A 56385-nucleotide genomic window follows, 5' to 3' on the forward strand; every position below is an offset into this window, starting at 1 on the left:
CGACCTGAACGCCGCTCTCGGCTACACCTGGCTCGGTCTGATCGGCGGATTGCTCGCCTACGTCCTGTGGTTCCGTGGCATCACGTCGCTGCCGGTCACCTCGGTCGCGGTCCTCGGACTGCTGTCGCCGATGGTCGCCGCGCTGCTCGGGGCGGCGCTGCTCGGGCAGTCGCTCGGCTTGATCCAGCTCGCCGGTTTCGCGCTCGCACTGGCCTCGATCGTCGCGGGCCAGATCACCCCGAAAAGCGCCGTCCGATGAGGATCGCCGTCGTCGGAGCGTCGGGGATGGCGGGATCCCGTGTCGTCGCCGAAGCCGCTTCCCGTGGACACCGGGTCACCGCCGTTTTTCGCGGTACGCCACCGGATTCGCCGCATCCGGAGGTCGAGGTCGTACGCGGTGACGCCACCGACGTCAGCCGGATGAGCGCCGTCTTCGCGGGAGCCGACGCCGTCGTGGGTGCGACGAGACCCGAACCCGGAGCGGAAGACACCGTCGCCGCCACGATCACGGCCCTGCTCGATGCCGCGGCTGGTATCCGTGTCCTGGTCGTCGGTGGTGCGGGGCCACTGCGCTCGCCGTCGGGCGGGCTCGTGATCGACGATCCGGCGTTCGTCCCGACGGCCTGGCGGACCATCGCCTCGGCCAGCGCGGCACAGCTTCAAGCCTGCGAAGCGCACTCGGGCGACTGGGTGTACCTCAGCCCGCCCGCGATCCTCGAACCCGGCGCCCGGACCGGGGCCTATCGGCGAGGGACGACGACGATCCTCACCGCGGACGACGGATCTTCCCGGATCTCGGCGGAGGATCTCGCCGTCGCCATCGTCGACGAACTCGAGAATCCCGGGCAGGACCGGCATTTCACCATCGGATACTGAGTTCGGGCGGATCACCGGGGGAGGGCGTCTCCGGACTCCGTTCGGCCTCGATCTGGATCTCGATGTTCGTCTTGTGCGAGATCGGATCCCAGATCTCCTCGATCGGCGCGAGCAGAGACTGGCTGACACCGCAACGCCGGGCACGGGTGGCGTACCAAGCGAACCCGGCCAGGAAGAGAGGGAGGCTGAGAAACGCCGCCAGTGGTGCCAGGAGGTCCATGCGGCCGACGATACAGTAACGTCGCGTTTCCAGAAACATCCTGTTACTGAATGCGAGACGATGAGCAGGCTGACGCGCGCCGAGCAGCAGCGCCGCACCCATGAACACTTGCTGGCCGCCGGACGCCAGGTTTTCCTGCGACGCGGTTTCCTCGCGGCGACGGTCGAGGAGATCGCGGCCGACGCCGGGTACACCCGCGGCGCCGTCTACAAGCACTTCGGCGGCAAGGAAGGGTTGTGGCTGGCGATCATCGAGGCCGATGCGGACGGTCATCTGCAGGGGCTGCGCGAAGCGCTGGCTCGCGCCACTTCACGCGACGAGGTGATCGCGGCCCTGAACCCCGTCGACGTGGCGGACAAGGACGCGGCGAAGTGGAGCGCGGCGGCCGCGGAGGTACTCGCCGCGACGGCGCAGCAACCGGAAACAGCCGCGCTGGTCGCGGCGATCCAGCGACGCCACGACGACGAGGTGGTCGCCCTGCTCGCCGAACACACCCGGCGCCTGCGTCTCGAACCCGCCATGCCGCTCGATCAGGCCGTCGTCATGCTGGGCGCCTTGGGCATCGGTCTCGCGCTGCGCCAGTCGGTCGCCCCCGCCGCGGATCCCGCCGCCATCCTCACCCACGTGCTGGACACGCTTTTCCCGTCCTAGACTCGGGAGCCGTGATCGATTCCTTCACCACCGCCGACCTCGTCGACGAGCACGGCGACCGGCTGCGCGTCTGTGACACCCAGTTCCGCCAGTTCGGCGGGCACCGGTCCTTCTCGGGCCCGATCCGTACCGTCTCCTGCCACGAGGACAACGGGCTGGTCAAGAAGCTCCTGGCCGCCCCGGGTGACGGCGCCGTCCTGGTGGTCGACGGCGGCGGTTCCCTGCACAGCGCGCTCACCGGCGACATGATCGCGAAGTCCGCCGCCGACAACGGCTGGGCGGGCATCGTCGTCAACGGCGCGGTGCGCGACAGCGCCGAGCTCGCCGGGCTCCCGCTCGGGGTGAAAGCGCTCGGCACCAACCCGCGCAAGAGCTCCAAGGCGGGCGTCGGCGCTGTCGACGTCCCGGTCGGCTTCGGGGGAGTGACCTTCACTCCCGGCGACACGCTCTATTCCGATGACGACGGCGTCGTGATCCTTCCCCTCGCCTGAACCCGCTCAGACGACGATGACCCGGCGGCCACGGGTGTGCCCGGCATGGCTGTCGGCGTGTGCCACCGCGGCGTCGGCGAGTGAATAGGACTTCTCGACCGGGATGTGCAGCTTCCCCCGCGAGATGAGGTCGACGGCCTCGGCCAGCGCGTCCGGCACGCTCCCGGCCACGCCGGAGAAGCGGACGCCGTGCTCGGGCGCACCGAGATCGGCGATGGAGAGGACCTTCTCCGGATCCCCGGTCAGCTCGACCAATTCGGGGATCACGCCCGATCCGGCCAGATCGAGGGCGGCGTCGACCCGGCCGAGCCGCCGCACCCGGTCCACCCAGCCTTCGCCGTAGGTCGTGGCGAGCGCGCCCAGGCCGCGCAGATAGTCCTGGTTCGCGGCGCTCGCCGTGCCGATCACGGTGATACCGCGTTCGCGCGCGATCTGCAGTACCGCCGATCCGACTCCGCCGGACGCGCCGCTGACCAGCAGCGTCTCGCCGGACCGCACGCCGGCTTCGCGGATGAGCCGCAGCGCGGTCTCGACCACGGAGGGATATCCGGCCGCCTCCTCGAAGGTGAGCCCCTCGGGCATTCCCGTCCAGGCCGACAGCACGGCGAACTCGGCGTAGGTGCTCGAACCCTCGCCGAACACGGAATCGCCGACCTCGACCCCGTCGACGCCTTCGCCCACCTCGTCCACCACACCGGCGGCGTCGAGGCCCACCCCGGACGGCAGCACGGTCGGATGCGCGCCGAGGACCTGGCCTTCGCGGATCCTCCAGTCGACGGGGTTCACCCCGGCCGCTCGCACGGCGATACGTACTTCGCCTGCGCCCGCGTGCGGTTCTCCGGCGTCGACGAGCTGCAGGACTTCTGGTCCACCGAACTCGGTGAAGATCACTTGCTTCATGCGGCCGACCGTAGCACTAACGGTTAGTGTTTTGGAACGGTTGTTGTTTCGTATCTGATAGCTTCATCGTATGACAGCGCCGACCGGACGTCGCGAGCGGAAGAAGGCCGCGACCCGTCAGAAGATCGCCGACACCGCTCTGCGGCTTTTCCTGGAACGCGGCTACGACGCGGTGGGCATCCGCGAGGTGGCCGCGGAGGCCGACGTCGCCGTCACGACGCTCTTCTCCCATTTCGCTTCGAAAGAGGCTTTGGTGTTCGAGCAGGACGCGAACTTCGAGCAAGGCCTCACGCGGGCGGTCACCGAAAGGTCGCCGGGGGAGCCGCTCATCCCCGCGCTGTGCCGTGAGGTTCACGCGATGGTGCGTCATTGCACCGCGGACGGCGCCGCCCCGATCTGGCGCATGATCGACGGATCGCCCGCCCTGCGGGAGTACGAAGACTCGATGAGGTTGCGCCATGCGGAATCCCTGGCGGCGGCCATCGCTGCCGATCCGGAGTCAGCACGGTCCGCGACCGCCTGCCGGACGATCGCGAGGTTCGTGATCGACGCTTACTCGATCGGCCGGGAGGCGGCCGATCCGGAGGCCGCGGTGGACGAGATCTTCCGGATGATCGAAGCGGCCTGGGAGGTCACCGGAGCATGCTGACACGGGTCGCGGTGGGTGTGCTGGTTCATCAGAGTGCGTTGCTGCGGAACAACACGGTCGTCGTCGAGGGTGAGGAAGGTGTGCTGCTCGTCGATCCCGGGATCACCGACGGCGAAATGGCCTGCCTCGCGAACGACCTTGCCGAGTCCGGCCGGACGGTGGTGGCGGGTTTCGCGACACATCCCGACTGGGATCACGCGCTCTGGCACCCCGCGTTCGGTGACGTGCCCCGCTACGGCACGGACCGCTGCGCGGCCAGTCTGCGAGATCTGCGGTCGAAAGCGAACTGGCGGACCGACTTCGCCGAGGGGCTGCCACCGGAGATCGCCGGTGAGGTGTCGCCGGATCTGTTCGGCCTCATCACCGCCCTGCCCGCCGGAAGCACGCGGATCCCTTGGGACGGCCCCGAACTGCGGATCATCGAGCATCCGGCCCACGCTCCTGGCCATGCGGCGCTGGTCATCGGGGAACGCGGGGTTCTCATCGCGGGCGACATGCTTTCCGACGTCCTGGTCCCGATGTTCGACGACACCGCCGATCCGCTCGGGGACTACCTGACCGGGCTGCGGCTGCTCGAAGCGGTGGCGGACGACGTCGATGTCGTCGTACCCGGCCATGGCGCCGTCGGCGGCGCCGGCCAGGCTCGCGCACGGATCGACCAGGACCGGGCGTATGTGCACGCCGTGCGCGACGGCCGTACTCCCGACGACCCGCGGATCGGCTCGTCGGCCGAACCCGGCTGGGAGTGGGTGAGCGATCTGCACGCCGGGCAGGTACAGAGACTCGCCAGGCGAAGCTAATGCGACACGAGGCCGATCGCGGCCCGGATCGCGGCGACGAACCGCTCCGGCCGATAGCGTCCGGGATCGGTGAGCACGAGCCGCGCGGCCATCTCGAAGAGCGCGGTCACGGTGTGCGCGACGATCTCCGGGTCGAGTTCGGCCGGGGCGCCGACGGCGTCCAGTAGTCGTCGCGTCAGCGACTCCGCGCGATCGAGGACGATGGTGCGGGCCGCTTCCCGCGCGGCGTGGAACTCGCCGGGCATATCCGCCATCGGCATGACGATGCAGTACCACCGGTCCGGGGTGGCCTGGACCGCGCCGAGGAAGTCGGCGAGCGTCCGGGCGAGGAACTCGGGGGCGTCCTCGATGAGCAGCCGGCCCGGATCACCCGGCAGTACGTCGAGCAACTGCTGGAGCGCGGCCTCCTGCTCCCGGCGCAACAGTGCGGCGAGGAGCTCGTTCCGGCTGCGGAACTGGCCGTAGACCACCGGTTTCGTGACTCCGGCCTGCTCGGCGACCGCCTCCATCGTCGCGGCGTTGTGGCCTCGGGTGACCACCAGGTGCAGTGCCGCGTCCAGCACCTGGGCCCGGCGCTGTTCGGCGGGGACCCGTGCGGCGTAGGCCCGGCGTTTCCGCGGTGTCGTGCTGGTCAACGGGCCTCCTCGATCACACCCTGGACAAAGCTACTCGATCGTAGGATAGTGCTACGGCGTATTACTACGCATCAGTATTAATTGCGGCGAACGGGAGGCCGACGTGGCGACGACACCGGTGGAACCGATGCTGGACCACGGGTTCTTCGGACCGGGTTCGGTCACGTGGAAGGTGTGGGGGCACGTCACGGCCGCCGTCACCGGACTGCAGCGGTCCGTCGTGGTGGAGGAACTCGACCCCGCGTTGATCGCCGCCGTCGACAAGACCGGCGCGAATTACGCCCGGCCACGCACCCGCTACGACCGGACCGTCCGCTACTTCGCCATGGTGGCCTTCGCCGACAGCCGAAAGGTCTCCCAGGCTGCGGACGTGCTGGTGAAGGTGCATGCCAAGGCGATCGGCGTCGAGCCGGTCAGCGGCAAACACTACGATGCCAACGATCCCCACTCTCAGCTGTGGATCCTGCTGACCGGCTGGCATTCGGTGCTCAAGGCCTACGAGCTGTACGGCGGAGGCAGGCTCACTCCCGCCGAGGAGAACCGGTACTGGGAGGAATGCGCCATCGCGGCCGAGTTCCAGACCTGCGATCCCGCCGACGTTCCCCGTACCCGCGAAGGTGTCCGGGAGTACTTCGAGCGAATGCGTCCCCGGCTCGCGGTCAGCGAGGCCGCCCGGAAGATGATGGACCACCTGTTGACGGCCAAGGTTGTCCTGCCGCCGGCGCCGCGACTGCTGACTCCGGTCCTCTGGCTGGTGAACTGGTTCCTGCGGGCCGGGACGATCGCGACCATGCCGCGCTGGATGCGGAAGCTGAGCGGTTTCACCCAGCCGCGGTTCGTCGACCTGCTGGTCCGGCCGGTCCTGCGGCTCGGTTACGGCGTCGTCGACGGCAACCCGAGGCTGAAGCTGGCGGCCGCGCGTCTGCTGGCGCCGTCCGCGGTGCCGGTCATCGCTCCGTACGTTCTCGGTGTTCCGCCGGTGTCGGACGAGGTCTTGACCCCGGCGGAGGCGCGGCGGCGTTACGGCTACGACAGGCCGGCGGACGCGCACCGTGACATCCGCGAGAAGCAACACCAGCGGGTGTTCGGCGCCGGACTTGCACCCAGCGAGGACGGCCTTCTCGAATCTCAGGCGGTCCTCGGGTCGCTGTCCTGAATCATCAGCTCCTCGGCATGACGCAGAGTTCCCTGGACTGCCCCGACGCGAAGTCGTAGACGACGGGGTTGCCGTACTCGTAGCCGGGCACGGCGTTGCAATCGGAGCCGGTCCCACTCGAAAGCTGTGCGATCACCGTGTAGTTGGCGGAGCTGTCCGAACAGTGCACCCGCACCGCGCTGGAACTGAACGCGCCATTGGAGCCGGCGTCTTCGTCAGCCGAAATGCAGTCCCCGGCCTGCGCGGAAAACGGGTCGGGGTCGACCTCGGGAGCGCTGCCGCCGGTGACGAGCGCCACCGTCACCGCGATCGCTCCGCCGGTGACGACGAGCGCCGCGGCGGCGATCCCGGCGATCAGCGCGGTATTCGGCGTCTTCTTCGGCGGGGCGACGGGGTACTGCTGCCAGATGGACTGCTGCTGCTGGGGGAAGGTCACGCCATCAGGATCGGCCGTATCGATGAAATTCCGATGACACGGTTCATTTGCGGGCGACGAGCCGTTCCACCAGCCCGAGTTTGAACCGCTCCCGCTGTTCGACGGCCAGGCCGAGGTCGCCGATCTTGTCGAACGGCCGCCGGAGGAAGTGCTCGCCCGCCATCGGCACGGTGATCTTTTCGGCGATCCATTGCAGACCGCGGACCGCGCGGGACGAACTCACGATGTGGTCGAGCAGGATGAGCTTGCCGCCGGGCCGGAGGACCCTGGCCATCTCCCGCAACGCCTTGCCGTCGTCCGGGATGGCGCAGAGCCCGAGGGTGCAGACCACGGTGTCGAACGAATCGTCGTCGAAGGGCAGGTCGTGTGCGTCGGCGCGCCGTAACGTGACCGGATGGCCGAGGCGTTCGGCGCGGCCGCGGGCGATGGCGAGCATGCCGTCACTGAGGTCGATGCCGGTAAGCGTGACCTCACCGGGATAGAGCGGCAGGTTCAGGCCGGTCCCGACGGCGACTTCGAGAACGTCGCCGGAGGCCTGCCCACAGGCCCACGCCCGCGAATCGCCGAAGAGCTTCCGGTCCATGAACTGCATTTCCCGGTCGTAGTTCCGGGATTTGCCGTCCCAGTACCGGTTCCACCGTGCGGGCCGGGTCATGGCGCTCCTTTCAGCAGCAGTGCTCGCCGCGCCAGGCCTCACGGCCTTCCTTGATCGCGACGGCGGCGATGACGAGTGCGACCAGGGGATCCGCCCAGTACCAGCCGAAGAGGCTGTTGAGCAGCAACCCGACGAGCAGCACACCGGAAAGGTAGGTGCAGAGCAAGGTCTGCTTCGAGTCGGCGACGGCGCTCGCGGAGCCGAGTTCACGCCCGGCTCTGCGCTGGGCGTAGGACAGGAAAGGCATCACGAGCAGTGAGACCGCCGCCAGCACGATGCCGACGAGTGAGTGCTCGGCGGGGTCGGCTCCGAACAGCGTGCGTGCCGACTCGACGGCGACATAGGCGGCCAGCGCGAAGAACGACACCGCGATGACCTTGAGCGCGGTGCGTTCGCGGGCTTCCGGGTCCTTGCCGGAGAACTGCCAGGCGACGGCAGTGGCCGAGGCGACTTCGATGACCGAGTCCAGGCCGAAGCCGATCAGGGCGGTCGACGAGGCGACCGTACCCGCCGAGATGGCGACGACCGCCTCGACGACGTTGTAGGCGATCGTCGTGGCGACGAGGAACCGGACCCGCCGGGACAACCGCGCGCGGCGATCCGGGGCCACAGTGGACTTCGTGGCGCAGCAGTCGTCCGCGCAGGAACCGCTCTCCACGCTCATCGGAGCACCTCGTCCACACAGGGCTCGGCGGTGTCGACGGCCAGCACGACATGGGCGAGCTCCCGCAGCGCGCGGGCCAGATGCGCGTCCGCCAGCGAGTAGCGGACCTGCCTGCCTTCGTAGGTCGCCACGACCAGCCCGCAGCCGCGCAGGCAGGCCAGGTGGTTCGACACGTTCGAGCGGCTCAGGCCGAGTTGATCGGCCAGCCGGCCGGGGTAGCTCACTCCGTCGAGGAGGGCGACCAGGATCCGGCACCGGTTCGGGTCGGCGAGGGCGCGACCGAGCCGGGCGAGCGCGGCACCCTGGGTCTCACATGTCAGCACATGTCGGACAGTACAGCCGACGCTGACATATCAGCAAGTGCCAAGGCGTGACCCGACGGAGTGTCCGGACGCGACCCTCTGTTTCGTCGCTGTCTGTCAAGCCGATGTCGAACGCGGATGTGGAGGCGACCCGAAAGAGTCCGGTGTGGCCACTCAAACGGCCGCTTCGTGAGTACGCCGGGGAGTCCCGGCGCGGCTCCGCATGACACCTCAGAACAATCACTGGACCGATTGCGTGGCGGCCGAAAAGCGTCGAGTAACGTTAACAAAAGCTTTCCTGCGCAATGGGAAAATCGGCATTCGGGTGGCCTTGTCGCATTACCTGAAAGTGCGCTTGTGTGTGAAAAACCCCTTGCTATGTTGATCCAGCGGGGCCGCACTTCGGGGCATGACCGGCACGCCGCGATTTGTGGATCTTGTTTGTTCACACGACTATCGAAGGGTGGACCTTGCTGTGACCGTGACCGAATCGGACACTTCCGCCGAAGGTGTCCAGGGGCCGGAAAATCCGCAGCTGAGTTTGGGCCGGGCCGCCGCGCGCAACCTGGCGACGACGACCAAATCCGTTCCGCAGATGCAGGGGATTTCGTCCAGGTGGCTGCTGAAGTCCCTTGAATGGGTTCAGGTGAACGGTGGTGCCTACCGGGTCAACCGGCGGCTCAATTACGCGGTCGGCGACGGGCGGGTGACCTTCTCGAAGACGGGCACCGAAGTCAGCGTGATCCCGGCGGAACTCGGAGAACTGAAGCCGCTCAAGGGATATGACGACGAAGAGGTCCTCGTCGAACTCGCGCGCCGCTTCGAACAGCAGGAAGTGGCCGCCGGCGATGTGCTCGTCGAATTCGGGCACCGCGCCGATCGGGTCTTCCTCATCGCGCACGGCAAGATCAGCAAAACCGGCCCTGGTCACTACGGTGACGAGACCGCGCTCGGCGTGGTCAAGGACGGCGACTACTTCGGCGCGCAGGCCCTCGTGGACAACGACGGTATCTGGGAGTTCACCGCCAAGGCGACCACCGCCTGCACCGTGCTCACCCTCACTCGTCAGGACTTCGAGCGGGTGCTCGAACAGTCCGAATCGCTGCAGGCGCAGATCGAGCAGGCGTCGCAGGACTCCGGACGCTCCAACGACTTCGGCGAGGCCGAGATCGACATCTCGTCCGGACACGACGGTGAACCGCTGCTGCCGGGCACGTTCGTCGACTACGAGACTTCGCCGCGCGAATACGAACTGAGCGTCGCCCAGACCGTGCTCCGGGTCCACAGCCGGGTGTCCGATCTCTACAACCAGCCGATGGACCAGACCGAGCAGCAGTTGCGTCTGACCATCGAAGCGCTGCGTGAGCGGCAAGAGCACGAAATGATCAACAACACCGACTTCGGCCTGCTCCACAACGCCGACTTCACCCAGCGGATCGCGACGCGTACCGGTCCGCCCACACCGGACGACTTCGACGACCTGCTCGCCCTGGTGTGGAAGGAACCCGGCTTCTTCCTGGCCCATCCCCGCACGATCGCCGCGTTCAGCCGCGAGTGCAGCAAACGCGGCATCTATCCGACCGGCGTCGACCTCGGCGGGCACAAGGTGCCGTCGTGGCGCGGCGTCCCGATCCTGCCGTGCAACAAGATCCCGGTGAGCCAGACCAGCACCAGTTCCGTGCTGCTGATCCGTACCGGGGAGAAGAACCAGGGCGTGGTCGGCCTGCGCCAGATCGGCCTGCCGGACGAATACGAGCCCGGGCTGAACGTCCGGTTCATGGGGATCTCGGAGCAGGCGATCATCTCCTACCTCGTCAGCACGTACTACTCCGCCGCCGTGCTCGTACCGGACGCGCTGGCCGTCCTCGAAGCCGCCGAACTCGGTCGCGAAGGATGACCGCCACGACGCCGGAGGCCGACCGGCGGCTCAGTCTCGGCCCGGCCGCCGCGCGGAACCTGGCGACGACCACCAAGACGCGGCCGCAGATGCAGAGCATCACGCCGCGCTGGCTGCTGAAGATGCTGCCCTGGGTCGAGGCGACCGGCGGCACCTACCGGGTCAACCGGCGGCTGACCTACGCGATCGGCGACGGACGGGTGAGCTTCACCAACGTCGGCACGGATGTCCGCGTCGTCCCGCAGGAACTCGCGGAATTGGCTCTGCTGCGGGGTTTCGACGACGAGGACACGCTCACCGCGCTCGCCGACCGGTTCGTGCAGCACGAGTACCGGCCCGGCGAGACCATCGTCAGCCACGGCGCTCCGCTCGACGAGGTCGTGCTGGTCGCGCACGGCAAGATCGCCAAAGTGGTGCCGGGTGAGTACGGCGCCGAAGCCTCCGTCGGCAGCTTGGCCGATGGCGACCATTTCGGCGACGAGATGCTCGCCGGTATCGACCGGAACTGGCCGTTCACCGCCAAGGCCGTCACCCCGGTGATCGTGCTGACCCTGCGCGCCGAAGACTTCGCCGACCTCAACGGCCGGTCGGAGGCGATGCGCCGCCACGTGCAGGACATGCTGGCAAACAAGGGAAAACCGCAGAACGCCAAGGGCGAGGCCGAGATCGGGATGTCGTCCGGTCACGATGGTGAGCCGCTGCTGCCGGGCACGTTCGTCGACTACGAGATCTCGCCGCGCGAATACGAACTGGCCGTCGCGCAGACGGCGCTTCGGGTGCACACGCGGGTGACCGATCTCTACAACGGGCCGATGGACCAGTTCGAAGAGCAACTCCGGCTGACCATTTCGGCACTGCGTGAGCGGCAGGAGTACGACCTGATCAACAACCACGAGTTCGGGCTGCTGCACAACGCCGATCTGAAGTCGCGGTTCCAAACCCGGTCCGGTCCGCCGACGCCCGACGACATGGACGAACTCGTCAGCCGCCGCCGCAAGACGAAGTTCTTCCTCGCCCACCCTCGCGCGGTCGCCGCGTTCGGCAGGGAATGCACGCGCCGCGGCCTGTATCCGGAGGGCACCACCGTCGACGGCAAGGTGGTCGCCGCGTGGCGTGGGGTGCCGCTCCTGCCCTGCGACAAGATCCCGGTCACCGAGGACGGCACGTCCTCGATCCTCGCCATGCGGACCGGCGTGGAGGACAACGGCGTGATCGCGCTGCACCAGACCGGCCTGCCCGACGAGTACGAGCCGGGCCTGAACGTGCGCTTCGACGGCATCTCCGATCAGGCGGTCGCCAGCTACCTGGTCAGCACCTACTACTCGGCCGCCGTGCTCGTGCCCGACGCGCTCGGCGTCCTGGAGAACGTCGAGGTCGCGCGGTGACCCCTCGCCCCGTGACGACAACGAACAACAACGCTCCAGAAAGGACCACGCACGTGACCATTGCCCGTACTCCCGCTCCCGCAAAGGTTCTGCGCACCGAGTATCAGAAGTCGGTGGCGTCGTACTGGAACAAGGAGAAGGACCCGGTCAACCTGCGTCTGGGCGATGTGGACGGGCTCTATCACCACCACTACGGGGTCGGCGAGGTCGACTGGTCGGTGCTGGAAGGCCCTGAAGACACCCGCGACGAGCGGATCATCGCCGAAATGCACCGCCTGGAGACAGCGCAGGCGGATGTCCTGCTCGATCACCTCGGCGACGTCAAACCGGACGACCGGCTCCTCGACGCCGGCTGCGGGCGCGGCGGGTCCAGCATCATGGCCAACGCGAGGTTCGGCTGCCACGTCGACGGGATCTCGATCTCGGAGAAGCAGGTCGAGTTCGCCAATCACCAGGCGGATATCCGGGGCGTCGCCGACCGGGTGCGCTACCACTTCCGCAACATGCTCGACACCGGCTTCGAAACCGGCTCGCGCAAGGCGATCTGGAACAACGAAAGCACCATGTACGTGGATCTCCACGAGCTGTTCGCCGAGCACGCGCGACAGCTGGAGTTCGGCGGCCGCTACGTCACCATCACCGGGTGCTACAACGACGTGACCGGCGGCCGGTCGAAGGCCGTCGCGCAGATCGACCAGCACTACACCTGCAACATCCATCCGCGCAGCGAGTACTTCAAGGCCATGACGGCCAACGACCTGGTGCCGATCTCGGTGGTGGATCTGACGCCGGACACGATCCCGTACTGGGAACTGCGGGCGAAGTCGTCGGTGGCGACCGGGATCGAAGGACCGTTCCTGGACGCCTATCGCGAAGGCAGCTTCCACTACCTCCTCATCGCCGCGGACCGCGTCTGATCCCGCGAGACCATCGGAGTAAGCGATGACCGAACAGGGTGCGCTCGCCACTCTGCTGGCCGGTCCGAGCGGGCTGGGCACGTCCGCCGCCCGGCTGGCGGCCCGGCTGACCGCGGTCGCTCCGGCGGTGGAGGCGACTCCGCCGCCGGAGGAACCCGCTCTCGACCCGGCCTACGCGTACCGGCCGGGCGGTGACGCGTCGGCACCGCCGTTCTACTGCCCCGTCACCGAACGAATCAACGAGCCGCTCGGTGAGGAGGTCGACCGGCGGCTGGTCATATGGGCGAGGGAGTGCGGATTCGATGAGGAGGAATGCGAACAGTTCGGGAAGGCGGGCTTCGGCAGACTCGTCATGCTCGCCCACCCGGACTGCGAGGATCCGGACCGGCTGCTGATCTCGGCGAAGCTCAACGCCGCGTGGTGGGCGGCCGACGACCTCTATGCCGACGACAGCTCGCTCGGTGCCGTGCCTGCCGAGCTGCCGCCGAAGCTCGCGCTGGCCATGGCGGCCATGGACCCGGTGCCGTCGTTGGGCGAATTCAGCCGGGACCTCGACGAAACACTGCGGAACGACCGGGTTCTGGTGGCACTGGGCTCGGCGACGGACTTCCTGCGACGTTCCGGGACCGCCGCGCAGGTCCAGCGTATCTGCTATTCGACCTTCGCGATGTTCGTGAGCTGGACCGCCTACGCGGCGTGGCGGCACAGTGGGAAATACCCGCCCGCGTGGGAGTATCTCGCCGCCCGGCAGCACGACAGCTTCTACACCTCGATGACGTTGATCGATGTCCTCGGCGGCTACGAACTGACCTCGAACCTCTACTACGACCCACGTGTCCGCGAGGCGGCGATCCAAGCAGGTACCGCGGCTGTTCTCGTCAACGACGTGTATTCGGTCGCCAAGGATCTGGAGGACGAATCGCCGCCCTGCAACGCGGTACTGCTGATCGCCGATGACCGGAAGTGCACGATCGAAGAGGCCACGGCGATCACCATCGAACTGCACAACGACGTCGTCCGGGACTTCCAGGCCGCTCACGAGAAGTTGAGCGCGGTGCCTTCCGTCGAACTGCAACGGTTTCTACGCGGGTTGCGGGGCTGGATGGGCGGGAGTTTCGAATGGCACTCGACCAGCCCGCGATATCGGACGAAGCCCAGCGTTTAGGCCGTGTCTCTTGAAGCGCGCTTTCGGATTTCCGTAGCCGGGCCGCGGCATCAGCTGGTCGCTCACTCAGCCGAGTCGGCGGCCCGCCTCCGCAAATCCGAGGCCTCCGGCCGAAAGGACACGCGCGCGCGTGTCCTCAGCAACCAGCCAAACTCCTCTGAATGCGGTAGTTCGCGACACGAACCTCCGCATCCAGAGGACTAAACGCGGAGGAGAGGTTAAACGACGCCCGCCTCGATCAACTGGCCCCAGATCACGCCCTGGTCGACGACCTCGACTTCGAGTTTCTCGGCCTTGGTGAGCTTGCTCGCTCCGACGTCGGCGCCGGTGATGAGCAGGTCCGTGTTCGCCGAGACCGACGACGCGATGCTCGCGCCCGCCTTTTCGCACAGCCGTTGAAAGGTCGGGCGCGGCACCTTCTCGCCGGAGCGCGGGTCGCTGATCGATCCGGTGACCACGACCGTCTTGCCTTCGAGCGGCGCGCCTGCCGCGACGACCGGCGGGAGGTCTTCTTCACGTACGTCCAGCGAGACTCCGGCCTCGCGGAGCCGTTCGAGCTCGGGACGGAGCCGGGTGAGGTGCTCGATCAGGGACGCGGCGACCTTCGGACCGATGTCCTCCACGGCGACGAGACCCTCTTCGCCCGCGTCGGCGACGGCTTCCAGCGAATCGAAGCCCGCCCGGCACAGCCGCGCGGCGGTGCCTTCGGAGGCCATCGGGATCGCCAGACCGATCAGCGCCCGGCGCAGGCCGACGGCCCGGCTCGCGTCGATCGACTCGATCATGCGAGTGGCGGAGACGTCGCCGATGCGGTCGAACTCCAGCAGCCTTTCCTTGGTGAGCCGGTAGAAGTCCGACGGGTGTTCGAGAATCCCGGCCTCGGCGAGCCGCTCGATCCAGACTCCGCCGATCGCGTCGATGTCCGCGGCCGCGCGCGATGCCCAGTGGATCAGCCGCCGGACGGTCTGGGCGGGGCAGGCGACGTTGGTGCAGAACAGTTCGCGGCTGTTGCCCTGTTCGGTCAACGGTTCCCCGCACGACGGGCATACCGACGGCGGCACGATCTCCCGCTCCTCGCCGGTGCGCTTGGCGGCGTCGAGGACACCCGCCACGAACGGGATCACATCGCCGGCGCGGCGCACGAGGACGGTGTCGCCGATCTTTATGCCGCGGGCCTTGATGACCTCCTGGTTGGCCAACGTCGCCCGCGTGACCGTGGTCCCGCCGACGAACACCGGCTCCAGCCACGCGACGGGAGCGATCTTCCCGGTCTTGCCGACGTCCCAGACGACATCGGCGAGCACGGTGGTCTTCTCCTCGGCGGCGAATTTGAAGGCCAGCGCCCCGCGCGGTGAACTGGACCGGGTTCCGGCGGCGGCGTAGGCGTCGCGATCCGCCAGGCGCAGCACCGCACCGTCGAGGTCGTAGTCGAGTTCGTTGCGCTGCTGCTCGATGGTGGTGATGACGGCCTGCGCCGACTCGGCGTCCTGGCAGTGCCGCATGTCGGCGGCGGCGAACCCGAGCGTCCGCAGCGCACCGTCGAGATCGGTTTCCGCGCTGTCGGGCTCCGTGGAGAGGTCGAACGCGAAGAACTGGAGACGCCGCTCGGCGACGGTGGCCGGATCCTTCGCGCGCAGGGTGCCGGCGGCGGCGTTGCGCGGGTTGATCAGCGGCTTGTCCGGGTGGACCTTGTTGTAGGCGGCGAAAGTGGAACGCAGCATGACGGCCTCGCCGCGGACCTCGACCCGGCCGGGCGCGTCGACCTTGTCCGGGACGCCGTCGGTCAGCGCGCGGACCAGCATGGTCACGTCGTCGCCCGTGGTCCCGTCGCCGCGGGTGACCGCCCTGGCGAGCCGTCCGTTCTCGTAGACGAGGGCGAGCGACAGGCCGTCGAGCTTCGGCATGACGACCACCGGCTGCCCGGGGAACCGGGCGAAGAACGCCTCGACCTGCTCGGGCTTCGTCGCCTTCTCCAGCGACAACATCGGGCGCGAGTGCCGGATGGGCGCGTGCAGGACGGCGGGCGCGCCGACCTGGTCGAGCGGGTTCGGGTCCGGGGCCAGCTCGGGATTCGCTTCGATGAGCCCGCGCAGTTCGTCTTCGATCGCGTCGTAGTCGGCGTCGGCCACCTTCGGCGAGCCTTGGTAGTAGGCGTCGCGAAGGACGACGATCTGATCGGCGAGTTCTTGGATGCGGTCCCGAGCGTTCACGGGGCTGAGATTACCCGGGACCCCTGACAGAACACGGTCCGAAGAGGACTCGTGTCACGGGTTGATGGCGAGCACCAGGAACGAGGCCAGCAGGACCAGGTGCACCCCGCCCTGCAGCCGGGTCGCGCGGCCGGGCACGACGGTGAGCACGCTGACCGCGATCGTCAGCGCCAGCAGCACGATATGGGTCGCACCAAGGCCCAGCAGGAGTGGCCCGTCCAGCCAGATCGACGCCAGCGCGATGGTCGGGATGGTGAGCCCGATACTCGCGATCGCCGAACCGTAGGCGAGGTTGATGCTGGTCTGCATCCGATCGCGCCGCGCGGCCCGGGTCGCGGCCAGCGTTTCCGGCAGCAGCACCAGCATGGCGATCACGACGCCGACGAACGACTGCGGGAAGCCCGCCGCGCTGACCCCCGCTTCGATGGCGGGGGATTCGACCTTCGCCAGGCCGACGACGGCGACCAGCGCCACGAGCAGCAGCCCGAGGCTGGTGAGCGCGGCCTGGTTGGTCGGCGGCTCGGCGTGCTCCTCTTCCTTGACCGAGCCCTCGCTGTCGACCGGCAGGAAGAAGTCGCGGTGGCGCACGGTCTGTGTGAGCACGAAAAGGCCGTAGAGCAGCAGCGAGGCGACGGCGGCGAAGGTGAGCTGCGTGCCGTTGAAGGCCGGGCCCGGGGTGCTGGTGGTGAAGGTCGGCAACACCAGGCTGACGGTGGCCAGTGTCGCCACGGTGGCGAGCGCGCCGCCGCTGCCTTCGGGGTTGAAGTGCGTCTCGCCGTAACGACGGGCGCCGACCATGAGCGAAATGCCGGCGATGCCGTTCATGGTGATCATCACCGCGGCGAACACCGTGTCGCGGGCCAGCGTCCCGGCCTCGGGACCGCCGGAGGACATCATCGTCACGATCAGCGCGACTTCGATGACCGTGACCGCGATCGCCAGCACCAGCGAGCCGAAGGGCTCCCCGACACGATGCGCCACCACCTCTGCGTGATGCACCGCGGCCAGCACCGTCCCGCCGAGCGCCAGCGCCACGATGATCACCGGCACCGCGCCCAGGTCGCGGCCCCAGCTCAGCGCCAACACGACTATGGCGAGGACCGGCATGACGGTGGTCCAGGACAGGGGGAATCGCCTGTGGGAAGCGGCCATGACGCCACCTTCGCACACTCTGCGTGACGTCGCCGCTCCATGGAGGTCGCAGGGTGACGAAGTTCTTAGCGAGCACCGACTCCGCTCAGGAAGGTCTCGACGAGCAGATCGGCGGCGCGCGGGGCGTCCATGTCCTCCCTCGATGCGAGGTGGAGGAGCTGGATCAGCAGCCGGGCCGCCCAGCCGTCGGGGATGTCCGCGCGGAGGAATCCCTCGTCGGTCGCCCGCTGGAGGAACGTGTCCACCTCGGCGGAGAGCCGGTTCCGGCGGTCCTGGATGGCGGGTTCGGCGCGCATCCGGGTCAGTTCGACCGGCCAGGCGCGGTTGACTTCGATGATGCCTTCGACGTATCGGTGCAAGGCCACGGGGACCGCCGTCTCGGTGAACCGCGCGGTGCGGACGACGTGTTCGACCGCGGTCAGCCGTGAGTCGTAGATGGCGGCCAAGAGCTCTTCGCGGGAGGCGAAACGCCGATAGACGGTGCGCCTGTCGACACCGGCTTCGGCGGCGATCGCGCTGATGCTGGCCGAGGGGTCGTCAGCGAGCATGCGCGCGCCGGTGGTCAGGACGGCTTCGAGATTGCGCGTCGCATCGGCTCTCACGCCGGGAATGTATCACGAGGCTGTGTCGTTAACTGCCATAAATGCTACTTCGATGTGACAGTTAGCGAGGCGGAACGGTGATCACGAACGACAGGCTTTTCATCGGAGGCGAGCGGACGACGCCGAGCGATTCGACGCTGCTGGACATCGTGTCCCCGCATGACCAGTCGGTTCTGGGACGCGTCGTCCAAGCTCTTCCCGCCGACGTCGACCGCGCCGTCGCCGCGGCCAGGGCCGCCTTCGACGAAGGTCCGTGGCCGCGGACCCCGCCGAAGGAGCGGATCGAGGTGCTCCGGCGGCTGAACGCACTGAGGGAGGCCCGCGCGGACGAGATCGCCGAGCTCATCTCGGCGGAGAACGGTTCCGCTCTCTGGTTCACGCGGGCCGGGCAGCCCGGGGTGGGACGGCTCGCCGTCTCGTATCTGAAGGCGGCGGAGGAATTCGGGTGGGAGGAGACGCTCGCGCCCTCGGACCCTTCCGCGCCGTTCCGTTCGATCGTGCGCCGGGAACCGATCGGGGTGGTAGCCGCGATCATCCCGTGGAACTCGCCGTTCTCGGCGTCGATGGCCAAGATCATCCCGGCGCTGCTCGCGGGGAACACCGTCGTCCTCAAGGTCTCGCCGGAGAACTCGCTCAGCATGAACCTGCTCGCGGACCTGCTCGCTGCGGCCGGCCTGCCGTCCGGGGTGATCAGCGTGCTGCCCGCGGACCGGCAGACCAGCGAGTACCTGGTGAAGCACCCCGGCGTCGACAAGATCGCGTTCACCGGTTCGACCGCCGCCGGCCGCCGGATCGCGTCGCTGGCGGGGGAGCGGCTGAAGCGGGTCAGCCTGGAGCTGGGCGGGAAGTCCGCGGCGGTGATCCTGCCCGACGCCGTCATGGCGGACGTGATCGCCGGACTGAAGTTCGGATCGCTGCTCAACAACGGTGAAGCCTGCATCGCGCAGACACGGATCCTCGCGCCGCGTGGCCGGTACGACGAGGTCGTGACCGGGCTCAAGGAGATGATGGAATCGCTCGTGGTCGGCGACCCGGCCGACGAGAGAACCTTCATCGGCCCGATGGTGCGGCCAGGCCAGCAACAGCGGGTGCGCGAATACATCGAGATCGGTGTCGCCGAGGGCGCGCGCCTGGTCACCGGAGGCTCCGGAATCCCGGCGGGCCTGGACAAGGGCAATTACGTCACGCCGACGTTGTTCGCCGACGTCGACAGCACGATGCGCATCGCCAAGGAGGAGATCTTCGGTCCGGTGCTGGTCGTCATCCCCTATACGGACGAGGACGACGCGGTCCGTATCGCCAACGACTCCGAGTACGGGCTCTCCGGTGGTGTCTGGTCGGCCGACGAGGACCGCGCGCTCGCCGTCGCGCGGCGGATGCGCACCGGGACCGTCACCGTCAACGGGGCGCCGATCGGCTTCGACGGTCCCTTCGGCGGCTACAAGGCCAGCGGAATCGGCCGCGAGTACGGTGCGGCGGGTCTCGCGCAGTACGTCGAGCTCAAGACCATCACGAAAGGCGAGCGTCGGGGATCTTGACCGTGATGCGCTCGTCCGCGGCCAGGATCCGCTGAAGCCGGAACCGGCAGAGGGTGTAGAACATCTCGCTCAGCTCTTCGGGGTCGATGCGGCCTTCGAGGTCGCGCTTGCTCGCGTTGAGCACCCGGCTGATCACGTTCGCGGGCAAGCGGCCGCCGAACTCGCCCATCAGCCAGACACCGATTTCGCCGATCTCGTCCGTGATCGTGCGCCGCGCGGTCATCGCCCTCGCCCCTCTCCGTCGGAGTGTCACCGGATTGCCCCGGCGACACTCCGACGGGCGACGAAAGACCCCATGACGGGAAACCCGCGAGATTGCTCTGCTCGGCCTAGGGCATGCGCCCCTGTCCGGTTGTCCCAGTCGGACGACGTGGCCAGCAGCACGAGTACGAGCGCCGAGCCCAGGGTCGCCAGCACGAACCGGGCGAGGATCACGTGGCGGAGCCAGCCGGGAAAACGTCGCCGCACCGCGGCGACCAGTGCCTCGACGTCGATGCCTTGCGCCACGGCGTCGCCGGACTTCCTGAACGTGGATCGGATGCCCCGGGTGACGAATACTTCACCGGGCATGATCAGGCAGCCGAGCACGAGAATGATCGGCTGAAAGATCCAGGTCAGGGTCTCCGCCATGCCGTTACCGGTCAGGTTGAGCGTGGCCAGTACCGCGAAGAGCACTCCGATCGCCACTGCCAGGAAGAAGCTTCCGCGGGTCGCTCCGAAGTTGATCCCGTACCGGGTCAGCACGGTGGCGGGAACACCCTGTCGTATCAATTCGCTCTCGGCCTCGCGCTGGGCCGCGGCCCCGCGTCGGGCGCCGACGACGGGGATGACGAAAAACGTCGCTGCCAGCAGGAACTGTGGCAGCGCAAGGGCGAGCGTGGTCATGGGATCCCCCGGTAATTCTCCGACTTGCACACTGTACGAGTCGCACGTTAGCGGCGACTTGCACAGCGTGCAAGTAGTACTCGAACAGTGTCCGAGTGAGCCGTTTATCCTGTGCGAATGCCGCGCGAGACCCTGACCAGGGGACAGATCGTCCGGGCAGCCGTCGAGCTGCTGGATTCCGACGGGATCGAAGGACTGAGCATGCGACAGCTCGGCGGGCGGCTCGGCTCCGCCGCGACCTCGGTCTATTGGCACGTGCAGAGCAAGGAAAACCTCGTCGTACTCGCCTGCGACGCGGTATGGGAAGAGATCGACCTGCCCGACCTTGACGGGACCGACTGGCGCGGCGCCGCCACCACGATGGCCAAAGGCATGTACGCGATGATCCTGGGGCACCCGTGGCTCGTCCCCGCCATGAGCACGCATCTGGTCTACGGTCCCGGAAAAGCCCGGCACGACGACCATCTGCTCGGCGTCTTCGAAACGGCCGGCTTCACCGCGCGGGACGCGGACCAGGCGACCAAGGTCGTGTTCACGTTCGTGCTGGGTACGGCCGTCGGCGCGGCGTCGGAGGCGGCATGGAAGGCCCGCCTCAGCCGTGGTGGAGGCGACGAAACAGAACGGCTTCAGGAGACGATCACGCGAATGACCGAGGTCGCCATGCGATTCCCGCGGCTGCGAGCCCAGAGCGAGGGGTGGAGTGCCGACGACCAGGGTGCGACCGCCGAACACGACCTCGACTTCGGCCTCCAGACGATTCTCGACGGCCTGGAAGCGCAGCTCGACGCGCGCGGCTAGCTCCGGCGTCGGTTGCACCGAACCGTGCAGCGGGCCGGGGTGATCTCGGGGGAAACCCCGATGTGATCGACATCCGGGTGTGCCAGCCTCGATGTTGACCATTGTGGACAGTCAGGGAGGAGGGCACACGCGTAGTGGCCCCAGCAAACGATGAACAGACCGCGCGGTGGATCGCGGAATTGACGGCCCTCAGCGAGCTTTACCGGTCCTCGGAGATCGCGAGATCGGCGGAGCAGGTGTCGCACGAGGGATGGCACACCGGAGCCCGGATCGGGACGAGCACCGGGAACGGGCGGATGCTGGCCTATCAGGATTCGGGTGTCGAGGCGGAGTGCATCTTCCGGGCGGGAGAAAGCACGCTGTTCAACATCATGAGCACCGGATACGGGAGTGACACCACAGAGCGCGGGTTCGCGGTGTGGAGCAGGCGGCCCGGTGTTCTCGGAGCGATCGACCCCGGGGTGACCAGGCTGGAGGTGGCCGACGCGGACGGCGTCGTCGTCCAGGCCGACATCGTGGCCCACACCTTCGCCGTGGACGTGGACCTGGGTCCGGTGCCCGAGACGATCGACGAAGTGTTCGCGCCCTGGGAGCCGCCGGAGCTGACGGTCCGGGTGTACGGCGAGGACGACGCGTTGCGCTACGAGGGTCCTTTCCTGACCAAGTGACGCGAAGGCCCCCTTCATCGCTTCTGGAGCTAGCGCGATGAAGGGGGCCTTCCCTTGCTCGGGAGATCAGCCGTTCGGAGTCGTGATCACCGCGAAGGCGGATCCCTGACTGGCGATCCGCTCGCTGAGATCGGTGGTGATCGTCTCGATCGGCGCGTAGTTGTTCAGTTCACCGGCCTGGCAGGGGCCCGACCGGGACTGCTGGTTGCCGACCAGGATGCCCAGTGCCGCGTGGTCGGCCTGGCTGAACAGCGGTCCGCCGCTGTCACCCGGACGGGCGCACAGGTCGGTGTTGATGCCCACGTCCGTGGACAGGACCCGGCCGCAGCGGGTCCCGACGAGGTAGCCGGCGCCCGCACCGCTGTCGACGGAATCGGGGTAGTTCACCTTGCTCGACGCCGTTCCGGAGGCGCAGACGACATACCCGGCCTTGATCTCGGCGAGCTTGCGCGCGCCGGTGATGTACTCGTCGACCGAGGTGGCCTGCGCACCGCACGGGGTGTCGCCGTTGCTGTCCATGCCGCCGTTGCGGCAGTACTTCAGCACCCGGTTACGGCCGGTCTGGCCTTCGAGCCACGTCGTCGACGCCGCGTCGTTGACGTACGGCAGGGCCGCGTAGTCGTACGGGTACGAGCTCTTCTCGATGCCGTGCTGCTGTAGTACGTCATTGCCGTTGTGCTGGGTCGGCGTGTTGTTCGTCTTCGTCCGCATGCAGTGCCCGGCGGTGAGCACCCAGCCCTTGCCGGGGAAACCGCCACCGGTGGACCGCAGGTTGAAACCGCTGGTGCAGCCGCCCCAGGTGCCGTCGTCCCGCTTCATGTCCAACCGGATACCGCCCCGCATCGGACCGTAGTTCGTGCAGTAGAGCGGATGACAGAACCCGAGATCCACGTTCGGCGTGGACAGCGCGTTCGGATTCTTCAGTACCCGTGAGACGACCATGCCGGATTCTTCCGCCGCGGCCCGTCGCGCGGTGGTCGTCTCGGTGGCCACGACCGCCTTCTCCCGCGCCACCCAGTCGCGTTCCCAAAGCACGACACGGTTTTCCGACTCGCTCACCGATGGCAGGTAGACCGCGTCCGGTCCCGCGCCGACCTTGGCCGCGATGCGTTCCTTCGCCGCCGTGAGCTGCTGCAACGAGTGCTGGACCTGGTGCGTGCGAACAGCGGAACGGGCCGGCATCGCCCTCAGATACGGCTCGGCCGCGGCGGGCTTGGTCATCGCCACGACCAGCTGCCCCTTGTCCTGGTCGAGCCACATGCCGCCGTACTCGGCGCCGCGGTCGCGCCGCAGCAGTTCGTCCAGCTTGCCACCGTCGGTCTGCAATTCCAGGCGGCGCAACGCCTCCTGCTCACTCACTCGGTAGTTCTCGACGAGATAGCGCACCGACTCCCGCACCGAAGCGGGGTCGAGCGAGGTGTGGAACGACTGCACGGTGTCGGCCGACGCCGGTCCGCCCAGTGCCGTGGTCGCTGCCAGCACCGAAACGGCCAGAGCCCCCAGTCTCCTAGCTCTCCGCACGAGATCTCCTCACATGTCAGGACTTCGCGATCATTCAACCGGAAGACACCGAACGAGTGTGGAGATTTTTCCGACATTGCCGCGCCCCGTGCCCGCGGTGCGGCGGGCACGGGGCGGAATCCGGCTACAGACTCGGCTCTCGCCGCTGTTTACCTTGGCGGGCCTTGACAATCCAGGCACCGAAGAGAGTCAGGAGACCGACACTGGTCCCCGCCGACACACCGACTTCCGGAGTGCTGATCTCGACGATGCCGACGATGATCCCGCCGCCGATCGTCAGCAGAAGGCACATCCGCAGTGTCGGGGCCCAGCCGGTGAGGACCGTCATCGCCAGGCAGAGCCAGCTGTCGCGGGTCTGCACTTTGCGATGGCGTCCCGGTGTCCTCAGGAGCGGTCGCGCCGCGCGGATCATCTCCGCGGACGTCGCGACGCGCCGAGCCGGCTCTTCGACATGTTCGATGACGACCTTGACCCGTTGGGGCGGTCCGTTGTCTGGTGTCTTCGCGTTATCAGGCTGTATGGTCACGACCGTCCTGTCCTAGTTCTAGCGAGCTTGCGAATGGACATCCGCGTGGCCTCCTGTGACAGCAGGGGGCCACGCGTGCGTTACCGGTTCTTGACCGGTGCGGCTGAGGACATCTTGGCGAAAGCGGTCTGTGACCGTTCAGTAGTACAGCGTGTGTCGCGCTGAACGGTATGCACGCGTCGCTCAACGGTCTGGGTGATCCCGAAAACTACTAAAAGTAGCGGGTAGGGCCGAACGGACCAGTGCCGCCGAGACGGCTCGACAGCCCGGCAACTTGCGTTCCAGGCGTTGGGCCAGGTCGGCGCGAAACGCCAGGCGACGATTCTCTCCGCAGGTGGAGGCCACGATCTTCCCTGTTGTCCAGGCTCTTTTCGCAAGATGCGAAATGCTGATCGCAACTGCCGGGTACGGTCGAACTTCGGTCAAGTCCGACGAGATTCGAGCAGCCATGCTCACGCTCGGTTCACTCGTTCAGGCACTTGGTCGCCCATTGTCGCCTCGCTCGGCTCACCAACAGCGAGTGACTGGTCTGAACGAGTGGACACACTCCGGGCAGGGTTCTCAGCTGAGCAGAAGGAGCGCGTAGTAGGCGAGGAAGTGTTCGACCATGTAGGCGCTTCCAGTCGTCTGTGCCCACGAGGCATGGGTGTGATCGCGCGTGGCTTCGAGCATGGCGGGGATTCGTTCGTCATCGTCGGGAAGGGCGCGCGCGAGCCGGTGCCAGCCCCAGGCGCGGTGCAGGTTGAGGCCGTGCAGGTGGGCGAGCTGTCCGTCGGAGGTGTCGGTCACGGTCGCCGGGGTGAAGAGCGTCGCGGGCCTCCGTTCCGCGACGCCGGGCAGGAAACCGCCCAGCCAATCGGCGAACTCGGCCGCGGGCGACAGGCGGGACATGAGTTCGGCTTCGGCGAGGGCTGGGGACAGGAAGTCGGCTCCGGACGGTTCCCAGGAGCCGGGGTAGTCGCGATCGGACCCGAACCAGCGCCAGGCGGTCTCGGTGAGGACTTGGTGCAGCCGCGGGTCGCCGTGGTCGGCGAGATGGCGCGCGTACGGCAGGGCGCGCGACAACCCGAACGCGCCGTTGTCATGCACCCCGTACCGGATCGGGTAAGTGGCCTTGGGCAGCCAGTCGAGGTAGCGGGTCACGAAGATCGCACTCAACTCTCGCAACGGTGCCGACCAGCGCGAGGCGTCCGGGTCGTCCCAGGTGGCGGTTTCGAAGGTGAGCTCCAGCAATGCCGACCAGCCGTAGGGGCGCTGGGTGGTGCGGTGCTCCTCTGGGGTGAAGAAAGCGACCTCGCCCGCGAGCGCCTCGACGGTCAGGTGTTCGTCGAGGACGCCGCGGATCTCCTCGGCAGGCACGAGGTCGCTGTGATGGCGGAGCAGGCGTACGAGCACCCAGAACATCTCGACGCACGAATGCCAGTCGAAACTGCCGTAGAAGCACGGGTGCGCGAGCCGAGGGGAGAGGACGGGAACGCCTTCGAGGTGCCAGTGACTCTCGTGGTGTGGATACTCGCGCACGACGTTCGTCAACGCCGTCCTGGCCAAGGTGTCCGCGCTCGCCACGAGCAGCCGCTCTCGTTCGGAATCCCAATCGGTCATCAGCTGCTCCCAGTGCCTCGTGAGTGGCGTTTCGGGTTCTGGTGGATCTTGTACCTAAAACACCCTTGGTTCCAACCGTCCTTACCACTCCCAAGGTCATCTACGATGCGGAAGTGGACGAACGACCGATCACCACGGCGCAGCGCAACTTCCGGCGGGTCGCCGGCGAGCTGGAAAGCATGGGGACCCAGGATCGTTTCACCTACATCTTCCGCTCCCGGTTGTGGAGTTCCGGGTCGGTCTCGGGGCCCGGCTCCGAGACCGTCCAGACGCGGGAGCTGAGCGACCGGTTACCGGTACTCCTCGATCGCTTCGGGGTTCGGACGCTGCTCGATCTTCCGTGCGGCGACTACGGCTGGCTCAGCGAGGTGGAACTCGATCTCGACCGCTACATCGGCGCGGATATCGTTCCCGATCTGATCGCGATGAACACCGAGCGGTTCCGGGACGATCCGGTCCACGAGTTCCGGGTGCTCGATCTGACCGCCGATCCGCTGCCGACGGCGGATCTCGTGCTGTGCCGGGATTGTCTGGTGCATCTGAGTTTCGCCGACATCGAGCGAGCGCTGCACAACCTCCGGCGGAGCGGGTCCCGGTACCTGCTGACCACGACTTTCACCGAACTGGGCACCAATACCGACATCGTGACCGGCGACTGGCGGCCGTTGAACCTGTGCCGGGAACCGTTCGGGTTCCCGGAGCCGCTGGCCGTGCTGGTCGAGGGGTGCACCGAAGAGGGCGGCGCCTACGCCGACAAGTCCTTGGGGCTGTGGGAGATCTCGGCGATCGTGGACTGATCGGCCGCTTGGGCTAGCGGAGCGGGAACTCGGCGCCGTGCTCCTCCTGCGGGCGCGGGCCGAAGAGGCGTCGCTCGGTCTCGGCGATGGCGACGTCGTTGATACTCGCCTCGCGACGGCTCATCAGGCCGTGTTCCTCGAACTCCCAGAGTTCGTTGCCATAGCTGCGCCACCACTGTCCGGCCCCGTCGTGCCATTCGTACTGGAACCGGACGGCGATCCGGTTCTCGGTGAACGTCCAGAGGTTCTTGCGCAGCGCGTAGTCAAGCTCTCGCTCCCACTTCGCGGTCAGGAACGTGACGATCTCCTCGCGGCCCCGGACGAAGGTGTCGCGGTTCCGCCAAACGGAGTCGGGCGTGTACGCCGACGACACCTTCCGGGGATCGCGGGTGTTCCAGGCGTCCTCTGCCGCTTGGACTTTCCGCAGCGCCGTCTCCCGGGTGAACGGCGGATAGGGCGGGCGATCTTCCGTCATCATCGAACCTCCTCGGTTGAGAACGTGCGTTCTCTACGTCTGGCGCCTACGATAGGGAACGCACGTTCTCGACGTCAAGGGAGTACCGATGCCGGCCGCCGTCACCGACGAGCAGAACCGCGTGGACCGCGAAGCCCTGCTCGATGCCGCCGAGGCACTCTTCTACGAGAACGGCATCCAGGCGGTCGGCATGGACCAGGTCCGCGCGGCGTCCGGCCTTTCGCTCAAGCGGATCTACCGGTTCTTCGAAGCCAAGGAAGACCTCGTGGTGGCGATGCTCAAACGGCGTGATCAGCGTTGGCGAGGCAGCCTGGCCGCCCATGTGGAACAGGTCCGGGACCCCCGGGAGCGCGTGCTCTCGATCTTCGATTGGCTTGCCGAGTGGTTCGCCGAACCCGGCTTCCGTGGCTGTGCCTGGATCAACGCACACGGTGAGATCGGACCGTCGTCCGCGGCGGTACTGGCCGAGGTGCGGGCGCACAAGCAGGCGTTCCACGAGCAGATCGAAAACTGGGTGCGGGCCACCGGACGGCCGGTGACGGAACCGGTCTACCTGCTCGCCGAAGGGGCGATCGTGACGGCGGGTATCAGCGGCGATCCGGCGCCTGCCCGTCAGGCGCGCGAGGCCGTCAAGGCATTACTCGGTCCATGATCACCAGTTGAGCGCGCTGATCATGCCTCTTTCCAGCACTGGCGAGAGGGTGGTCATGAAACTGGCGGTGACGTGGTTGTCGTCCATGTACACCAGCACGTTCCCCACGACCGGACGGCAGAGTCCCCGACCGCAGAAGTAGTCGCTGAAGTCCAGGAAGGAGACGTTCTCGGGGATGTCCGTCAGTTTCGAGTACGGCGGCTCGGCGAGCAGCTTGTTCCGCGGCACGGTGCATTCGGGGGCTTTGATTCCGTGAGCGTCGATGCAGGTCGGAGGGGAGAAACCGGGGCGGGGACTGTCGCGGATCGCCACCACCGGGATCCCCGCGCGGTCGAGGACCTTCCACTGGTCGACGAACCCCCGCGGAGTCTTCTCGGTGGGGCCGACCCGGACGTCGCGAGTGGACAGTGCCACGACGGCGTCGGGCCGCATCGCCAGGATTTCCTTCTGTGCCGCGGAATTCCACGCGAGGCAGCCCGGGTCGCCGGGCATCACGTCCGACGTCGTGGAGAACGGGCACGCGCCCTTGAGCATGAACGTGACCTGGTAGCCGTTCTTCTCCGCCATCGGTTTGATCGCGGCCAGGTATTGCTGCATATGCGAGTCGCCGACGGCGACGATCGTCTTCGCGGGGGCGCCCTCCGGCCGGGAGGTGCAGACTTCGAGGATCTGGTCGAACCGGGACGGTGTGCAGTGCGCGTCGGGGATGCCGCCCCAGTCGTTCGGGACGGCGATCAACGGCGGTAGCGCTTCTTTGCCGGGGACGGTCTTCTTCGGCGTTTCCGGGTCGCGTGCCATCGCGCCGGGATGATGGTCGTCGTCGAGTGCGATGGTGAAGTCGGCCTTCTTGGTGCTCACCACCTGCCAGGTTCCGGCGACCAGGAGCACCGGGAGCAGCGCGAGCACGGCGAACCGGTACGCGCCCCAGGGTGTCCGCTCGCCGATCGAGGACCTCCGCACCGGTTCTTCGACGAACCGGTGGGTGGCGGCGGCCAAGACCAGGGACACGCCGATCACGACCGCCCCGCCGAGTGGCCCGACGGCCTCGCGATGCCGGGCGACCAGGTAGAACAGCAGTACCGGCCAGTGCCACAGGTACAGCGCGTAGCTGAGGTCGCCCAGGTACACCAGCGGCCGGGAAGACAGGATCCGGTCCGCGCCCGCGCGGCTGTCGGTCGCGCCGGCGATGATCACGAGCGCGGCGGAGACGGTCGGCCACAAGGCCGCCCAGCCGGGGAACACCGCGCCCACGTCCAGGACCATCCCGCAGGTGACCAGCGCGGCCACGCCGAGCCAGCCCAGCAGGATCCGGGCCGGCCGGGGCAGGACGAAACGATCGATCGCCAGCGCGAGCAGCCCGCCGAGGGCGAACTCCCAGACCCGGGTGAGGGAGTGGAAGTAGGCCAGCGGCTGATTGGTCGCGGTCAGCCGGAGGGAAAAGACCAGCGACCCGGCGAACAGGACACCGAGCGTGATCGCGACCGTCCCGGTCAGAGAACGGCGCGCCCGGTTGGCGGCGAAGGCCACGAGCCCGATCAGCAGCGGCCACATGAGATAGAACTGCCCCTGGATGGACAGCGACCAGTAGTGCTGGACGACACTCGCCGTGTTGTGCTGGGCGAAGTAGTCGACCGAGTCGGCCGCCAGCCGCCAGTTCTCGACGTAGAGCGCGGAAGCGAAGACTTCCTTGATGGTCTGGAACCAGCGATCCTGCGGTAGCAACCACATCCCGAGGAAGAGCACCACGAGCAGAACAACCAGCGCGGCGGGGAACAACCGCTTGATCATCCGGCTCCACAGTGGACGGAACGCGATCCGGCCGCGGCCGGCGGCCCGGACCAGCTGGCCGGTGATCAGGAATCCGGAGATCAGGAAGAAGACGTCGACGCCGCCGGAGATCCGGCCCAGCCACACGTGGTAGACCACGACCAGTAGCGCCGCGAGGGCGCGCAGTCCCTGCAACTCCGGCCGATAGCGGCGGCGCGTTTCCGCTGCTTCGGCGGCTGGCATACGCGATTCCTCACTGACGGTCGGACGTCCTGGCAGCCTAGGTGGTGACCCAGGGTGATTTCGTTCCCACCGTCAGGAGGAGTGTCGCCTCACACCGCGCGCGCGATCGCGATCGAGCCGTCAAGCCGCGCACCGGCTTCGTAGAACATGTATTCCTTGCCGTCCATGGTCCCGAACGAAGGAGCCGCGCAGCGCCCGTTGTCCGGTGCGCCCGGCAACGGGGCGTGGAAGACGCCGAGGTGCCTGCGTTTACCGAAGTCGTTCCCGACTTCGGTGATGAGCATGTTGCCGCCGGCTTCGATGTTCTCGTGGTAGATGACGTACGTCGACGTGCCGCGTTTGGCGACGGTCGGGGCACCGATGTTGCTCGCGCCGACCTCTTCGGGACGGATCAACGGGGTCTGTGAGAACGTCCAGTTCCGCCCGTCGGCGGACCAGCCCCAGCCGATCGAGCGATGGTTGCTCTTGTCGTTGATCATGAAGACCATCACGTACTTGGCGCCACGCGACGGCAGGTCGTGCCGGAACACCCGTGCGTAGGACGTCTCCGTGGTTCCCGCGGGCAGCATCGAGGTCGAGAGCACCACCTTGTCGTAGGTGAAGTGGATGCCGTCCTTGGATCGCGCGAGACGGGTCGTGGTGTTCTCGCCGTGGAAGTACAGCCACAGTTCGCGTGCGTCCTCGTTCCACAGCACGTGCGGCGACGAGACGTGGGAGACGGCGTAGTGCGGATTCCAGGTCCTCTTGACGATCGGGTTGTCCGGATACTCGGTGAAGGGACCTTCGAGGCTGTCGGCGTAGGAAAGGCAGATCCCGCCCGGCGCGTCGTGCGGGGCGTAGTACAGGTAGTAGCGGCCCAGCGGGTTCGCGATCCGGCCCGCGACACCGCGGATGCACGGGAAGATCAGTTCGCCGGTCGGGTTGTACTTCAGTTCGCTCTTGTCGAACGCGGTGCGCAGGAACCGGTAGTCCGGGAATCCGGCAGGCGCCGCGGCCGCGGACCCGGCACCCAGCACGGGCATCGCGGCCAGGCCGAGACCCACTCCGGCGGCTCCGCGCAGAGCCGCGCGTCGGGACAGTTCGGTCATGCGGGCACTCCCTTTCGTCGGCGTCGACGTGCTCGTCCAACCATTCGGACCGCTGCCGCGGACCGTCAAGGAGCTAATACGTATTAGTCCTGCTCAGTGGCGATATCGGACAGGATGAGCCGGTTTCCTTGATTTCGGCCGACCCCGGACAGATGCTCGGCTAAACCGCATTAGCCCGGTCCGAGGAGGCGGAATGGCATCAGGACGGAGGCCGCCGCGGCAGGCGGACATCGCCCGTATCGCCGGGGTTTCGCAGGCGACCGTCTCCGTGGTGCTGGGCGGAAACCGGTCGGTGCGGATGGCCGAGTCGACCCGGCGGCGGGTGCTGGAAGTGGCGCAGGATCTCGGCTACGTGCCGCATCCGGTGGCGACCCGGCTCGCGCGGTCGCGGTCGAACCTGCTCGGCCTGTACACCTTCCGCAGTGCCTTTTCCGACCGACGAGGCGGACACCTACCACCCGATTCTGTCCGGTGTGGAGGAAGAGGCGGCCACGCTCGGCCAGGACCTCATCCTGTTCACCGGCACCAGCGGACCCGGTGCCCGGCAGGAAGCCGCGATCCGCCGGACCCGGCTGGCCGACGGCTGTCTGTTCTTCGGCAGGCACGTGCCGGAAGGGCCGGTGTCGCGGCTCGTCGACGACGGCTTCCCGTTGGTCTACATCGGACGGCGGCCGGAGCTCGGTGGCCGGATCCCGTACGTCGGCGCGGATTACGTGACGGCGTCCGCGTTGGTGCTGCGGCGCCTGCTCGATCTCGGGCATCGCGAGATCCGCTATGTGCGCGAGGCCGACGAGGCACCGTCCTCGGAGGACCGGCAGCGCGGAGTGGTACGCGAGGCCCCGAGGACCGGCGTCGTCCGGTTGCGGGGCACGAACCTGACCGCGACGACCGTGCGCGGCTGGGTCGCCGACGGGGTGACCGCCGTCGTGGTGGAGGGGACCGACACCGGGACGGCGTACCGGGCGGTCCGGCAGGCCGTCGACGCCGCCGGACTGTCCACTCCGGACGATCTCTCACTGGCGGTGCTCGGCGGCCCGCCTGGGGTGAGCGGCTTCGAGGTCCCCATGCGGGAGATGGGCAGACGCGCCGTGCGGCTGCTGGTCGACCTCGTGACCGAACGGACGACCGCGCCGCAGCAGTTGTTGCGGTGCCCTCAGGTGGACGGCGCCCAAGTCGGCCCACCGCGATCCCGATAGGACGGAACATGGTTGAACTCGGCACCGAGATCCTTGTCGCGGGTGGCGGGGTGGGCGGCGTCGCCGCCGCGCTCGCCGCCGTGTCGGCGGGGCATCACGTCGTGCTGACCGAGGAGACCGACTGGCTCGGCGGTCAGTTCACCGCGCAGGCGGTCCCCCCGGACGAGAACCCGTGGATCGAGCGCTTCGGCGGGACGGCCACCTATCGCGCCTTCCGTGAGGGCGTGCGCGACTACTACCGGCGGAACTATCCGCTGCGGGCCGAGGCGGCCGCGTTGACCGACCTGAATCCCGGCGCCGGCCGCGTGAGCAAGCTGTGTCACGAGCCGCGGGTCGCGCTCGCCGTGCTGGAGGAGATGCTGGCGCCGCACCGGGCCGCCGGGCGGCTCACCGTGCTGCTGCGTCACCGGCCGGTCGCGGCGGAGGTGAGCGGCGATCGCGTCGACGTCGTCACGTTCGAAGGGCCCGGCGGGGAGCGCACCACCGTGCGTGCCGAGTACGTGCTGGACGCGACCGAGAACGGCGATCTGCTGCCGTTGACCGGCACCGAGTTCGCGATCGGCGCCGAAGCGCAGTCCGATCACGGCGAACCGCACGCTCCGGAGCAGGCCGATCCCGCCAATCTCCAGGGGATCACCTACTGCTTCGCGCTCTCGCACCACGCGGGCGAGGACCACACGGTCGACCGGCCGGAGATGTACGGCTTCTGGCGCGAGTACCAGCCGGACTTCTGGCCAGGACCGCTGCTCGGGTTCCTGGCCCCGGATCCGCGTTCGCTGGCCCCGGTCGGCCGCACCTTCGACCCGAACCCGGACACCGATCCGCTGGCGGTGAGCGCGGACCAGAGTGCCGACGCCGGCGACAAGGAGCTGTGGGGCTTCCGCCGGATCCTCGCGCGCAAACTGCACCGGCCGGGCGCCTTCGGCTCGGACATCACGTTGGTGAACTGGCCTCTCAACGACTATTGGCTCCGGCCCGCGGTGGAGATCGACGGCGTGAGCACCGCCGAGGACGTCGCGCTGGCCCATCACGAGGCCAAACAGCTCTCGTTGTCGGTGCTGTACTGGTTGCAGACGGAAGCGCCGAGGCTCGACGGCGGCACCGGCTTCCCCGGACTGAAATTGCGTCGCGACGTCGTCGACACGGACGACGGTCTGGCCAAATCGGCGTATGTGCGCGAAGCACGGAGGATCCGGGCCGTCACGACGATCGTCGAGCAGGACGTTTCGCTCGACGTACTGGGGCCGACCGGCCGCAAACGCCGCGAGGACTCCGTCGGCGTCGGCAGCTACCGGATCGATCTGCATCCCTCGACGGCGGGCGACACCTACGTCGACGTCCCGAGCGTGCCGTTCGAGCTGCCGCTCGGCGCGCTGCTGCCCCGGCGGATGCGGAACCTGTTGCCCGCCGGGAAGAACATCGGCACGACCCACATCACGAACGGCTGTCACCGGCTGCACCCCGTGGAGTGGAACGTCGGCGAGGTCGCCGGTCACCTGGCCGGGTTCGCGGTGCGCGGAGGCGGCGAGCCGCACGCCGTCCGGGAGGACCCGGCGCGGTTCGAGGAATTCGCCCGAGTGCTGGACCGGGCTGGCGTCGAACGGCGCTGGCCCGAGGTCCGCGGTTACTGACCCCATGCCCTCAGGAGGTGGACAGTGAAGTCCAAGCCCACTCCGGTACGCGTCGGCATCGACGTCGGTGGCACGTTCACCGACGCCGTCGCCGTCGACGCGCGCACGTTCGAACTGCTCGGCCAGGTCAAGGTCCCGACCAGCCACGACCACGAAGACGGTGTCGCGCACGGGATCCTCGAGGCGCTGGAGAAACTCCGTGCCGACGTCGGCATCGGCGCCGAGGACGTGTCGTTCCTCGCGCACGGCACCACCCAGGCGACCAACGCGTTGCTGGAAGGCGACGTGGCGACGGTCGGGATCGCCGGGGTGGGCACCGGTTTCGACGCTTTCGCCACCCGGCGGCTCGGGGCCTTCGCGAAAATGGAGCTCGCACCCGGGCGGAAACTCCCGGTGCGGTTCGCGCCGGTGCGTGAGCTCGCCGACGCGGGCGGGGCCGTCGAAGATCTGGTCCGGCAAGGGGCCGAAGTGATCGTCGCGGTCGAACCGTTCAGCGTGGACGATCCGGAGGGGGAACGGGCGGTGGCGGCCGCCGCTCGGGAGCGGGACGTGCTCGCCACGGCCACGCACGAGATCACCGGTCTGTACGGGCTCACGAAGCGGGCGCGCACCGCGGTACTGAACGCGGGGATCATGCCGCGCATGGTGTCCACCGCCGACCTGGTCGAGGCGAGCGTGCGCCGCGCGGGGGTGACCGCGCCGTTGATGGTGGTGCGTGGTGACGGCGGCGTCATGTCGCTGCCGGAGATGCGGCGGAGGCCGCTGCTGACGGCGCTGTCCGGGCCCGCCGCGGGAGTCGCGGGCGCGCTGATGGGGGAGAAGCTCAGCGAAGGGCTGTTCCTCGAGACCGGCGGCACGTCCACCGACATCAGCGTGGTCCGCCGTGGGCGGGTGCTGGTCCGCCACGCGCACCTCGGCGGGCACGAGACCTACCTGCCCGCCCTCGACGTGCGCACGATCGGCGTCGGCGGCGGCTCCTTGATCCGATTCTCCGGACGCGCGGTGACCGACGTCGGACCACGCAGCGCCCATATCGCTGGCCTGCCTTACGCGTGTTTCGCGCCCGCGTCGGCGCTGGAAGGGGCGAGACTGGTCACCGTTTCCCCTCGGCCGGACGATCCGAGCGACTACATCGCGCTCGAAGCGGCCGACGGCAAGCGGTATGCGATCACTCTGACGTGTGCCGCGAACGCGCTGGGCGTCGTGCCCGGTGATTCCTACGCGCGTTCCGAGGCGGAGTCCGCCCGGTTGGCGCTGGCACCGCTCGCGGCGGCGATGGGTACTTCGGTGGAGGAGGCCGCGCGGGCGGTGTCGCGCCAGGCGGTGAAGCCGGTGCGCGCGGTCGTCGACGAGCTGATCCGGGAGTACCGGCTGGATCGGCCGGCCCTGGTCGGCGGCGGAGGCGGGGCGGCCGCGGTCATCCCGTTCCTCGGCGAGGATTCGGGACACGACTGGCGGATCGCCGCGCACGCCGAGGTCATCAGCCCGCTCGGCGCCGCGCTGGCGCTGGTGCGGGAGTCGGTCGAGCGGATCGTGCCCGGTCCGTCCAACGCGGACGTCCTCGCTGTGCGGTCCGAAGCCGAGGCGGCCGTCGTCGCGCAGGGCGCGGATCCGGCCGGGGTCGAGGTCGACGTCACGGTCGACCCGCAGCGCAACCTGGTGCGCGCGGTCGCCACCGGCGCCACCGAACTGCGCACCAAAGATCGAGCGTCCACAGTGGACGATGACGCCATCGGTGCGGCGGTCGCGCGCAGCATCGGCGTCGGGCCCGACCGGCTGCGGCGCGACGCGGCCACCGCGCATCACCGCGTCTTCAGCGCGTCGGCCCGCCGGAAGGGTGTGTTCGGCCGGTTCACGAAACCGGTGCGGCATGTGCGGGTCGTCGACGGCGAAGGCGTGATCCGGCTGCATGGCACGGGTGCCGTCGTCGAGATCTCCGACGCCGGTTCCGCTCAGACGCGGCTGGCCACGCTTGCCGACCAGCACACCCGCTACGGCGACGGCGGCTCCCGCGCACCGGCCGTCTGGTTGCTGGTGGGACCCAAGATCGCGGATCTGTCCGGTGTGCTCGACAGGGACCAGCTGCTAGCACTGGCCGGAGCCGAGCTGAAGACCCGTGCGAGCGACGAGCCGGTCGTCGTGATCCTCCAGGACCGCCGATGAACGACATCGAACTGGCCGTCGGTCTCCTGCGGGCGACGCCGACGCACGAGAACCGCTCCGACGGACAACTGCGTGCCTGGGCGATGATCGCGCTGGCGTACGGCGACGAACTGGCCGCCGGAAACGACTCCGGCGACGTCCAGGTCGTGGAGCGCGAAGGTGGCGTCAGCACCAGTGAGCTGGTACTTGCCGAGCACCAGCGCGGCACGGTCGTCGTGTACACCGAGGCGCTGCGCCGGGTCGAGGAGCTGGCGCGGGCACGCGGATGGCCGGTCGGCCGCGAGGCGCTGCGCCGGGCAGCGGTGGCACACGAACTCGCGCACCACCGGCTCGACGTGCGCGAGCTGAACCGCCGGCTCGGGCATACCGCGTTCCGGCTCGGGCCGCTGCGCCTGCGCGGCCATGTCGCGGGCGCGGAGGAGATCTCCGCGCACCGCTTCGCTCATCTTCGCAGCGGTCTGGCCGTCAGCCCGCTGCTCATCACCACCGCGCTCGCGGGAGGGAATTGACCATGGGAATCGCGATTCTCGTCCTGATGGCGGTGGGTGTCGTGCTGATGCTCACCCGTGTGCTGCCCACGGCTTTCGCTCTGGTGCTGCTCGCACTCGGCATCGCCGTACTCGCCGGTGCGCCCATGACGGGAGCGAAGGACAGCATCCTGACCGGCGTGCTCCAGACCGGATCCGCGACGCTGGCGTCCACGATGATCGCCGTCCTGCTCGGCTCGTGGCTCGGCACCCTCATGGACGAGACCGGCATCGCCGGCACGCTCGTGCGCAAGATCGTCGAGTTCGGCGGGGAGCGGCCGTCGGTCGTCGCGCTCGGTGTGTTCGCCGTGTCGATCCTGTGCGGCAGCATCACCGGCTCGGCCCCGGCCGCCATGCTCGCCGGTGTCGTCGGTATCCCGGCGATGATCGCGGTCGGCGTCAGCCCGGTGGCGGCGGGCGGCACGGTGCTGATGGGCATCTCGGCGGGCTCGCCGCTGGAACTGGCCGTGTGGCAGTTCCTGTCCGACGCGCTGGGCGCGCCGGTCTCCGACGTCAAGTCGATCATGATCAAGCTGTTCCCGATGGCACTGGTCGTGGGCATCGCGTACGTCCTCGTTCAGACGCGGCGCGGTGCCCGGCACACGTGGGCGGTGAAACTGGAGCGGCCGAAGGCACGCGTGCGCCGCGGCGACGCCCCTTGGTACGCGCTGCTTTCACCGTTGCTGCCGATCGTCCTCGCGCTCGGGTTCGCGGTGCCGATCGTGCCGTCCCTGCTGTCCGGGGTGGTCTACGCGCTCGTGACGACGACGAAATGGGGTGAGCTCAGCGGACGTGGCCTGCGCTCGCTGTACAAGGCGTTCGACGTCGCGGCACCGCCGATCGCGCTGTTCGTGGCCATCGGGATGCTGCTGGCCGCGGTGAAACTCCCCGGTGCGAAGGGCGCGCTGACGCCGATCGTCGCGGCGATAAGCCCGTCCGGGGCGGTGTGGTTCGTCGTGGTCTTCGCCGCGCTGGTCCCGTTGTGCCTGTTCCGCGGCCCGCTCAACGTGTTCGGCCTCGGTGCCGGTGTCGCGGGCGTGCTGGTCACCGGTGGCATCTACCCGCTTCCCGCCGTCGTCGGGTTGATGGCCTCCTACAACCAGGTGTTCAGCGTCTCCGACCCGACCAGCACACAGACGGTATGGGCGTCCCAGTACGCCGGGGTCCGCCCGGAACGTGCGATGGTCTCGACGCTGCCGTACACCTGGCTCGTCGGTTTGGGCGGCATGGTGCTCACCGCGGTGCTGTACCTGTGATCACGACGTCCGACGGTCTCCGGCTCGACAGCGCCCGGCACGAGGGCGGCCTGGAGACGGTCGTGCTCGTCCACGGCATCACCGCGGACCTCGACGAGAACGGCCTGTTCAGCGCCCTCGCACCGCGGCTCACCGAGGCGGGTTTCACGGTGCTGCGGTTCTCCTTTCGCGGGCACGGCCGCAGTGAAGGACGGCCGAGGGACATGACCATCGCGGGCGAACTGGTGGATCTTCGTGCCGCGGTGGGATCGGTGGGCGGGCCCGTCTCGGTGGTGGCGTCGAGCTTCGGCGCGGTGAGCGTGACCCTGTCGCTGGCGGCACTGCCCGTGCGGCAGCTCGTGCTCTGGCAGCCGGTACTCGACTTGCGGCGGACGTTCCTCGAACCGGAGCTGCCCAGGGCCCTCGCCCTGTACACGGATCGGACTTCGCTGGCGGACAAAGGGTTTCTGGATATCGAAGGCCGGTTTCAGCTGGGGGCCGCGCTGTTCGACGAGTTCGCTCACCTGGACCCGCTGGGTGCCTTCCTGTCGTCCACGACGCCCGCACTCGTCGTCCATGGCTCCGGGGACGAGCACGTATCCCATGTCATCGCCCGGGAGGCCGCCTTCGCACGGCCGGATACGAGCTGGCACTCGCTCGCCGGAGCGGGGCACGGATTCGGGGACTCGGCGGAGGAAGCGCTGGATGTCACCGTGCGGTGGCTTTCGCGGGTCAAGGCCAGCTGAGCGCGCCTTCGCTGATGACGGGATGCCGTTCGCGATACGGCGGTTCACGGTCGTGGACGTAGTCGTCGAGTCGCTCGGCGATCTCGTCGAGGATCTCGGTGACGTTCGCCCAATCGGCCCCGTAGATCCCTTCACTGGCGTACCACTCCATGACACGACCATGGTGTTCGCCCTGCCGGAGATCGACGCACAGCAGGCCGCCGTCGACGGCCCGGCCGATGGGAAGGACCGCTGTGCAGAACGGGAATCCGTCCTGGCCCGCCTGCTTGCTGTGCGTTCCGTCGGGAGTGCAGCAGCCAGGGTCGGGGTACTGCGACTGTCTGGCGTACTCCTCCTCGGCACTCGCCACCGACAGCGGCAGGTAGCCCTTCGGGATCAGCTCCCCGGATCGACTCCTCCGGTCGTCGACGCCGTCCATGAGGGCCCACCAGGCGAGCAGCTCGGGCGGGAGCGCGAGTCCGACGCGGATTCGCAAGCGCTCGAGGTGCGCCACCGGCGCCGGTGGCCGGACCTCCCGCGCGGTGACAGGTGCGTGTTCGGACAGCAAGGCCATGATGCGCCGCCACGTCGCTTCCACTGGTACACCCTAGCGAGCATCGGCGACCCCTGACCGGATACCGGTCGGAAGACCCCAGGCTTCCGCCACACGCTCCGGGGTCAGCACCGAGGTGGGCGTGCCTTCGCCGACGAGGCGACCGTCTTGCAGCAGCAGGCAGTGATCGGCCCGGCCGGCCACTTCGAGGTCGTGTGTGACGCGCAGGACCGTCGTGCCCTCGGCGAGCGCGGCGCGCAATGCTTCGTCGATCAAGCGGCGGGCGTGCAGGTCGAGACCGGCCGATGGCTCGTCGAGCAGCAGGAGTCCGGATCGCTGGGCGAGTCCCTGCGCGACCAGCGCCCGTTGCCGTTGCCCGCCGGAGAGCGTACCGATCAACCGGTCCGCGATCGAGGTGATCTCCAGCAGCTCCAGGCATTCCCCGACGATCGCCCGGTCCGATTTGGACAGTCGTCGCCAGTGGCCCCGATGTGCCCAGCGGCCCATGGTGACGGTGGCGCGCACGGTGATCGGCAGGGATCGCGACACCTCGCTCTGCTGGGTCACGTAGGCGACGCGGCCCGGATCCCGGCGGGTCACCGAACCGGTGGTCGGCGGGAGCACGCCGGCGACGAGGTTGAGCAGCGACGACTTGCCCGCGCCGTTCGCTCCGGCGACCGCGGTGAGTCGCGCCGAGGGGACCTGGGCGGTGATCCCGCGCAGCACTTCACGGGAGCCGTAATGGGCGTGCGCTCGGTCGATCGTGAGCGCCGTTGTGTCCGGGGTCATCCCACCCTCTTTCAGATAATGACAATCATTACCACTATAGTGTGACGAGTGGAGTGGTTGCTGATCCCCTTCGAGGTGTCGTTCGTCCAGCGCGCGTTGGTGGCCGGAGTGCTCGTTTCGGCGGTGTGCGCGGTCGTGGGCACCTGGGTGGTGCTGCGCGGTATGGCGTTCATCGGCGACGCGATGTCGCACGGCATGTTGCCGGGCGTGGCGATCGCCTCGCTGACCGGCGTGAACCTCCTGATCGGTGCGGCGATCAGCGCCGGGGTGATGGCGCTCGGGGTGACGGCGCTCGGGCGTTCGCGGCGGCTGTCCGAGGACACCACGATCGGGCTGCTGTTCGTCGGCATGCTCGCGAGCGGCGTGATCATCGTGTCGCACTCGCGGTCGTTCGCCGTCGATCTCACCGGATTCCTGTTCGGTGACGTGCTCGCCGTCGGATCCGGTGACCTGGTGGGCCTCACGATCACCCTGGTCGTCGTGGGGGTGGTGGCGCTCGTGGGACATCGCTCGTTCACCGCACTCACCTTCGACGTCCGCAAAGCGCACACCCTGGGGCTGCGGCCACGTTTGGCGAACGCGGTGCTGCTCGGGCTGGTCACCCTGACGATCGTCGCGTCGTTCCGCGTCGTGGGGACGCTGCTGGTGTTCGGCCTGCTCATCGCCCCCGCCGCGGCGGCGCTGTTCTGGTCACGGCGGATCACCACGATCATGCTCATCGCGGCGTTGCTCGGCATCGCCGCCACGGTCGGCGGCCTGCTCGTGTCCTGGCATTGGGGCACCGCGGCAGGCGCGACCATCGCCGCCGGCGCGGTCCTCCTCTTCTTCCTTTCCGCGTTCCTGTCCTTCGTACGACAGCGATTCCGTTCCCTGACACCGGAGATCGAGTGCTCACGATGAAACTGAAAGCAGTGACGGCGCTCGCCGCGGCGCTGACCTTGACGGCGTGCGGCGGGGAACAGCCGAAGGAGGTGACCGCGGAAGTCCCACATGGGTATGTCGAAGGCGCCGAAGAGACGGCCGAGGCGCAGTCACGGCTGATCGTCGCCGACTCGGACACGGGTGCGGTGCGGGTCGTGGACCTCATCACCGAGGAGGTTCACGAAGTCGGGCGCGTCGACGGCGTGCAGGCCGTGACCGGCGACGGGCGCTTCGGTTACCTGACCGCCGGCGACGGCGCGATCCGGGTGATCGACAGTGGATCCTGGATGGTCGACCACGGTGACCACGTCCACTACTACCGGGCAAAGGTCCGTGATGTCGGGGTGGCGCCGGGCAAGCGGCTTTCGGCGGCCTACAGCGATCCCGCCGTCTCGGCACTGTCCTATTCGGACGGAACGGCGACACTGCTCGACCGTGCCGCGCTGGACAAGGGGACCGTCACCGAACTGGGGAAGATCACGCGCGAGCCGCATGCCGGAGTCGCGATCCCTTACCGCGAGCACATCATCGCCACGGTGGCGGACGCCGGAAAGCCGTTCGCCAGTGGAGTGCGTGTCCACGACCGCCAGGGCAAGGCAGTGGCCGAGATCGACCAGCCGTGTCCGGAGCTGCGGGGCCAGGCGGTGACCCGGCGTGGTGTCGTGTTCGGATGCGCCGACGGCGCTTTGCTGGTGACCGAAAAGGACGGTTCGTTCACCGGGGCGAAGATCCCGTATCCGCGAAGTGTCACCGAGCAGGAACGTGCCACCGCCTTCTTCCACCGGCCGGGTGGCGCCACGCTTGCCGCCCGGGCGGGTGAGTCCGCCGTGTGGTCGCTGGACGTCGGGCGCCGCAGCTGGCAGTACGTCGAGACCGGGCCGGTCGCCGCGGTGAACGCCGTCGGTGAGGGTGGTCCGGTGCTGGTCCTCACCCGGGACGGGAAGCTGCGCTCCATCGACGGGGCTGGAAAGGAAAAGACGGCGATCCCGCTCCTGACCTCGGAAGGGGCCGCCGCCGGCACCGCCTCGATCCAGGTCGATTCGACCCGCGCCTACCTCAACAACCCGCTGTCGGCGGAGGTGTACGAAATCGACTACAACGACAACCTCCGGCGTGCCAGGACCCTGAAGGTCGGCGGCAAGGCGGGACATATCGTGGAGACCGGCCGATGAGGCGCCGGGTACTCGCCCTGTTCGTGGTGGCGCTGCTGGCGGCGGCGGGATGCTCCGGAAGCGGCGGGGGCGGCAAATCGGTCGTCGTCACGACGAACATCCTCGGCGACATCACCCGCGCCGTCGTCGGCGATCAGGCCGAAGTGACCGTGTTGATGAAGCCGAACGCGGACCCGCACTCCTTCGGTATCTCCGCGCAGCAGGCCGCGCAGGTCGAGCGTGCCGGCCTGATCGTCTACAACGGGCTCGGGCTTGAAGAGGGCATGTTGCGCACCGTCCGCACAGCCGAGGAAAACGGCGTACCGGCGCTACCCGCCGGAGAGCGGGTGAACCCGATCAGTTACGCCGACAACAAGCCGGACCCGCATTTCTGGACGGATCCGGCACGGGTGCGCGACGCGGTGAAGACGATCGCGGACGAGGTCGTCGCCCATGTCGGCGGCGTCGACGAAGCGGTCATCCGCGCCAACGCCGAACGCTATCGCGGGGAGATCGAAGCGCTCGACCGCATGATGACCGAGAAGTTCGGCGGGATTCCCCGCGAGCGCCGGAAACTGGTGACGAATCACCACGTGTTCGGCTACCTGGCCCAGCGGTTCGGGTTCGAGGTCGTCGGCGCGGTGATCCCGGGCGGAACGACGCTCGCGTCGCCCAGCTCCTCGGATCTGAAAGCGCTCGCCGACACCGTTCGCGCGGCGGGAGTGCCGGTGATCTTCGCGGACTCGTCCCAGCCGGACCGGCTCGCGCGGGTACTGGCCGAGCAGGCGGGGCTGCACGTCCAGGTGGCCCCGCTGTTCTCCGAGTCGCTCAGCGAACCAGGCCAGGGCGCGGCCACCTATCTGGAAATGATGCGCGCCAACACCGAATCGATCACCACCGGTTTGACCCGTTCCTGACCGGAACAGACGAAAGGCACAGTGAAATGGCACGGAAGACCCGATATCTCGCGCTGATGGCGACGACGGCGAGCACGCTCGCGCTCGCCGCCTGCGCGACCGAACAGCCGGCGGCGGAGCCGGGGAAGGACGCTGCTCCGGCTCCGGTCGTCGCGAATCCGGTGGCCGTCACCTATGACGGCGGAATCGTCCTGCTCGACGGGAAGACGCTGCAGGTGGCGAAGAACCTTCCGCTGGAAGGCTTCAACCGGCTCAACCCGGCCGGGAACGACCGCCACCTCATGGTCTCGACCGCCACGGGGTTCCGGGTCCTCGACGCCGTCGGCGCCGTGCTGACGGACAACGAGGTGAAGGCGGCCAAACCGGGGCACGTCGTCCGCCACGCCGGCAAGACGGTGCTGTTCGCCGACGGGACCGGCGAAGTGACCGTCTTCGATCCGAAGACGATCGGTACCGCCGCCTTCCCCGCACCGAAGCACAAGACGCCGGAAGCGCATCACGGCGTGGCCGTCGAACTCGAGAACGGCGAACTGGTGACCACCGTCGGGAACAAGGACAAGCGGTCCGGGATCGTGGTGCTGGACAAGGACAAGAAGGAGATCGCGCGCAACGAGCAATGCCCCGGCGTGCACGGTGAGGCCGCCGCTCGCGGAGAGGCGATCGTGGTCGGCTGCCAGACCGGCGTGCTGATCTACCGGAACGGTGTCATCACCAAGGTGACCAGCCCGGACGCCTACGGGCGCATCGGCAACCAGGCGGGCTCCGACGTTTCGCCGATCACCTTGGGCGACTACAAGGTCGACGAAGCGGCCGAGCTCGAACGCCCGACCCGGATTTCCCTGATCGACACCGAGAAGGCCACGCTCAAGCACGTCGACATCGGGACCAGCTACACCTTCCGTTCGCTGGCCCGCGGTCCTCAGGGCGAGGCGCTGGTGCTGGGTACCGACGGTCAGATCCACGTGATCGACCCGGTGACCGGTGCGGTGACGAAGAAGATCGCCGTCCTCGGCTCCTGGCAGGAGCCGATCGAGTGGCAGCAGCCGCGGCCGGCGATCTTCGTCCGTGGCGGAACCGCCTACGTCACCGATCCCGGCAAGAAGGAGATCCACTCGGTCGACCTGGCCTCCGGTACGAAGACCGCGACCAGCACGATCCCGGGAACGCCGAACGAGGTCAGCGGCGTGCTCGGGAGCTGATCGACTCGCGAACGGGCCGGTGCCGTCGCTCGTCTGAAGTACATGATGGCCCCCTTCCTTGCGCCAGGCGCAAGGAAGGGGGCCATCATGTACCGGCAAGGTGCGAAGGTCGAGTTTCCTCGGCTGAGCCGAGGGAAGGGGTCCTTCACGGACCGGATCTGAGACCAACCTCGCCCGTACTTCACCTAGGTGTTCGGCTACTAGCCGTCCTTACCACTCACGAAGACGGTCAGCGACGGATGAGGCCCAGGTCGGTGGCTGTGGCGACGGCGGCCGTGCGCGAGTCGACGCCGAGCTTGGTGTAGCTGCGGGCGAGGTGGGATTTCACGGTGCCTTCGGTCAGGTGGAGCCGTTCCGCGATGGCCCGGTTCGACAGACCGTCGGCGACCAGTACCAGGACTTCGATCTCGCGCAGCGTCAGTGCGGTGGTGGGCATCCGCATCCGATGCATCAACCGGTCGGCGACGGTCGGGGCGAGTGTGGTGCGTCCGGCGGCGGCGGTGCGGACGGCCTCCGCCAGATCTTCGGGAGGGGCGTCCTTGAGGAGATAGCCGGTGGCGCCCGCTTCGATGGCGGGCAGTGTGTCGGCGTCGGTGTCGTAGGTGGTGACGATCAGCACGCGCGGAGCGTCCGGCCGCGCCGTGATCACCGCGGTGGCTTCGGCGCCGGTCATACCGGGGCCGAAGCGCAGATCCATCAGTACGACGTCGATGTCGCCCTCCGCGGCGCGGGCCACCGCTTCCTCCGCGGTCGCGGCTTCGGCCGAGACGACGAGACCGGGTTCGGTTTCCAGCAGGGCACGCAGTCCCGCCCGGACGATCGGGTGATCGTCGGCCAGGAGGAGCCGGATCGGGGATTCGGTCACGGACGTTCCTTGGGTTCGACGGGCAACCGTACGGACAGTTCGGTGCCGTGGCCGGGGGAGGAGTCGACGGCGAGGGTTCCGTCCAAGGCTTCGGCCCGGGTGCGCATCGCGGTCAGACCGAAGCCGGTGTGTTCCGGGTCGAAGCCGACACCATCGTCGACGACGTCGAGGGTGACGTGCTCGCCGAGGTAGCACAGGGTGACTTCGGCGGTGGACGCGCCGGCGTGCCGGACAGTGTTCGCGAGGGCCGCCTGGCCGATGCGCAGCAGGGCGACCTCGTGCGCGGTCGGCAAGGGAGTGGGAGTACCGGTGAACCGGAAACGCGCGGCGATCCGGTGCCGAGCGCTGGTGGTGGCGCACAGTCGTTCGAGCGCGGCGGCGAGCGTCGTGTCGTCGAGCGCCGGCGGAGACAGGGCGACGACGAAGCGGCGGGCTTCGGCCAGGTTGTCGGCGGCCGCTTGCCGGGCCTGCTCGACGTAGCGGGCGGCGTTGCCGGCCGTGTCGGGCAGGGTTCGTTCCGCGGCACGCAACAGCAGCTGAATACTCGACAGCCCTTGGGCGAGGGTGTCGTGGATCTCGTGGGCCAGCCGTTCCCGCTCGGCGAGCACCCCCGCCGCGTGCTGGGCTTCGGCGAGATCGGCGCGGGTGGCGGTGAGCTCCTCGATCAGGTTCCGGCGTCGTTCGCTTTCGCGGTACAGCGCCTGGTATCCCCAGACGACGGCGACCGCGACGGCGGCGCCCAGCGCCGGGCCGATCGCCGCCGCCGGAACGAAGGAACCCTGGTGGGCGGCGAACGCGATGATCGCCGCCAGCGCGGTCGCGATCACCGCGAGCAGGCCTTGGCGGCGCGGCAGCAGATGCAACTGCAGGAAGTACAGCGGGAAGGCGACCCAGACGCCGTCGGCGGTGAGCACCAGCAGGACCAGCCATACGAGGCCCACCGCGATCAGCCACCAGAGGGCGGCCTGCCGAGACGTCCTGACACGCGGCAGGAGCGGGCCTGCCGCGTACACGACCGCGCACGCCAACGCCGTCGCGACGACCGCTCCCGCGTTCGACGAGCCGTCCGCGACCGCACGGACGGCCGCGAGTGCGAGCAGGGCGATGAGCAGCAGGTGCAGACACCAGGTCAGCACCCGGCTGGTCGGGGTCAAAGCGGGGGCGGTGGTCACAGTGCGTCCAGATTACGGAGCGGGACCCGCGGGCGCCTCTATCCAAAGGTAGAAGCGGCGTGCCGTCTTCCGGCGGGCGAAGTGCCATCTCCGGCCAGATGTCGTCGCGGTCACCAGCGGCGATCGTGGAGAGGTAGCCAGCCCACCCGCCGGAGAGGACAGACCGGAACCGTGTTCGTCGCCTGGAGAGATCTGAGATTCGCCAAAGGGCGGTTCGCCCTGATGGGAGCCGTGGTCGTGCTGATCACCCTGCTGGTCGGCCTGTTGTCCGGGCTCACCGCGGGGCTGGGGGAGCAGAACATTTCCGCGATCACCGGCCTCCCCGCCGACAAGATCGTCTTCGCCGCCCCTGGTGACGGGCAGAGCCTGTCCTACGCCAACTCCGCGATCACCGAGACGCAGCGGCGGCAGTGGGCAGAAACGCCGGGTGTCACCAGTGCCGAGCCGCTGGGCATCTCCACCACCAAGGCCGGTGCGGGAAACCGCAGTGCCGGGATCTCCGTCTTCGGAGTCCGGCCCGGTTCGGCACTCGCCCCGGACGGCGGGAACCTCACCGGCGACTCGGTGGTGCTGTCGACGTCCGCCGCCGACGACCTGGGTGTCCGGAGCGGGGACACCATCACCGTGGCCGGGCGTCCGCTGACGGTCACGGCCGTGTCGGGGGACGCCTGGTTCAGCCACACCCCGGTGGTGTGGGCCGGTCTCGACGTCTGGGCGAAGACGGTGCCACCGACGGGCGGCGAGCCGAGCGCGACGGTGCTCGCCTTGACCACGGCGGCCGACACCGATCTCGCCGCCGCTGATCTCGCCGCGGGCACGAAGACGGTCTCGAAGAGCGACTCGCTGTCCGCGATCGGCTCCTACACCTCGGAAAACGGTTCGCTGCAACTGATGCGAGGCTTCCTGTTCGCCATCTCCGCGCTGGTGATCGGCGCCTTCTTCACCGTCTGGACGATCCAGCGCAGCGGCGACATCGCCGTCCTCAAGGCGTTGGGCGCGAGCACGCCCTTCCTGCTGAAGGACGCGCTCGGCCAGGCTGTCGTCCTTCTCGTCGGCGGCACCGCCGTCGGCACCGGGCTGGCCGTCGGCCTCGGCGCGGTCGTCGCCGGATCCGCCGTGCCCTTCCTGCTGACGCCGGCCACCGTGCTGGTCCCGGCCGCCGTGATGATCCTGCTCGGCGCTCTCGGGGCGGCGCTTTCCGTCCGCCGCATCACTTCCGTCGACCCGCTGACCGCACTGGGGAGTGCCCGATGAGCCTGAACCTGACCGATGTCACCCTCACCTATCCCGACGGCGACTCCCGCCTCACCGCTCTCGACAACGTCACGCTGGACGTCCCGCCGGGCACGATCACCGCTGTCGCCGGGCCTTCCGGCTCGGGCAAGTCCAGTCTGCTCGCCGTCGCCGCCACCCTCATCACCCCGGACCACGGGAGCGTCACCATCGACGGCACCGAGACCACCGGGCTGACCCGCGGCGAACTCACCGGACTACGCCGCCGCAAGATCGGGATCGTCTTCCAGCAACCCAACCTGCTGCCCTCCCTCACCGCCGCCGAGCAACTCCAGGTCATGGCCAGGATCGATGGCCGCTCGACGGCCGAAGCACGTGGCGTGGCCATGGATCTGCTCGACGCAGTCGGGCTCGGACCACAGGCGGGACGGCGCCCGCACCAGCTCTCCGGCGGCCAGCGGCAACGGGTGAACATCGCTCGCGCATTGATGAACGAGCCCACCGTGCTGCTGATCGACGAACCGACGAGCGCCCTCGACCATGACCGCGGCGCCGCGGTCATCGACCTGATCACGCGCCTGACCCATCAGCGGTCCACCGCCACCGTCCTGGTCACGCACGACCTCGCCCATCTCGCCGCGGTGGACCGGATCGTCGAAGTCCACGATGGGCGGTTGGGCAGCCCCTCACCGGTCGGCTGATCCGCCTCCGGTCATAGGGACTTTCGCCCCGTTCTCGCGGGCCGGACGGCGACGGGACCGGGACTCAGGAGCGGATGCCGGGGGACTTCGTCCTCTTCGATCATGCAGTGCCGCCATTCGAGACTGGGACCGGCCTATGACCGCAGGCCCGACCTCGAAAGGAGCCGGGATGCCGAGCGCCACGGAAGGTTCGATCGTCGCCGGGATCGACGGATCCCGCTCGGCGAGGACGGCTGCTCTTTGGGCGGCGGGCGCCGCTTCTCGACGGAAACTGCCGCTCCGGCTCGTCCACGTTTACGCCGTGCCGCTCGCGAACGTCCCGAGTGTCCTTCCCCCAGCCGAGACGATCCGAGCGGGGTTCGCCAAGTTGGGAGAAGGGTGGGTTTCCCAGGTACGGGAGGCCGCGCTCACCCGCTTTCCCGGCCTGGTCGTCGAGACCGCGGTCAAAGAGTGGAGCGCGGTGCCCGCGCTGGTCCAGGAGTCCAGCACCGCGAGGATGCTGGTGCTGGGATCACGAGGGCTGGGCGGGTTCACCGGACCGTTGATCGGTTCCACCGCGGTCGCGCTCGCCAAACAGGGCCATTGCCCGATCGTGGTGGTCCGCGGCGCGTGGCGCGACGACGACCGGATCGTGGTCGGCACGGATGGTTCCCCGGCGAGCGAAGGCGCACTCGGGTTCGGCTTCGACGAAGCGAGTTCCCGGAACACTGGGCTGACCGTCGCCCGGGCCTGGTCCGACCTGCCGGATCGAGTCGAGGACGACGAGCGGAAATCGGTCGAAGAGCAAGTGGCTCCGTGGCGGGACAAGTACCCGGAGGTGGCGGTCGAGGTCGTCCTGTGCCGGGGGCGTGCCGTCCGCGCCCTGCTCGAACTCGGCAAGCGGGCGGGTCTGCTCGTCGTCGGCTGCCGTGGCCGCGGTGGGTTCGAGGGCATGCTCCTGGGCTCGACAAGCCAGGCGCTGATCGCCCATGCGGAGTGCCCCGTCGCCGTCGTCCGGCCCGCGATGCGGGGCGACGACGCCGACCGGTGAGACTCCCGCGCTGAATGGTGAGCCGTAGCGTCCCGGCCGTGGGTTCCGAACTGAAGTCCACAAAGGACATACGACGACTCGGTCCACGATATGGGACCGCGTGTCCTCATGTCCACTTTCCGAACAGTGGGAAAATTGCTGGGTTTCGGCTACTGCGCGCGGCATGGTCATTTTGACGGGTTCCTCCTCGGCTTCGCGTGCGTAAAAGGATCTCGTAACTTCCGGCAAGTGAGGAAATTCGTTCCGTTTTGTCACGCCGTCGTTCTCCCGAATTTCGAAGCCGCTGCGAATACGTCATTCTTCTGACCTAGTTCCATCGAACTCGGCTGTTTGCCGTCATAACCTTGCGCGCTGTCGACGGGTTATGGCCTGCGAGAAACGGACGACTGATCTTTCGTACTTACGGAGGTACCCGCGGAAAGTGTCCCGCACTACTTTCCAAACCTGTGACCTCTGCCAGGGCATCTTGTCCGGCAGGCACTTCCGAACTCCGCTGTATACCCCACCACCGCGAATGCGGCCATTCGCGACGAGTCGATTTTCCGAACGCGAACGCGGCCACCGTGGCTACCGATTAAGGAAAATGGTGAATTCTTCTCCGAAACTCGACGTCAGCCTGGACCCAACCTTGCCGAAGAGGCGAAGCGAAGGGCCGGTCATACGAAAATACGGCGGCTCGTCGCTGGCCACACCGGAAATGGTGAACGAGGTGGCCGCCGAAGTGGCCGCGATCGCCGAAGCGGGAGATCGGGTGGTCCTGGTCGTGTCGGCGATGGGGGACAGCACCGATCGGTTGATCGCGCTGGCCGGGAAGTTCGCCGAACCACCCGCTCCACGGGAGCTCGACCAGTTGATGGCGACCGGTGAACAGGTATCGGCGTCGGTGCTCGCCATGGCGCTGGCCGAGCGTGGGATCGAGGCCGTCTCGTTGTCCGGTGACCAGGCGGGGATCGAGGTCGCGGGCGAACCGGGCGCGGGGACCATCGTGCGGGTCGACGCCGGCAAGATCGTCGCCCGGTTGCGTGACGCCCGGGTCGTCGTGGTCGCCGGGTTCCAGGGGCGGGACGCCGACGGCGAGCTGCTGACCTTGGGCCGAGGTGGTTCCGACACCACGGCCGTGGCGCTCGCCGCCGCGCTCGGCGGTTCCGAATGCGAGATCCGGACCGACGTGCACGGCGTTCGCACGGCCGATCCCCGGATCGTGCGGGACACCCGGGTGGTCCGGACGATCTCGTACGACGCCATGGTCGAGCTCGCCGGGCTCGGCGCCCGGGTACTGCATCCCAGATCCGTCGAGCTCGCGCGCCGTCACGGAGTGACGGTGCGGGTGAAGCACGCGTCGGACCCCGGCCCGTCGACCGTCGTGACGGCGGGAGAAGCGTCACTGGAAGGCGCTCCCCGCGTCATCGGCATCGCACACGAGCGCGACGTGCGGCTGGTCCGGGTCGAGGTTTCGGCCGCCGACCCGGACCATTACGCGCGCGTCCTCGCGACGCTGGCGGCCTGCGGGGTGAGGACGGACAACCTGAGCTGGCCCGATCCCGGCGAACTGCGGTTCACCGTCCGGGGAACGGAGCCGCTCGGCCTGCCGATCACCCGGCTCGCGATGGAGCTGGACGCCCGTTCCACGGTCATCGAGGAACTCGGATCCGTTTCCGTCGTCGGCACGGCGCTGCTCGATCCGCCCGGGTTCCTGCCCGAGTTGCTGCGGGTCCTCGCCGACCACCGGGTCACGGTGCCCGCGATGACGACGTCGCAGTCGCGCCTCACCGCCGTGATCCCCGCCGACGCCGTCGACACGACCGTCCGCGCCCTGCACGAATCGTTCGGCTTGGCGGTGGACGGGACATGAGCCCCTATGGACTGCCGTCGGGCCAGTTCACCACCGATGGCCTGGTCCTGACCTGCGACGGCCACGACCAGAAGGTTCGATGGCGGGTCGGCGATCGGTTGGACGAGTTGTACGAGCGGCTCTGCGACCGGTTACGAGCCGACGGCCTCGGCGACCGCCTCGCGGTGGACGCCGAGGGCGAGAAGCTCACGTTCGACGGCCTGAACGAGCAGGCCAATCGGCTCGCCAGGCACCTGCGAGCCCACGGGGTGCGTCCCGGCGACCGGATCGGGTTGTTGTTCGCCGAACCGGTTCACCCCTACGTCGCGATGCTCGCCGTGCTCAAGGTCAGGGCGGCGTATGTGCCGCTGGACGCCGCTTTTCCCGACGACCGCTTGGCCTACATCGTCCAGGACGCCGGCGTCCGGCTCGTGGTGTCGACGGCCGCCCTGCGTGACCGGTTCGAGCAGGGCAGCGTCGAACTGGTCTGTCTCGACGAGGACTCGGATCGCATCGCCGAGCAGCCGGGCGAGCGGCTCACCGCGCCCGAGAGAGGCACTCCGGTCGACGAACTCTGTTACGTCGTCTACACATCCGGCTCGACCGGCCGGCCGAAGGGCGTGACGATCGACCACGCCTCGATCTGCAATTTCGTCCAGGTCGCCGCCGAGGTCTACGGCATCCAGGGCACCGACCGGGTCTATCAGGGCATGACGATCGCGTTCGACTTCTCGGTCGAGGAGATCTGGGTGCCGCTGCTGAGTGGCGCGACACTCGTGCCGAAACCCGGCGGTGCCGCACTTGTCGGCCATGACCTCCTCGACTTCCTGAGGGAGAACAGAGTCACCGCGCTGTGCTGTGTCCCGACCCTGCTGGCCAGCCTCGACGAGGACCTGCCGCTGCTGAGGTTCCTCCTGGTATCCGGTGAGGCGTGTCCCGAAGACCTCGTGCGCCGGTGGTACCGCCCGGACAGACGGTTTCTCAACGTCTACGGCCCGACAGAGGCCACTGTCACCGCGACATGGTCGGTCCTGCGGCCGGATCGACCGGTGACCATCGGGGTGCCCCTGCCCACCTATTCGGTCGTCATCCTCGATCCGGACGAGCCGAGGGCGCTGGCCGCGGGCGAACTGGGGGAGATCGGCATCGCCGGGATCGGGCTCGCCGGGGGCTACCTCAACCGGTCCGATCTGACCGAGCGCGCGTTCATCCCGGACTTCCTCGACATCGGGCACAATCCGTCCCAGCGCATCTACCGCACCGGTGATCTGGGCCGGATCACCCCGGACGGGGAGATCGAATACCACGGCCGGGCCGATACCCAGGTGAAGATCCGTGGCTACCGCGTCGAGCTCACCGAGATCGAATCGGTTCTCCTGCAGATCCCCGGAATCGCCCAGGCGGTGGTCGAAACCCACCACCCGGAACCAGACACCACCGAACTGGTCGCCTACTACAGCCTGCGACGCGACCAGACGGACATCGACCCCGGAGAACTCCGTCGCCGACTGGCGGAACTGCTGCCGGGCTACATGGTGCCCGCCTACCTCGAAAAGCTCGACCACATCCCGCTGACCCCGGCGGGCAAGGCCGATCGCAAGCATCTCCCGGCGCCCAGCGGTCCACGAAGAGCGGGAAACGACGTCGGCTATGTGGCACCGGCCACCGACACCGAACTCCACTTGGCGGAGGCGTTGGGCGGTGTCCTCGGGATCGAGCGGATCTCGGTGACCGGGCACTTCTTCGACGACTACGGGGCCGATTCCCTGTTGCTGGCCAAGTTCTGCGCCGTGATCCGGGAACGCGGAGACCTCGCACCGTTGTCGGCCAGGGACGTGTACCTCAACCCCACCGTTCGCGGCCTCGCCGAGTCGACCACCGCCGCGGCCCACGGCACAGTCGTGCGTGCCGAAGAGCCACGTCGGGCCTCGACCGCGTCGTACGTCCTCTGTGGAGTGTTCCAGTTCCTGGCGTTTCTGGCCTACGCCGCCGGTTCGGGCTGGATCCTGGACACGGGATTCGCCTGGATCTCCGCCGCGACAGGTTTCGCCGAGAGCTACGCACGCGCCGCCGGGCTCGGGCTCGTCGTCTTCGTCATCCTGTCCGTGGTGCCGGTCGTGGCGAAGTGGGTGATCGTCGGCCGGTGGAAGCCGGGGGAGATCCCGCTGTGGAGCGTCGGCTACCTGCGCTTCTGGACGGTCAAGACCTTGGTCAGGTTCAGCCCGCTGATGCTGTTCATCGGCACGCCGCTGTACTCGTGGTACCTGCGGGCGCTCGGCGCGGACATCGGCAAAGGCGCCGTGATCCTGTCGCGGAACCCGCCGGTGTGCACCGATCTGCTCAGTGTCGGCGCCGGCGCGGTCATCCGGAAGGACGCCTACTTCTCGTGCTACCGCGCCAGGGCAGGGCGGATCCAGACCGGGCGGGTCACGCTCGGCGACAACGCCTTCGTCGGCGAAATGACCGTGCTCGACATCGGCACGGCACTAGGTCACAACGCGCAGCTCGGCCACTCGTCGTCGTTGAACGCCGGGCAGTCCGTTCCCGATGGCGAGAGCTGGCACGGGTCTCCCGCCCGTCTCTCCAGTGTGGACTATCGAGCACTGGGGACGGTCCCGCGCGGGAGGCTCAGGCCGATCGTCTTCTGCGCTTCCAGCCTGCTGCTACTGCTCTCCGTGACACTTCCCGTGACGTTGGGAGGGGCGGAGGTGTTCGTCGACCGCTGGCTCACCACGACGACGGACTTCACGAGCTGGGCCTTCTATCGTGGCCGGATCATCGACTCGGCACTGCTGTACTTCGGGACATTGCTCGCCGGTCTCGCGGTCGTCTTCACAATCCCGCGCCTGCTCGGTCTCTTCCTCCGGCCGGACCGGGTCTACCCGCTCTACGGCAGGCATTTCGCCATCCAGCGACTGATCGCGCGGCTGACGAACATGCGTGCCTACACGTACCTGTTCGGCGACAGCAGCTACATCGTGTACTACCTGCGCGCGCTGGGGTACGACCTGTCGAAGGTCCAGCAGACCGGATCCAACTTCGGCGTCGAGGTGAAGCACGAGACGCCGTTCCTCAGCACGGTCGGCACCGGGACGATGGTGTCGGACGGTCTTTCGATGCTCAACGCCGACTTCTCCGCCTCGTCGTTCCGCCTGCGCAGGACGTCCGTCGCGCCGGAGGCGTTCCTGGGCAACGAGATCGCCTTCCCTCCGGGCGCGCGGATCGGCCGGAACTGCCTGTTGGCCACCAAGGTCCTCGTTCCGCTGGACGGGCCGGTCCGGGAGAACGTCGGCCTGCTCGGGTCACCCGCCTTCGAGATCCCCCGGACCGTCCGCCGCGACACCGGATTCGAGCACCTCGGCACCGGCGACGCGCTGCGCCAGGGCCTGCGGGCGAAGAACCGCCACAACACCGTCACGATCCTCGTCTACCTGCTGGTGCACTGGCTGCACCTGCTCGGAGTCCTGCTGATCGGCACGGCGGCAGGCGTCCTGCACGAGCGGGTCGGTCCGCTCGCCGTCGGCGGCGGCATCGTGGCGACGCTGGTGTTCTCAATCGGGTTCCTGATGCTGGCGGAGCTCGCCGTACAGGGGTTCCGGGCACTGCGGCCGAGGTTCTGCTCGATCTACGATCCCGTCTTCTGGCGGCACGAGCGGTTCTGGAAGCTCAGCCCCGCCCGCTATCTCGCGCTGTTCAACGGGACGGCGTTCAAACCCTTTCTGCTGCGCCGGCTCGGCGTCCGGATCGGCCGCCGCGTCTTCGACGACGGCTGCGCGATCCCGGAACGGTCGTTGGTGAGCATCGGCGACGACTGTGTGCTCAACCTGCACACCGTCGTGCAAGGACATTCGCTCGAGGACGGCACGTTCAAATCCGACTACATAGACATCGGCTCGGGGTGCACCCTCAGCACCGGATCCTTCGTCCACTATGGAGTGAAGATGGCGGACGGGGCGATCGCCGAAGCGGACGCGTTCCTGATGAAAGGCACCACGGCCCCGGCCCGGACCCGCTGGTACGCCAATCCGGCGGTCGAACTCGACACGGCGGAAGAGACCACCGCGGCAAGGAGGCTGCCATGACCCACACTCCCACGGCGAGACCGGCACTGGCACCTCGCGTCGAGGGTGCCCTGCCCGGCCCGCGCTCGGCCGAATTCCTCGAACACCAGCGACAGTGGGAATCCAGCGCGCGGGCGTATCCGCGCCATCTGCCGATCGCCATCGCCGGCGCGGAGGGCAGCTACCTGTGGGACATGGACGGGAACGTCTTCGTCGACTTCCTGGCGGGCGCGGGCGTGCTCTCCCTCGGCCACAACCATCCCGAACTGGTGCACGCGGCCACCGAACAGATGCACGTACTGACCCACGGCCTGGACTTCCCGACGGCGGCGAAACGCGAGTTCGTCGACGCCCAGTTGTCCATGCTGCCGCCGACCCTGCGCTCGCGGATGCGGATGCACTTCTGCGGCCCCGGCGGTGCCAACGCCGTGGACGCCGCGATCAAACTGTGCAAGACCGCGACCGGGCGCGGTGACGTGGTGTCCTTTCAAGGCGGGTTCCACGGGTCGAGTCACGCCGCGATGGCGTTGACCGGGCTCGTCGCCCAGAAACGGCCGATCGCCAACGGCGTGCCCGGCGTGCACTTCTTCCCGTACTCCTACTGCGCCCGGTGCCCTGTGGGGCTTTCGCCGGACACCTGTGCGACCAACTGCGTCGGCCTGCTGGAACGGTCGCTGCGGGATCCCAACGGCGGGGTTCCCCTTCCCGCCGCGGTGATCCTGGAAATGGTGCAGGGCGAAGGCGGGATCATCCCGGCGGACCGGGACTTCGTGCACCGGGTCCGGACGCTGACCGCGGAGCTGGACATCCCGCTCGTCGTCGACGAGGTGCAGACCGGTTGCGGCCGCACCGGGACCTGGTTCGCGTTCGAGCACTACGACATCGAGCCCGACGTGATCATCGCTTCGAAAGCCCTGAGCGGGATGGGACTTCCGGTGGCGGTGATCTTCTACGACCGGCGGCTGGACGGCTGGGCGCCCGGTGCGCACACCGGCACGTTCCGGGGCAACCAGGCCGCGTTCGCCGCCGGTGCGGCGGCGGTCCGCATCGTCCGGCGTGACGACGTGCTCGGGAATGTCCGGCAACGTGGGCGGCAGCTCGCGCAACGGCTCGGCACTCTGCACGGCGACGTCTGGGTCCGTGAGGTGCGCGGCCTCGGTCTGATGTGGGGGATCGAGCTGGCCGATCCGCGCGATGGCGGCCCGGCGGGCGGCTACGCCCGCGCCGTGCAGGCGTACGCGTTGCAGCACGGGTTGATCGTCGAACTCGGCGGCCGCGACGACAGCGTGATCCGCCTGATGCCGCCGCTCACCGTGACCGCCGAGGAGATCGAGTTCGCCTGCGCGATCCTGCTCGAGGCGATCGAGCACTGTGGCCCGCCGCAGTAGAGCCTTCACATCCTGCCGAGTACATGAAGGCCCCCTTCCTTGCGCCTAGGTACAGGAAGGGGGCCTTCATGTACTACCCCCGCCGACGGGGGCCACCAGCGGGACTGCCCGTCGCACCGAAGCTGGTATTATTATACCGCTCACTGTCAGGCCGCCTGCGATACGAGGATCCATGATCGAACTGAAGACGCCCGCTGAGATCGAACGCATGCACGTGACCGGGCGTTTCGTCGCCGAGGTGCTCACCGAGGTCGGCAGCCTCGCCGATGTGGGCGTCAATCTGATGGACCTGGAGTATCACGCGCGCGGCATGATCGAACGTCGCGGGGCGGAGTCGTGCTATTGGGACTACGCGCCGTCCTTCGGCAAAGGCCCGTTCCGCAACGTCATCTGCCTGGCGGTCAACGACGCGGTCCTGCATGGTCTGCCCCACGACTACACGCTCCGCGACGGAGACGTGCTCACCGCGGATCTCGCGGTCAAGATCGACGGCTGGGCGGCGGACTCCGCGCGCACGATCATCGTCGGGACGCCCGCCGAAGAGGATCTGCGGATCATTCGCGCCACCGAAGAAGCGTTGGAGGCCGCGATCGGGGCCGCGCGTCCGGGCAACCGCCTCGGTGACATCTCCGCGGCGATCTGGGCGGTCGCCCGTGACTACGGCTATCCGGTGAACACCGAGTTCGGCGGCCACGGCATCGGTCGCACCATGCACGAGGAACTCCACATCCCCAACAAGGGCAAGGCGGGTCGCGGTTTGAAGCTCCAGCCCGG

55 protein-coding genes and 1 pseudogene (2 of these 56 cut by a window edge) are annotated in these 56385 nt (G+C 68.3%); 34 read left to right on the top strand and 22 right to left on the bottom strand.

The genetic code is table 11. From position 1 onward, the window contains the following. Positions 1 to 259, top strand: the 3' portion of a protein-coding gene (locus ACIBTM_RS26175) for an EamA family transporter (RefSeq protein ID WP_395879764.1). 632 nt of this gene lie to the left of the window's left edge; the window shows 259 of its 891 coding nt (coding positions 633-891); the start codon falls outside the window, past its left edge; it ends in the stop codon at positions 257 to 259. Beyond that, positions 256 to 876, top strand: a complete 621-nt coding sequence (locus tag ACIBTM_RS26180; protein ID WP_395879765.1) for an NAD(P)-dependent oxidoreductase — start codon at positions 256 to 258, stop codon at positions 874 to 876. Before ACIBTM_RS26175 ends, ACIBTM_RS26180 begins: the two co-directional genes overlap by 4 nt. On the opposite strand, the gene ACIBTM_RS26185 is transcribed toward ACIBTM_RS26180, so the two are convergent. Further along, the gene (locus ACIBTM_RS26185) at positions 860 to 1096 is read right to left on the bottom strand and encodes a hypothetical protein (RefSeq protein WP_395879766.1); all 237 of its coding nucleotides are present in this window, start codon (positions 1094 to 1096) and stop codon (positions 860 to 862) included. The genes ACIBTM_RS26180 and ACIBTM_RS26185 overlap by 17 nt on opposite strands. Before the next feature lie 60 nt (positions 1097 to 1156). On the opposite strand from ACIBTM_RS26185, the gene ACIBTM_RS26190 reads away from it, so the two are divergent. Together ACIBTM_RS26190 and rraA are read left to right on the top strand one after the other, a co-directional pair. Further along, positions 1157 to 1747: a TetR/AcrR family transcriptional regulator gene (locus ACIBTM_RS26190; protein WP_395879767.1), complete on the top strand. Its 591-nt coding sequence runs from the start codon at positions 1157 to 1159 to the stop codon at positions 1745 to 1747. Between the two features lie 11 nt (positions 1748 to 1758). After that, positions 1759 to 2238: a ribonuclease E activity regulator RraA gene (gene rraA / locus ACIBTM_RS26195; protein ID WP_395879768.1), complete on the top strand. Its 480-nt coding sequence runs from the start codon at positions 1759 to 1761 to the stop codon at positions 2236 to 2238. Positions 2239 to 2244: 6 nt separating this feature from the next. On the opposite strand, the gene ACIBTM_RS26200 is transcribed toward rraA, so the two are convergent. After that, positions 2245 to 3138 (bottom strand): NADP-dependent oxidoreductase, encoded by an 894-nt coding sequence (locus ACIBTM_RS26200; RefSeq protein ID WP_395879769.1) that lies wholly within the window; start codon positions 3136 to 3138, stop codon positions 2245 to 2247. 70 nt (positions 3139 to 3208) lie between these two features. Between ACIBTM_RS26200 and ACIBTM_RS26205 the strand changes: the two genes are divergently transcribed. Both ACIBTM_RS26205 and ACIBTM_RS26210 read left to right on the top strand, forming a co-directional pair. After that, a complete protein-coding gene (locus ACIBTM_RS26205) occupies positions 3209 to 3787 on the top strand; it encodes a TetR/AcrR family transcriptional regulator (RefSeq protein WP_395879770.1) in 579 nt (192 codons plus the stop codon). Next, positions 3781 to 4587 carry an MBL fold metallo-hydrolase gene (locus ACIBTM_RS26210; protein ID WP_395879771.1) on the top strand — a complete coding sequence of 269 codons (807 nt, stop codon included), beginning with the start codon at positions 3781 to 3783 and terminating at the stop codon, positions 4585 to 4587. The genes ACIBTM_RS26205 and ACIBTM_RS26210 overlap by 7 nt, the downstream gene beginning before the upstream one ends. Here ACIBTM_RS26210 and ACIBTM_RS26215 read toward each other — a convergent pair. Next, complete coding sequence (locus tag ACIBTM_RS26215; RefSeq protein ID WP_395879772.1) at positions 4584 to 5222, bottom strand: TetR/AcrR family transcriptional regulator; 639 nt, start codon at positions 5220 to 5222, stop codon at positions 4584 to 4586. The two genes, ACIBTM_RS26210 and ACIBTM_RS26215, sit on opposite strands and share 4 nt — an antisense overlap. A gap of 103 nt (positions 5223 to 5325) precedes the next feature. On the opposite strand from ACIBTM_RS26215, the gene ACIBTM_RS26220 reads away from it, so the two are divergent. After that, positions 5326 to 6378 carry an oxygenase MpaB family protein gene (locus ACIBTM_RS26220; RefSeq protein ID WP_395879773.1) on the top strand — a complete coding sequence of 351 codons (1053 nt, stop codon included), beginning with the start codon at positions 5326 to 5328 and terminating at the stop codon, positions 6376 to 6378. Positions 6379 to 6382: 4 nt separating this feature from the next. Here ACIBTM_RS26220 and ACIBTM_RS26225 read toward each other — a convergent pair whose 3' ends face one another. Genes ACIBTM_RS26225 through ACIBTM_RS26240 form a run of 4 tightly spaced genes read right to left on the bottom strand, consistent with a single transcriptional unit; the run spans position 6383 to position 8456 of the window. After that, the gene (locus ACIBTM_RS26225; RefSeq protein ID WP_395879774.1) at positions 6383 to 6814 is read right to left on the bottom strand and encodes a hypothetical protein; all 432 of its coding nucleotides are present in this window, start codon (positions 6812 to 6814) and stop codon (positions 6383 to 6385) included. A 43-nt stretch (positions 6815 to 6857) separates the two neighbouring features. Next, the gene (locus ACIBTM_RS26230; protein WP_395879775.1) at positions 6858 to 7469 is read right to left on the bottom strand and encodes a class I SAM-dependent methyltransferase; all 612 of its coding nucleotides are present in this window, start codon (positions 7467 to 7469) and stop codon (positions 6858 to 6860) included. 10 nt (positions 7470 to 7479) lie between these two features. Next, entirely contained in the window at positions 7480 to 8133 is a 654-nt protein-coding gene (locus ACIBTM_RS26235) for a cation transporter (RefSeq protein ID WP_395879776.1), read from the bottom strand. Next, the gene (locus ACIBTM_RS26240; RefSeq protein ID WP_395879777.1) at positions 8130 to 8456 is read right to left on the bottom strand and encodes an ArsR/SmtB family transcription factor; all 327 of its coding nucleotides are present in this window, start codon (positions 8454 to 8456) and stop codon (positions 8130 to 8132) included. Before ACIBTM_RS26240 ends, ACIBTM_RS26235 begins: the two co-directional genes overlap by 4 nt. Before the next feature lie 454 nt (positions 8457 to 8910). Here ACIBTM_RS26240 and ACIBTM_RS26245 point away from each other — a divergent pair, with 454 nt between their 5' ends. Genes ACIBTM_RS26245 through ACIBTM_RS26260 form a run of 4 tightly spaced genes read left to right on the top strand, consistent with a single transcriptional unit; the run spans position 8911 to position 13799 of the window. Next, entirely contained in the window at positions 8911 to 10332 is a 1422-nt protein-coding gene (locus tag ACIBTM_RS26245) for a family 2B encapsulin nanocompartment shell protein (protein ID WP_395879778.1), read from the top strand. Next, positions 10329 to 11717 carry a family 2B encapsulin nanocompartment shell protein gene (locus tag ACIBTM_RS26250; protein ID WP_395879780.1) on the top strand — a complete coding sequence of 463 codons (1389 nt, stop codon included), beginning with the start codon at positions 10329 to 10331 and terminating at the stop codon, positions 11715 to 11717. Before ACIBTM_RS26245 ends, ACIBTM_RS26250 begins: the two co-directional genes overlap by 4 nt. Before the next feature lie 53 nt (positions 11718 to 11770). After that, positions 11771 to 12634 (top strand): geranyl diphosphate 2-C-methyltransferase, encoded by an 864-nt coding sequence (locus ACIBTM_RS26255; RefSeq protein WP_395879781.1) that lies wholly within the window; start codon positions 11771 to 11773, stop codon positions 12632 to 12634. A 25-nt stretch (positions 12635 to 12659) separates the two neighbouring features. Further along, a complete protein-coding gene (locus tag ACIBTM_RS26260; protein ID WP_395879782.1) occupies positions 12660 to 13799 on the top strand; it encodes a family 2 encapsulin nanocompartment cargo protein terpene cyclase in 1140 nt (379 codons plus the stop codon). A gap of 218 nt (positions 13800 to 14017) precedes the next feature. On the opposite strand, the gene ligA is transcribed toward ACIBTM_RS26260, so the two are convergent. From ligA to ACIBTM_RS26275, 3 genes are all read right to left on the bottom strand, one after another. Next, positions 14018 to 16009: an NAD-dependent DNA ligase LigA gene (gene ligA, locus ACIBTM_RS26265; protein WP_395879784.1), complete on the bottom strand. Its 1992-nt coding sequence runs from the start codon at positions 16007 to 16009 to the stop codon at positions 14018 to 14020. Positions 16010 to 16063: 54 nt separating this feature from the next. Then, positions 16064 to 17161: a calcium:proton antiporter gene (locus tag ACIBTM_RS26270; RefSeq protein ID WP_395879785.1), complete on the bottom strand. Its 1098-nt coding sequence runs from the start codon at positions 17159 to 17161 to the stop codon at positions 16064 to 16066. A 65-nt stretch (positions 17162 to 17226) separates the two neighbouring features. Continuing rightward, positions 17227 to 17763 (bottom strand): TetR/AcrR family transcriptional regulator, encoded by a 537-nt coding sequence (locus tag ACIBTM_RS26275; RefSeq protein ID WP_395879786.1) that lies wholly within the window; start codon positions 17761 to 17763, stop codon positions 17227 to 17229. A 77-nt stretch (positions 17764 to 17840) separates the two neighbouring features. Here ACIBTM_RS26275 and ACIBTM_RS26280 point away from each other — a divergent pair, with 77 nt between their 5' ends. Beyond that, the gene (locus ACIBTM_RS26280) at positions 17841 to 19301 is read left to right on the top strand and encodes an aldehyde dehydrogenase (RefSeq protein ID WP_395879787.1); all 1461 of its coding nucleotides are present in this window, start codon (positions 17841 to 17843) and stop codon (positions 19299 to 19301) included. Here the strand turns inward: ACIBTM_RS26280 and ACIBTM_RS26285 are convergent. After that, positions 19273 to 19524, bottom strand: coding sequence for a hypothetical protein (locus ACIBTM_RS26285; RefSeq protein WP_395879788.1), 252 nt, complete (start codon positions 19522 to 19524; stop codon positions 19273 to 19275). The genes ACIBTM_RS26280 and ACIBTM_RS26285 overlap by 29 nt on opposite strands. Before the next feature lie 26 nt (positions 19525 to 19550). Next, the gene (locus tag ACIBTM_RS26290) at positions 19551 to 20186 is read right to left on the bottom strand and encodes a hypothetical protein (protein ID WP_395879790.1); all 636 of its coding nucleotides are present in this window, start codon (positions 20184 to 20186) and stop codon (positions 19551 to 19553) included. A 117-nt stretch (positions 20187 to 20303) separates the two neighbouring features. Here ACIBTM_RS26290 and ACIBTM_RS26295 point away from each other — a divergent pair, with 117 nt between their 5' ends. Next, entirely contained in the window at positions 20304 to 20984 is a 681-nt protein-coding gene (locus ACIBTM_RS26295; RefSeq protein ID WP_395879791.1) for a TetR/AcrR family transcriptional regulator, read from the top strand. A 179-nt stretch (positions 20985 to 21163) separates the two neighbouring features. After that, positions 21164 to 21652 (top strand): hypothetical protein, encoded by a 489-nt coding sequence (locus tag ACIBTM_RS26300; protein ID WP_395879792.1) that lies wholly within the window; start codon positions 21164 to 21166, stop codon positions 21650 to 21652. A 66-nt stretch (positions 21653 to 21718) separates the two neighbouring features. Here the strand turns inward: ACIBTM_RS26300 and ACIBTM_RS26305 are convergent, their stop codons facing one another. From ACIBTM_RS26305 to ACIBTM_RS26315, 3 genes are all read right to left on the bottom strand, one after another. Beyond that, positions 21719 to 23173, bottom strand: coding sequence for a trypsin-like serine protease (locus ACIBTM_RS26305; RefSeq protein ID WP_395879793.1), 1455 nt, complete (start codon positions 23171 to 23173; stop codon positions 21719 to 21721). 124 nt (positions 23174 to 23297) lie between these two features. Continuing rightward, positions 23298 to 23699, bottom strand: coding sequence for a hypothetical protein (locus ACIBTM_RS26310; protein ID WP_395879794.1), 402 nt, complete (start codon positions 23697 to 23699; stop codon positions 23298 to 23300). Between the two features lie 561 nt (positions 23700 to 24260). Continuing rightward, positions 24261 to 25301 (bottom strand): DUF2891 domain-containing protein, encoded by a 1041-nt coding sequence (locus ACIBTM_RS26315; protein ID WP_395879795.1) that lies wholly within the window; start codon positions 25299 to 25301, stop codon positions 24261 to 24263. 113 nt (positions 25302 to 25414) lie between these two features. Here ACIBTM_RS26315 and ACIBTM_RS26320 point away from each other — a divergent pair, with 113 nt between their 5' ends. Further along, positions 25415 to 26098, top strand: coding sequence for a class I SAM-dependent methyltransferase (locus tag ACIBTM_RS26320; protein ID WP_395879796.1), 684 nt, complete (start codon positions 25415 to 25417; stop codon positions 26096 to 26098). Between the two features lie 13 nt (positions 26099 to 26111). Here the strand turns inward: ACIBTM_RS26320 and ACIBTM_RS26325 are convergent, their stop codons facing one another. Further along, positions 26112 to 26573 (bottom strand): nuclear transport factor 2 family protein, encoded by a 462-nt coding sequence (locus ACIBTM_RS26325; RefSeq protein ID WP_395879941.1) that lies wholly within the window; start codon positions 26571 to 26573, stop codon positions 26112 to 26114. An 88-nt stretch (positions 26574 to 26661) separates the two neighbouring features. Between ACIBTM_RS26325 and ACIBTM_RS26330 the strand changes: the two genes are divergently transcribed. After that, positions 26662 to 27225 (top strand): TetR/AcrR family transcriptional regulator, encoded by a 564-nt coding sequence (locus ACIBTM_RS26330; protein WP_395879797.1) that lies wholly within the window; start codon positions 26662 to 26664, stop codon positions 27223 to 27225. Here the strand turns inward: ACIBTM_RS26330 and ACIBTM_RS26335 are convergent, their stop codons facing one another. After that, complete coding sequence (locus tag ACIBTM_RS26335; protein WP_395879798.1) at positions 27226 to 29235, bottom strand: acyltransferase family protein; 2010 nt, start codon at positions 29233 to 29235, stop codon at positions 27226 to 27228. Positions 29236 to 29324: 89 nt separating this feature from the next. Further along, positions 29325 to 30323, bottom strand: coding sequence for a hypothetical protein (locus ACIBTM_RS26340; RefSeq protein ID WP_395879799.1), 999 nt, complete (start codon positions 30321 to 30323; stop codon positions 29325 to 29327). A 193-nt stretch (positions 30324 to 30516) separates the two neighbouring features. On the opposite strand from ACIBTM_RS26340, the pseudogene ACIBTM_RS26345 reads away from it, so the two are divergent. From ACIBTM_RS26345 to ACIBTM_RS26375, 7 genes and pseudogenes are all read left to right on the top strand, one after another. After that, positions 30517 to 30621, top strand: a pseudogene (locus tag ACIBTM_RS26345) (LacI family DNA-binding transcriptional regulator); the annotation flags it as partial. Between the two features lie 124 nt (positions 30622 to 30745). Then, positions 30746 to 31519 carry a substrate-binding domain-containing protein gene (locus ACIBTM_RS26350; protein ID WP_395879800.1) on the top strand — a complete coding sequence of 258 codons (774 nt, stop codon included), beginning with the start codon at positions 30746 to 30748 and terminating at the stop codon, positions 31517 to 31519. A gap of 8 nt (positions 31520 to 31527) precedes the next feature. Next, a complete protein-coding gene (locus ACIBTM_RS26355; RefSeq protein ID WP_395879942.1) occupies positions 31528 to 33150 on the top strand; it encodes an FAD-dependent oxidoreductase in 1623 nt (540 codons plus the stop codon). Between the two features lie 24 nt (positions 33151 to 33174). After that, complete coding sequence (locus ACIBTM_RS26360) at positions 33175 to 35313, top strand: hydantoinase/oxoprolinase family protein (RefSeq protein ID WP_395879801.1); 2139 nt, start codon at positions 33175 to 33177, stop codon at positions 35311 to 35313. Further along, entirely contained in the window at positions 35310 to 35822 is a 513-nt protein-coding gene (locus tag ACIBTM_RS26365) for a hypothetical protein (protein WP_395879802.1), read from the top strand. The genes ACIBTM_RS26360 and ACIBTM_RS26365 overlap by 4 nt, the downstream gene beginning before the upstream one ends. A gap of 2 nt (positions 35823 to 35824) precedes the next feature. Further along, positions 35825 to 37096 carry a transporter gene (locus ACIBTM_RS26370; RefSeq protein WP_395879803.1) on the top strand — a complete coding sequence of 424 codons (1272 nt, stop codon included), beginning with the start codon at positions 35825 to 35827 and terminating at the stop codon, positions 37094 to 37096. Continuing rightward, the gene (locus ACIBTM_RS26375; protein WP_395879804.1) at positions 37093 to 37821 is read left to right on the top strand and encodes an alpha/beta fold hydrolase; all 729 of its coding nucleotides are present in this window, start codon (positions 37093 to 37095) and stop codon (positions 37819 to 37821) included. The genes ACIBTM_RS26370 and ACIBTM_RS26375 overlap by 4 nt, the downstream gene beginning before the upstream one ends. On the opposite strand, the gene ACIBTM_RS26380 is transcribed toward ACIBTM_RS26375, so the two are convergent. Beyond that, positions 37808 to 38398, bottom strand: coding sequence for an SMI1/KNR4 family protein (locus ACIBTM_RS26380; RefSeq protein ID WP_395879805.1), 591 nt, complete (start codon positions 38396 to 38398; stop codon positions 37808 to 37810). The genes ACIBTM_RS26375 and ACIBTM_RS26380 overlap by 14 nt on opposite strands. 9 nt (positions 38399 to 38407) lie before the next feature. After that, complete coding sequence (aztA, locus tag ACIBTM_RS26385; RefSeq protein ID WP_395879806.1) at positions 38408 to 39142, bottom strand: zinc ABC transporter ATP-binding protein AztA; 735 nt, start codon at positions 39140 to 39142, stop codon at positions 38408 to 38410. A gap of 48 nt (positions 39143 to 39190) precedes the next feature. On the opposite strand from aztA, the gene aztB reads away from it, so the two are divergent. From aztB to aztD, 4 genes are read left to right on the top strand one after another with little or no spacing between them, the layout of a single operon-like run. Next, entirely contained in the window at positions 39191 to 40042 is an 852-nt protein-coding gene (gene aztB / locus ACIBTM_RS26390; protein ID WP_395879807.1) for a zinc ABC transporter permease AztB, read from the top strand. After that, positions 40039 to 41235 (top strand): hypothetical protein, encoded by a 1197-nt coding sequence (locus tag ACIBTM_RS26395; protein WP_395879808.1) that lies wholly within the window; start codon positions 40039 to 40041, stop codon positions 41233 to 41235. Before aztB ends, ACIBTM_RS26395 begins: the two co-directional genes overlap by 4 nt. Further along, positions 41232 to 42131 (top strand): zinc ABC transporter substrate-binding protein AztC, encoded by a 900-nt coding sequence (gene aztC / locus ACIBTM_RS26400; protein WP_395879809.1) that lies wholly within the window; start codon positions 41232 to 41234, stop codon positions 42129 to 42131. Before ACIBTM_RS26395 ends, aztC begins: the two co-directional genes overlap by 4 nt. Before the next feature lie 26 nt (positions 42132 to 42157). After that, positions 42158 to 43330 (top strand): zinc metallochaperone AztD, encoded by a 1173-nt coding sequence (gene aztD, locus ACIBTM_RS26405; RefSeq protein WP_395879810.1) that lies wholly within the window; start codon positions 42158 to 42160, stop codon positions 43328 to 43330. 229 nt (positions 43331 to 43559) lie between these two features. Here aztD and ACIBTM_RS26410 read toward each other — a convergent pair whose 3' ends face one another. Beyond that, positions 43560 to 44195: a response regulator gene (locus ACIBTM_RS26410; protein ID WP_395879811.1), complete on the bottom strand. Its 636-nt coding sequence runs from the start codon at positions 44193 to 44195 to the stop codon at positions 43560 to 43562. Then, positions 44192 to 45367: a sensor histidine kinase gene (locus ACIBTM_RS26415; RefSeq protein WP_395879812.1), complete on the bottom strand. Its 1176-nt coding sequence runs from the start codon at positions 45365 to 45367 to the stop codon at positions 44192 to 44194. Before ACIBTM_RS26415 ends, ACIBTM_RS26410 begins: the two co-directional genes overlap by 4 nt. 171 nt (positions 45368 to 45538) lie before the next feature. Here ACIBTM_RS26415 and ACIBTM_RS26420 point away from each other — a divergent pair, with 171 nt between their 5' ends. From ACIBTM_RS26420 to map, 7 genes are all read left to right on the top strand, one after another. Beyond that, the gene (locus ACIBTM_RS26420; protein WP_395879813.1) at positions 45539 to 46621 is read left to right on the top strand and encodes an ABC transporter permease; all 1083 of its coding nucleotides are present in this window, start codon (positions 45539 to 45541) and stop codon (positions 46619 to 46621) included. Further along, complete coding sequence (locus ACIBTM_RS26425) at positions 46618 to 47301, top strand: ABC transporter ATP-binding protein (protein ID WP_395879814.1); 684 nt, start codon at positions 46618 to 46620, stop codon at positions 47299 to 47301. The genes ACIBTM_RS26420 and ACIBTM_RS26425 overlap by 4 nt, the downstream gene beginning before the upstream one ends. A 169-nt stretch (positions 47302 to 47470) precedes the next feature. Continuing rightward, complete coding sequence (locus ACIBTM_RS26430) at positions 47471 to 48331, top strand: universal stress protein (RefSeq protein ID WP_395879815.1); 861 nt, start codon at positions 47471 to 47473, stop codon at positions 48329 to 48331. A 628-nt stretch (positions 48332 to 48959) separates the two neighbouring features. Beyond that, a complete protein-coding gene (locus ACIBTM_RS26435) occupies positions 48960 to 50183 on the top strand; it encodes an aspartate kinase (protein WP_395879816.1) in 1224 nt (407 codons plus the stop codon). Further along, a complete protein-coding gene (locus ACIBTM_RS26440; RefSeq protein WP_395879817.1) occupies positions 50180 to 54244 on the top strand; it encodes a Pls/PosA family non-ribosomal peptide synthetase in 4065 nt (1354 codons plus the stop codon). The genes ACIBTM_RS26435 and ACIBTM_RS26440 overlap by 4 nt, the downstream gene beginning before the upstream one ends. Beyond that, entirely contained in the window at positions 54241 to 55611 is a 1371-nt protein-coding gene (locus tag ACIBTM_RS26445) for an aspartate aminotransferase family protein (protein WP_395879818.1), read from the top strand. The genes ACIBTM_RS26440 and ACIBTM_RS26445 overlap by 4 nt, the downstream gene beginning before the upstream one ends. Before the next feature lie 172 nt (positions 55612 to 55783). Continuing rightward, a protein-coding gene (gene map, locus ACIBTM_RS26450; protein WP_395879819.1) for a type I methionyl aminopeptidase crosses the window boundary here: on the top strand, positions 55784 to 56385 show its 5' portion. The gene runs 193 nt beyond the window's last position; the window shows 602 of its 795 coding nt (coding positions 1-602); the start codon lies at positions 55784 to 55786; the stop codon falls past the right edge of the window.

It is taken from the genome of Amycolatopsis sp. NPDC049868 (assembly GCF_044461365.1).
GTDB lineage: Bacteria > Actinomycetota > Actinomycetes > Mycobacteriales > Pseudonocardiaceae > Amycolatopsis.

Bases quoted from the DNA above. Each gene is read 5' to 3' on its own strand.
- ACIBTM_RS26395 (WP_395879808.1), top strand. From the start codon at position 40,039: ATGAAACTGAAAGCAGTGACGGCGCTCGCCGCGGCGCTGACCTTGACG.
- ACIBTM_RS26190 (WP_395879767.1), top strand. From the start codon at position 1,157: ATGAGCAGGCTGACGCGCGCCGAGCAGCAGCGCCGCACCCATGAACAC.
- ACIBTM_RS26355 (WP_395879942.1), top strand. From the start codon at position 31,528: ATGGTTGAACTCGGCACCGAGATCCTTGTCGCGGGTGGCGGGGTGGGC.
- ACIBTM_RS26325 (WP_395879941.1), bottom strand. From the start codon at position 26,573: ATGACGGAAGATCGCCCGCCCTATCCGCCGTTCACCCGGGAGACGGCG.
- ACIBTM_RS26370 (WP_395879803.1), top strand. From the start codon at position 35,825: ATGGGAATCGCGATTCTCGTCCTGATGGCGGTGGGTGTCGTGCTGATG.
- ACIBTM_RS26440 (WP_395879817.1), top strand. From the start codon at position 50,180: ATGAGCCCCTATGGACTGCCGTCGGGCCAGTTCACCACCGATGGCCTG.
- ACIBTM_RS26285 (WP_395879788.1), bottom strand. From the start codon at position 19,524: ATGACCGCGCGGCGCACGATCACGGACGAGATCGGCGAAATCGGTGTC.
- aztC (WP_395879809.1), top strand. From the start codon at position 41,232: ATGAGGCGCCGGGTACTCGCCCTGTTCGTGGTGGCGCTGCTGGCGGCG.
- ACIBTM_RS26295 (WP_395879791.1), top strand. From the start codon at position 20,304: ATGCCGCGCGAGACCCTGACCAGGGGACAGATCGTCCGGGCAGCCGTC.
- ACIBTM_RS26260 (WP_395879782.1), top strand. From the start codon at position 12,660: ATGACCGAACAGGGTGCGCTCGCCACTCTGCTGGCCGGTCCGAGCGGG.
- aztA (WP_395879806.1), bottom strand. From the start codon at position 39,142: ATGACCCCGGACACAACGGCGCTCACGATCGACCGAGCGCACGCCCAT.
- ACIBTM_RS26430 (WP_395879815.1), top strand. From the start codon at position 47,471: ATGCCGAGCGCCACGGAAGGTTCGATCGTCGCCGGGATCGACGGATCC.
- aztD (WP_395879810.1), top strand. From the start codon at position 42,158: ATGGCACGGAAGACCCGATATCTCGCGCTGATGGCGACGACGGCGAGC.
- ACIBTM_RS26250 (WP_395879780.1), top strand. From the start codon at position 10,329: ATGACCGCCACGACGCCGGAGGCCGACCGGCGGCTCAGTCTCGGCCCG.
- ACIBTM_RS26335 (WP_395879798.1), bottom strand. From the start codon at position 29,235: ATGCCAGCCGCCGAAGCAGCGGAAACGCGCCGCCGCTATCGGCCGGAG.
- ACIBTM_RS26340 (WP_395879799.1), bottom strand. From the start codon at position 30,323: ATGACCGAACTGTCCCGACGCGCGGCTCTGCGCGGAGCCGCCGGAGTG.
- ACIBTM_RS26445 (WP_395879818.1), top strand. From the start codon at position 54,241: ATGACCCACACTCCCACGGCGAGACCGGCACTGGCACCTCGCGTCGAG.
- ACIBTM_RS26290 (WP_395879790.1), bottom strand. From the start codon at position 20,186: ATGACCACGCTCGCCCTTGCGCTGCCACAGTTCCTGCTGGCAGCGACG.
- ACIBTM_RS26210 (WP_395879771.1), top strand. From the start codon at position 3,781: ATGCTGACACGGGTCGCGGTGGGTGTGCTGGTTCATCAGAGTGCGTTG.
- ACIBTM_RS26315 (WP_395879795.1), bottom strand. From the start codon at position 25,301: ATGACCGATTGGGATTCCGAACGAGAGCGGCTGCTCGTGGCGAGCGCG.
- ACIBTM_RS26205 (WP_395879770.1), top strand. From the start codon at position 3,209: ATGACAGCGCCGACCGGACGTCGCGAGCGGAAGAAGGCCGCGACCCGT.
- ACIBTM_RS26365 (WP_395879802.1), top strand. From the start codon at position 35,310: ATGAACGACATCGAACTGGCCGTCGGTCTCCTGCGGGCGACGCCGACG.
- ACIBTM_RS26330 (WP_395879797.1), top strand. From the start codon at position 26,662: ATGCCGGCCGCCGTCACCGACGAGCAGAACCGCGTGGACCGCGAAGCC.
- ACIBTM_RS26185 (WP_395879766.1), bottom strand. From the start codon at position 1,096: ATGGACCTCCTGGCACCACTGGCGGCGTTTCTCAGCCTCCCTCTCTTC.
- ACIBTM_RS26180 (WP_395879765.1), top strand. From the start codon at position 256: ATGAGGATCGCCGTCGTCGGAGCGTCGGGGATGGCGGGATCCCGTGTC.
- ACIBTM_RS26230 (WP_395879775.1), bottom strand. From the start codon at position 7,469: ATGACCCGGCCCGCACGGTGGAACCGGTACTGGGACGGCAAATCCCGG.
- ACIBTM_RS26425 (WP_395879814.1), top strand. From the start codon at position 46,618: ATGAGCCTGAACCTGACCGATGTCACCCTCACCTATCCCGACGGCGAC.
- ACIBTM_RS26235 (WP_395879776.1), bottom strand. From the start codon at position 8,133: ATGAGCGTGGAGAGCGGTTCCTGCGCGGACGACTGCTGCGCCACGAAG.
- ACIBTM_RS26270 (WP_395879785.1), bottom strand. From the start codon at position 17,161: ATGGCCGCTTCCCACAGGCGATTCCCCCTGTCCTGGACCACCGTCATG.
- ACIBTM_RS26200 (WP_395879769.1), bottom strand. From the start codon at position 3,138: ATGAAGCAAGTGATCTTCACCGAGTTCGGTGGACCAGAAGTCCTGCAG.